72 protein-coding genes and 3 pseudogenes (2 of these 75 only partly in view) are annotated in these 56,976 nt (G+C 31.5%); 7 read left to right on the forward strand and 68 right to left on the reverse strand.

The features are described from left to right. The 14 genes and pseudogenes from RCG18_RS00865 to RCG18_RS00930 all read right to left on the reverse strand — a co-directional run. Positions 1-568, reverse strand: the 5' end (the start) of a protein-coding gene (locus tag RCG18_RS00865; protein WP_308039561.1) for a phage tail sheath family protein. The gene continues 743 nt to the left of window position 1, outside the view; only the first 568 of its 1,311 coding nucleotides appear in the window; the start codon lies at positions 566-568; its stop codon lies off the left edge, out of view. Continuing rightward, positions 568-735, reverse strand: a complete 168-nt coding sequence (locus RCG18_RS00870) for a hypothetical protein (protein ID WP_308039562.1) — start codon at positions 733-735, stop codon at positions 568-570. The genes RCG18_RS00865 and RCG18_RS00870 overlap by 1 nt, the downstream gene beginning before the upstream one ends. After that, a pseudogene (locus RCG18_RS00875) lies at positions 725-1,158 on the reverse strand (DUF6838 family protein). The gene RCG18_RS00870 and the pseudogene RCG18_RS00875 overlap by 11 nt, the downstream one beginning before the upstream one ends. 5 nt (positions 1,159-1,163) lie before the next feature. Then, the gene (locus tag RCG18_RS00880) at positions 1,164-1,577 is read right to left on the reverse strand and encodes an HK97 gp10 family phage protein (protein ID WP_308039563.1); all 414 of its coding nucleotides are present in this window, start codon (positions 1,575-1,577) and stop codon (positions 1,164-1,166) included. Continuing rightward, positions 1,577-1,948: a hypothetical protein gene (locus tag RCG18_RS00885; protein WP_308039564.1), complete on the reverse strand. Its 372-nt coding sequence runs from the start codon at positions 1,946-1,948 to the stop codon at positions 1,577-1,579. The genes RCG18_RS00880 and RCG18_RS00885 overlap by 1 nt, the downstream gene beginning before the upstream one ends. Continuing rightward, on the reverse strand, positions 1,948-2,292 hold the full coding sequence (locus RCG18_RS00890; RefSeq protein WP_308039565.1) for a phage head-tail connector protein: 345 nt from the start codon (positions 2,290-2,292) through the stop codon (positions 1,948-1,950). Before RCG18_RS00890 ends, RCG18_RS00885 begins: the two co-directional genes overlap by 1 nt. Before the next feature lie 12 nt (positions 2,293-2,304). After that, positions 2,305-3,318: a major capsid protein gene (locus RCG18_RS00895; protein WP_308039566.1), complete on the reverse strand. Its 1,014-nt coding sequence runs from the start codon at positions 3,316-3,318 to the stop codon at positions 2,305-2,307. Positions 3,319-3,337: 19 nt separating this feature from the next. Then, the gene (locus tag RCG18_RS00900) at positions 3,338-3,943 is read right to left on the reverse strand and encodes a phage scaffolding protein (RefSeq protein ID WP_308041938.1); all 606 of its coding nucleotides are present in this window, start codon (positions 3,941-3,943) and stop codon (positions 3,338-3,340) included. Positions 3,944-4,017: 74 nt separating this feature from the next. After that, entirely contained in the window at positions 4,018-4,281 is a 264-nt protein-coding gene (locus RCG18_RS00905; RefSeq protein WP_308039567.1) for a hypothetical protein, read from the reverse strand. Further along, complete coding sequence (locus RCG18_RS00910) at positions 4,265-5,851, reverse strand: minor capsid protein (RefSeq protein ID WP_308039568.1); 1,587 nt, start codon at positions 5,849-5,851, stop codon at positions 4,265-4,267. The genes RCG18_RS00905 and RCG18_RS00910 overlap by 17 nt, the downstream gene beginning before the upstream one ends. Next, a complete protein-coding gene (locus tag RCG18_RS00915) occupies positions 5,841-7,301 on the reverse strand; it encodes a phage portal protein (RefSeq protein WP_308039569.1) in 1,461 nt (486 codons plus the stop codon). Before RCG18_RS00915 ends, RCG18_RS00910 begins: the two co-directional genes overlap by 11 nt. A gap of 11 nt (positions 7,302-7,312) precedes the next feature. Next, positions 7,313-8,722, reverse strand: coding sequence for a phage terminase large subunit (gene terL / locus RCG18_RS00920; protein ID WP_308041939.1), 1,410 nt, complete (start codon positions 8,720-8,722; stop codon positions 7,313-7,315). Next, positions 8,715-9,263, reverse strand: a complete 549-nt coding sequence (locus RCG18_RS00925) for a terminase small subunit (protein ID WP_374119012.1) — start codon at positions 9,261-9,263, stop codon at positions 8,715-8,717. Before RCG18_RS00925 ends, terL begins: the two co-directional genes overlap by 8 nt. Before the next feature lie 142 nt (positions 9,264-9,405). After that, positions 9,406-9,693: a hypothetical protein gene (locus RCG18_RS00930; protein ID WP_308039570.1), complete on the reverse strand. Its 288-nt coding sequence runs from the start codon at positions 9,691-9,693 to the stop codon at positions 9,406-9,408. Between the two features lie 174 nt (positions 9,694-9,867). On the opposite strand from RCG18_RS00930, the gene RCG18_RS00935 reads away from it, so the two are divergent. Together RCG18_RS00935 and RCG18_RS00940 are read left to right on the forward strand one after the other, a co-directional pair. Next, positions 9,868-9,990, forward strand: coding sequence for a hypothetical protein (locus RCG18_RS00935; RefSeq protein ID WP_308039571.1), 123 nt, complete (start codon positions 9,868-9,870; stop codon positions 9,988-9,990). A 167-nt stretch (positions 9,991-10,157) separates the two neighbouring features. Beyond that, entirely contained in the window at positions 10,158-10,358 is a 201-nt protein-coding gene (locus RCG18_RS00940; protein WP_308039572.1) for a helix-turn-helix domain-containing protein, read from the forward strand. A 25-nt stretch (positions 10,359-10,383) separates the two neighbouring features. On the opposite strand, the gene RCG18_RS00945 is transcribed toward RCG18_RS00940, so the two are convergent. From RCG18_RS00945 to RCG18_RS01070, 26 genes are all read right to left on the reverse strand, one after another. Next, complete coding sequence (locus RCG18_RS00945) at positions 10,384-10,602, reverse strand: hypothetical protein (RefSeq protein ID WP_308039573.1); 219 nt, start codon at positions 10,600-10,602, stop codon at positions 10,384-10,386. 321 nt (positions 10,603-10,923) lie between these two features. Continuing rightward, the gene (locus RCG18_RS00950; RefSeq protein WP_308039574.1) at positions 10,924-11,982 is read right to left on the reverse strand and encodes an Ig-like domain-containing protein; all 1,059 of its coding nucleotides are present in this window, start codon (positions 11,980-11,982) and stop codon (positions 10,924-10,926) included. Between the two features lie 675 nt (positions 11,983-12,657). Next, positions 12,658-13,122 carry a siderophore-interacting protein gene (locus RCG18_RS00955; protein ID WP_308039576.1) on the reverse strand — a complete coding sequence of 155 codons (465 nt, stop codon included), beginning with the start codon at positions 13,120-13,122 and terminating at the stop codon, positions 12,658-12,660. Beyond that, entirely contained in the window at positions 13,112-13,291 is a 180-nt protein-coding gene (locus tag RCG18_RS00960; protein WP_308039577.1) for a hypothetical protein, read from the reverse strand. Before RCG18_RS00960 ends, RCG18_RS00955 begins: the two co-directional genes overlap by 11 nt. Continuing rightward, positions 13,288-13,476, reverse strand: a complete 189-nt coding sequence (locus tag RCG18_RS00965) for a hypothetical protein (protein WP_308039578.1) — start codon at positions 13,474-13,476, stop codon at positions 13,288-13,290. Before RCG18_RS00965 ends, RCG18_RS00960 begins: the two co-directional genes overlap by 4 nt. A gap of 413 nt (positions 13,477-13,889) precedes the next feature. Beyond that, positions 13,890-14,054 (reverse strand): hypothetical protein, encoded by a 165-nt coding sequence (locus tag RCG18_RS00970; protein WP_308042134.1) that lies wholly within the window; start codon positions 14,052-14,054, stop codon positions 13,890-13,892. After that, entirely contained in the window at positions 14,055-14,387 is a 333-nt protein-coding gene (locus RCG18_RS00975; RefSeq protein ID WP_308039580.1) for a hypothetical protein, read from the reverse strand. It abuts the gene before it with no gap. Positions 14,388-14,399: 12 nt separating this feature from the next. Further along, positions 14,400-16,118, reverse strand: coding sequence for a DNA cytosine methyltransferase (locus tag RCG18_RS00980; RefSeq protein WP_308039581.1), 1,719 nt, complete (start codon positions 16,116-16,118; stop codon positions 14,400-14,402). Positions 16,119-16,166: 48 nt separating this feature from the next. After that, positions 16,167-16,577, reverse strand: a complete 411-nt coding sequence (locus RCG18_RS00985; RefSeq protein ID WP_308039582.1) for a hypothetical protein — start codon at positions 16,575-16,577, stop codon at positions 16,167-16,169. Position 16,578: 1 nt separating this feature from the next. Continuing rightward, complete coding sequence (locus RCG18_RS00990; RefSeq protein ID WP_308039583.1) at positions 16,579-17,085, reverse strand: hypothetical protein; 507 nt, start codon at positions 17,083-17,085, stop codon at positions 16,579-16,581. Then, the gene (locus tag RCG18_RS00995) at positions 17,075-17,449 is read right to left on the reverse strand and encodes a hypothetical protein (protein ID WP_308039584.1); all 375 of its coding nucleotides are present in this window, start codon (positions 17,447-17,449) and stop codon (positions 17,075-17,077) included. Before RCG18_RS00995 ends, RCG18_RS00990 begins: the two co-directional genes overlap by 11 nt. Beyond that, positions 17,436-17,612 (reverse strand): hypothetical protein, encoded by a 177-nt coding sequence (locus RCG18_RS01000; RefSeq protein ID WP_308039585.1) that lies wholly within the window; start codon positions 17,610-17,612, stop codon positions 17,436-17,438. Before RCG18_RS01000 ends, RCG18_RS00995 begins: the two co-directional genes overlap by 14 nt. Positions 17,613-17,691: 79 nt before the next feature. Then, positions 17,692-18,519 carry a DNA adenine methylase gene (locus tag RCG18_RS01005; protein WP_308039586.1) on the reverse strand — a complete coding sequence of 276 codons (828 nt, stop codon included), beginning with the start codon at positions 18,517-18,519 and terminating at the stop codon, positions 17,692-17,694. Between the two features lie 30 nt (positions 18,520-18,549). After that, a complete protein-coding gene (locus RCG18_RS01010) occupies positions 18,550-18,873 on the reverse strand; it encodes a MazG nucleotide pyrophosphohydrolase domain-containing protein (RefSeq protein ID WP_308039587.1) in 324 nt (107 codons plus the stop codon). Then, on the reverse strand, positions 18,848-18,994 hold the full coding sequence (locus tag RCG18_RS01015; protein ID WP_308039588.1) for a hypothetical protein: 147 nt from the start codon (positions 18,992-18,994) through the stop codon (positions 18,848-18,850). The genes RCG18_RS01010 and RCG18_RS01015 overlap by 26 nt, the downstream gene beginning before the upstream one ends. 3 nt (positions 18,995-18,997) lie before the next feature. After that, positions 18,998-19,240 carry a helix-turn-helix domain-containing protein gene (locus RCG18_RS01020; protein ID WP_308039589.1) on the reverse strand — a complete coding sequence of 81 codons (243 nt, stop codon included), beginning with the start codon at positions 19,238-19,240 and terminating at the stop codon, positions 18,998-19,000. A gap of 2 nt (positions 19,241-19,242) precedes the next feature. Next, complete coding sequence (locus tag RCG18_RS01025; RefSeq protein ID WP_308041941.1) at positions 19,243-20,052, reverse strand: ATP-binding protein; 810 nt, start codon at positions 20,050-20,052, stop codon at positions 19,243-19,245. Beyond that, on the reverse strand, positions 20,012-20,872 hold the full coding sequence (locus RCG18_RS01030; RefSeq protein ID WP_308039590.1) for a phage replisome organizer N-terminal domain-containing protein: 861 nt from the start codon (positions 20,870-20,872) through the stop codon (positions 20,012-20,014). Before RCG18_RS01030 ends, RCG18_RS01025 begins: the two co-directional genes overlap by 41 nt. A 303-nt stretch (positions 20,873-21,175) precedes the next feature. Beyond that, on the reverse strand, positions 21,176-21,343 hold the full coding sequence (locus RCG18_RS01035; RefSeq protein WP_308039591.1) for a hypothetical protein: 168 nt from the start codon (positions 21,341-21,343) through the stop codon (positions 21,176-21,178). Positions 21,344-21,363: 20 nt separating this feature from the next. After that, positions 21,364-22,140, reverse strand: coding sequence for a hypothetical protein (locus RCG18_RS01040; RefSeq protein ID WP_308039592.1), 777 nt, complete (start codon positions 22,138-22,140; stop codon positions 21,364-21,366). Positions 22,141-22,154: 14 nt separating this feature from the next. Next, a complete protein-coding gene (locus RCG18_RS01045; RefSeq protein WP_308039593.1) occupies positions 22,155-22,340 on the reverse strand; it encodes a hypothetical protein in 186 nt (61 codons plus the stop codon). A 12-nt stretch (positions 22,341-22,352) separates the two neighbouring features. Beyond that, on the reverse strand, positions 22,353-22,559 hold the full coding sequence (locus tag RCG18_RS01050; RefSeq protein WP_308039594.1) for a hypothetical protein: 207 nt from the start codon (positions 22,557-22,559) through the stop codon (positions 22,353-22,355). A 26-nt stretch (positions 22,560-22,585) separates the two neighbouring features. Continuing rightward, positions 22,586-22,984 carry a hypothetical protein gene (locus tag RCG18_RS01055; RefSeq protein WP_308039595.1) on the reverse strand — a complete coding sequence of 133 codons (399 nt, stop codon included), beginning with the start codon at positions 22,982-22,984 and terminating at the stop codon, positions 22,586-22,588. 1 nt (position 22,985) lies between these two features. Continuing rightward, on the reverse strand, positions 22,986-23,978 hold the full coding sequence (locus tag RCG18_RS01060) for a hypothetical protein (RefSeq protein ID WP_308039596.1): 993 nt from the start codon (positions 23,976-23,978) through the stop codon (positions 22,986-22,988). Between the two features lie 127 nt (positions 23,979-24,105). After that, entirely contained in the window at positions 24,106-24,414 is a 309-nt protein-coding gene (locus RCG18_RS01065) for a histidine kinase (RefSeq protein ID WP_308039597.1), read from the reverse strand. Then, positions 24,395-24,640: a helix-turn-helix domain-containing protein gene (locus tag RCG18_RS01070; protein WP_308039598.1), complete on the reverse strand. Its 246-nt coding sequence runs from the start codon at positions 24,638-24,640 to the stop codon at positions 24,395-24,397. The genes RCG18_RS01065 and RCG18_RS01070 overlap by 20 nt, the downstream gene beginning before the upstream one ends. Before the next feature lie 219 nt (positions 24,641-24,859). Here RCG18_RS01070 and RCG18_RS01075 point away from each other — a divergent pair, with 219 nt between their 5' ends. The 4 genes from RCG18_RS01075 to RCG18_RS01090 all read left to right on the forward strand — a co-directional run bounded on the left by RCG18_RS01075 (position 24,860) and on the right by RCG18_RS01090 (position 26,958). Beyond that, a complete protein-coding gene (locus RCG18_RS01075) occupies positions 24,860-25,396 on the forward strand; it encodes a helix-turn-helix transcriptional regulator (protein WP_308039599.1) in 537 nt (178 codons plus the stop codon). A 108-nt stretch (positions 25,397-25,504) separates the two neighbouring features. After that, entirely contained in the window at positions 25,505-25,852 is a 348-nt protein-coding gene (locus RCG18_RS01080) for an ImmA/IrrE family metallo-endopeptidase (protein ID WP_308041942.1), read from the forward strand. A gap of 36 nt (positions 25,853-25,888) precedes the next feature. Beyond that, entirely contained in the window at positions 25,889-26,035 is a 147-nt protein-coding gene (locus tag RCG18_RS01085; RefSeq protein ID WP_308039600.1) for an Arm DNA-binding domain-containing protein, read from the forward strand. Between the two features lie 74 nt (positions 26,036-26,109). Next, a complete protein-coding gene (locus tag RCG18_RS01090) occupies positions 26,110-26,958 on the forward strand; it encodes a tyrosine-type recombinase/integrase (protein ID WP_308039601.1) in 849 nt (282 codons plus the stop codon). Positions 26,959-27,014: 56 nt separating this feature from the next. Here RCG18_RS01090 and RCG18_RS01095 read toward each other — a convergent pair whose 3' ends face one another. From RCG18_RS01095 to dapF, 3 genes are all read right to left on the reverse strand, one after another. Then, positions 27,015-28,010 (reverse strand): ATPase, T2SS/T4P/T4SS family, encoded by a 996-nt coding sequence (locus RCG18_RS01095; protein ID WP_308039602.1) that lies wholly within the window; start codon positions 28,008-28,010, stop codon positions 27,015-27,017. Positions 28,011-28,209: 199 nt separating this feature from the next. After that, entirely contained in the window at positions 28,210-29,286 is a 1,077-nt protein-coding gene (locus RCG18_RS01100; RefSeq protein ID WP_308039603.1) for a DPP IV N-terminal domain-containing protein, read from the reverse strand. Next, positions 29,287-30,108, reverse strand: a complete 822-nt coding sequence (gene dapF / locus RCG18_RS01105; protein ID WP_308039604.1) for a diaminopimelate epimerase — start codon at positions 30,106-30,108, stop codon at positions 29,287-29,289. It lies immediately after the preceding gene. 333 nt (positions 30,109-30,441) lie between these two features. Between dapF and RCG18_RS01110 the strand changes: the two genes are divergently transcribed. After that, positions 30,442-32,175: an NFACT RNA binding domain-containing protein gene (locus RCG18_RS01110; protein ID WP_308039605.1), complete on the forward strand. Its 1,734-nt coding sequence runs from the start codon at positions 30,442-30,444 to the stop codon at positions 32,173-32,175. 381 nt (positions 32,176-32,556) lie between these two features. Here the strand turns inward: RCG18_RS01110 and RCG18_RS01115 are convergent. The 25 genes and pseudogenes from RCG18_RS01115 to RCG18_RS01235 all read right to left on the reverse strand — a co-directional run. Beyond that, a pseudogene (locus tag RCG18_RS01115) lies at positions 32,557-33,697 on the reverse strand (class I SAM-dependent RNA methyltransferase). 359 nt (positions 33,698-34,056) lie between these two features. Beyond that, positions 34,057-34,902 carry an N-acetylmuramoyl-L-alanine amidase gene (locus tag RCG18_RS01120; protein ID WP_308039606.1) on the reverse strand — a complete coding sequence of 282 codons (846 nt, stop codon included), beginning with the start codon at positions 34,900-34,902 and terminating at the stop codon, positions 34,057-34,059. Positions 34,903-35,038: 136 nt separating this feature from the next. Continuing rightward, positions 35,039-36,373, reverse strand: coding sequence for a uracil permease (gene uraA, locus RCG18_RS01125; protein ID WP_308039607.1), 1,335 nt, complete (start codon positions 36,371-36,373; stop codon positions 35,039-35,041). 125 nt (positions 36,374-36,498) lie between these two features. Continuing rightward, positions 36,499-37,032, reverse strand: coding sequence for a bifunctional pyr operon transcriptional regulator/uracil phosphoribosyltransferase PyrR (gene pyrR, locus RCG18_RS01130; RefSeq protein WP_308039608.1), 534 nt, complete (start codon positions 37,030-37,032; stop codon positions 36,499-36,501). Between the two features lie 275 nt (positions 37,033-37,307). Then, positions 37,308-38,225 carry an RluA family pseudouridine synthase gene (locus tag RCG18_RS01135; protein ID WP_308039609.1) on the reverse strand — a complete coding sequence of 306 codons (918 nt, stop codon included), beginning with the start codon at positions 38,223-38,225 and terminating at the stop codon, positions 37,308-37,310. After that, a complete protein-coding gene (gene lspA, locus RCG18_RS01140; protein ID WP_308039610.1) occupies positions 38,215-38,670 on the reverse strand; it encodes a signal peptidase II in 456 nt (151 codons plus the stop codon). The genes RCG18_RS01135 and lspA overlap by 11 nt, the downstream gene beginning before the upstream one ends. Positions 38,671-39,073: 403 nt before the next feature. After that, complete coding sequence (locus RCG18_RS01145; protein WP_178906593.1) at positions 39,074-39,688, reverse strand: TraR/DksA C4-type zinc finger protein; 615 nt, start codon at positions 39,686-39,688, stop codon at positions 39,074-39,076. A 248-nt stretch (positions 39,689-39,936) separates the two neighbouring features. Beyond that, positions 39,937-41,238, reverse strand: coding sequence for a 3-phosphoshikimate 1-carboxyvinyltransferase (gene aroA, locus RCG18_RS01150; RefSeq protein ID WP_308039611.1), 1,302 nt, complete (start codon positions 41,236-41,238; stop codon positions 39,937-39,939). Between the two features lie 403 nt (positions 41,239-41,641). Beyond that, positions 41,642-42,442 carry a 3-deoxy-7-phosphoheptulonate synthase gene (aroF, locus tag RCG18_RS01155; RefSeq protein WP_308039612.1) on the reverse strand — a complete coding sequence of 267 codons (801 nt, stop codon included), beginning with the start codon at positions 42,440-42,442 and terminating at the stop codon, positions 41,642-41,644. Between the two features lie 24 nt (positions 42,443-42,466). Further along, entirely contained in the window at positions 42,467-43,159 is a 693-nt protein-coding gene (locus tag RCG18_RS01160; protein ID WP_308039613.1) for a 5'-methylthioadenosine/adenosylhomocysteine nucleosidase, read from the reverse strand. A gap of 5 nt (positions 43,160-43,164) precedes the next feature. Beyond that, positions 43,165-44,262 (reverse strand): 3-dehydroquinate synthase, encoded by a 1,098-nt coding sequence (aroB, locus tag RCG18_RS01165; RefSeq protein WP_374119110.1) that lies wholly within the window; start codon positions 44,260-44,262, stop codon positions 43,165-43,167. Between the two features lie 71 nt (positions 44,263-44,333). Further along, positions 44,334-44,963 carry a DivIVA domain-containing protein gene (locus tag RCG18_RS01170; protein WP_308039615.1) on the reverse strand — a complete coding sequence of 210 codons (630 nt, stop codon included), beginning with the start codon at positions 44,961-44,963 and terminating at the stop codon, positions 44,334-44,336. 15 nt (positions 44,964-44,978) lie between these two features. Beyond that, positions 44,979-45,749: a YlmH/Sll1252 family protein gene (locus RCG18_RS01175; RefSeq protein ID WP_308039616.1), complete on the reverse strand. Its 771-nt coding sequence runs from the start codon at positions 45,747-45,749 to the stop codon at positions 44,979-44,981. A 7-nt stretch (positions 45,750-45,756) separates the two neighbouring features. Next, positions 45,757-46,020, reverse strand: coding sequence for a YggT family protein (locus RCG18_RS01180; RefSeq protein ID WP_308039617.1), 264 nt, complete (start codon positions 46,018-46,020; stop codon positions 45,757-45,759). A 15-nt stretch (positions 46,021-46,035) separates the two neighbouring features. Further along, entirely contained in the window at positions 46,036-46,500 is a 465-nt protein-coding gene (locus RCG18_RS01185) for a cell division protein SepF (protein WP_308039618.1), read from the reverse strand. A gap of 15 nt (positions 46,501-46,515) precedes the next feature. Beyond that, entirely contained in the window at positions 46,516-47,181 is a 666-nt protein-coding gene (locus RCG18_RS01190) for a YggS family pyridoxal phosphate-dependent enzyme (RefSeq protein ID WP_308039619.1), read from the reverse strand. A gap of 159 nt (positions 47,182-47,340) precedes the next feature. Continuing rightward, entirely contained in the window at positions 47,341-48,066 is a 726-nt protein-coding gene (locus RCG18_RS01195) for a DUF881 domain-containing protein (protein ID WP_308039620.1), read from the reverse strand. Between the two features lie 10 nt (positions 48,067-48,076). Next, complete coding sequence (locus RCG18_RS01200) at positions 48,077-48,418, reverse strand: small basic family protein (RefSeq protein WP_308039621.1); 342 nt, start codon at positions 48,416-48,418, stop codon at positions 48,077-48,079. An 11-nt stretch (positions 48,419-48,429) separates the two neighbouring features. Further along, positions 48,430-49,143, reverse strand: coding sequence for a DUF881 domain-containing protein (locus RCG18_RS01205; RefSeq protein ID WP_308039622.1), 714 nt, complete (start codon positions 49,141-49,143; stop codon positions 48,430-48,432). Positions 49,144-49,156: 13 nt separating this feature from the next. Beyond that, complete coding sequence (locus RCG18_RS01210) at positions 49,157-49,927, reverse strand: FtsQ-type POTRA domain-containing protein (RefSeq protein WP_308039623.1); 771 nt, start codon at positions 49,925-49,927, stop codon at positions 49,157-49,159. A gap of 337 nt (positions 49,928-50,264) precedes the next feature. Continuing rightward, entirely contained in the window at positions 50,265-51,380 is a 1,116-nt protein-coding gene (spoVE, locus tag RCG18_RS01215; RefSeq protein ID WP_308039624.1) for a stage V sporulation protein E, read from the reverse strand. Positions 51,381-51,447: 67 nt separating this feature from the next. After that, positions 51,448-52,413 (reverse strand): phospho-N-acetylmuramoyl-pentapeptide-transferase, encoded by a 966-nt coding sequence (gene mraY, locus RCG18_RS01220; RefSeq protein ID WP_308039625.1) that lies wholly within the window; start codon positions 52,411-52,413, stop codon positions 51,448-51,450. 42 nt (positions 52,414-52,455) lie between these two features. Next, positions 52,456-53,850 carry a UDP-N-acetylmuramoyl-tripeptide--D-alanyl-D-alanine ligase gene (gene murF / locus RCG18_RS01225; protein ID WP_308039626.1) on the reverse strand — a complete coding sequence of 465 codons (1,395 nt, stop codon included), beginning with the start codon at positions 53,848-53,850 and terminating at the stop codon, positions 52,456-52,458. Between the two features lie 86 nt (positions 53,851-53,936). Further along, positions 53,937-55,381: pseudogene (locus tag RCG18_RS01230) on the reverse strand (UDP-N-acetylmuramoyl-L-alanyl-D-glutamate--2,6-diaminopimelate ligase). 342 nt (positions 55,382-55,723) lie between these two features. Beyond that, positions 55,724-56,976, reverse strand: the 3' portion of a protein-coding gene (locus RCG18_RS01235) for a stage V sporulation protein D (RefSeq protein ID WP_308039627.1). It continues 892 nt past the right edge of the window; the window shows 1,253 of its 2,145 coding nt (coding positions 893-2,145); the start codon falls outside the window, past its right edge — the gene reads right to left on this strand; the stop codon is at positions 55,724-55,726.

Here is a 56,976-nt window from a genome sequence, read left to right on the forward strand (position 1 = left end):
CGGTATAGTTTTGATTAGTAACAGTGCTATCTGTCCCACCACTTAATGTTACGCCAGCAGTAGCTTTTAAATCTCCAGTACCCTTAAATTCAACATAATTATTAGGTTTTAACCCACTAATAGCTTTAACTAATTGTTTATCTACCTTATTCCCTTCAAACATTGTTACAACTTCAAAGCTGCCTGGGATATCTATACTATTTTGAATTGTTACAGTAATGTTATTTCCTTTAGTTCCTGTATATTTAGCACTAACAGTTAAAGTATCTAATGTTGCAGTAGCCTTAGTTCCTTCATTAAGCCTATATAAAAGCAGTGTCTTAGCTTTCTTAAATACTTCCCTAATTAATAAAGCACTTTCATCAGCTATATTAATACCTAATACTTTAGATAGATCATCGTCAGCATATATAGTAAGAATCTGCTTTTCAGGCCCCCAAGGTAATATTAAAGGCATTGTGGCAATACCTCGCTCACCAATGGGTGTTTGAGTACTCTTTTTCGATCTAAAATTTATATATGCACCAGGTCTAATCTTATTTTGCTTTTCCCAAGTTCCGCCAGCCATTAGCTCTCCACCTCTTTCTCATTAAACTCTTCTAATAACTCCTTCACTTCTTCTAAGCTGTACTCCTTATCTTCTAAGATAGCTTTTAATATGTCTTTCTCTATAACTGTGAATTTGTTAGAAGATATTATCTGTTCCTTGCTAAACTTAACTTCTTCATTCTCCATTCTTTAAACCAACCTCCTGTGCTAATTTATTCATTTTAGGAGCTTCTTCAATTTGTTTCAAAACATGGTAATCAAATTGCAGCATAAAGTGTAAAACTCCATCTATAACCTCATGTTTCATCTTATTAGCCCTATATAAGCTATTACCTACAGTTACATACTCAAGCACCTCATATAGCTTATCAGCCATATTATTATAATCACTATTTTTATCTTCTTTATCTGAAAAATAATGAACATCAAAAGATATATTTTTCTTATACCTAATATTAAGTTCCTTATCTTGTAATGAACTTAATATCTTAACAAAAAGCAAGGTTCCTCAAAACCCTGCTCTATTTCTTCACCATATATAGTTATGTTAGGAAACTCTTTATCTAGCGATTGATTAATACCTATTTTTAAATCATCTATATTAGCTATTACTATCACCTACCATTAAGTATCTGATTTAGCAATTCTACTTGCTTGCTTTCCATAAATCTAGGCAACTCTCTTTCTATTTCTGCCATAGATATGGTTGCCATGAATCTACCTTCAACCCACCCTTTATGATTTTTAGTTCTGTGGCCATACTCTAAATAACTCGCATACTCAACATTATTAAATATCTCTATTATATAAGCATTGCCTTGCTTTACTACACTTCCTACTTGCCAGTTTCTTCTTAAGTGTCCACTATCAACAGGAGTTCTCTTTTTAATTTTTCTTTCAGCCCTAAAAGCCATTTCTAAAAGGAATTCTTTAATCCATCTTTCGATTACTCTAGTGTCTAAAGCCGTTTGAAAACTCTCTGCAAGCTTTTTAAATTCAGAGTAATCAAAGTTCCCTAACCTAGCCATTATGCTTTACCATCTTTATTTAAAAGAATTATTTCTTGATGACTTGAATATTTAAAGGGTTCACCAGCTATATATTTTACTTTTAATTCTCTAGTAGTAACTTCTATTTCATCACCTTGGTGTATTTCTAGTTCAGGAGCAATAAATAGTTTTAATTCATAAGCTACTTGGTTAACTATATCAGTTTGATTATTCTTGCTTAAACTTTGCTTAGATACTCTACATTGAACATCTTTATATTTAAGTGCTAATTTACTCTTAGTTTCCTTAGTTATAGAGTCTTTAGCCTTATCATATCTACTTATATTACAAGTACAATCATATAAACTCTCTATAGCTTTCCTTGCTTGTTTAAATGCTTTGTTCAACATTACCACACCAACTTTCTACACTTATTAAGTTTGGCTTTGTAATCTTTTAACAAGCTATCTTTAAATTCAGCAGCATTGCTCCTATAACTTACAGAGGTATCACCTTCGCTTATGGACGAAATAGAACCTAGAGGGCTTTCTTCTTCCCCTAAGTTCTCATTTCTATATAAATCTATAGCCATCTTTATTACTGTGTTATTTAAAGCTTCTGGTACTTCGTCAATGTGGCAATAATCTTTTATTGTCTGCTCTGCATCATCTAATGCAAACTGCAATGAAAAATCCTTAGAATCATCTTCTAAAGGTATACCTAAAAGCTTTTTTAATTTTTCCAGTTGAGTCATAAGCTCACCTTCTTATATTTTATGCTTAAATGCTACTATACGAATTTGTTTTGGTTCATAAACTCTATTCCAGTTTAAAGCATCGGCTAATTCTGCTCTAGAAGGTCCTTCTGTCTTAGCAACACTAGCATTAGTAAATTTAATTCCTCTTGGATGAAGAATCATAGTTTTTCTATTGATTAGATAGTCAACTCCAGATCCCTTTTTCTTATCTCTATCTGTTTCAGTTGGTACAAATCCTACAGGATTACCATTACCTAATGCTATAGCTCCTTGTCCAAATAAATAAGTTATATAAGTTTGAGTAGCGCTATCGTATGGGCATCCATCATCCACAATAACTCTTTTCTCTTGATAAACATCAAACTCTGGACTATCTGACGGTCTTATTGTTTGAATTAGATTTTGTTTTTTCAATGCTGATTTAGTAGCACTATGCATCATTACTCCTGTTAAAAGCTCTTGAGCATCTCCTAAAAGTTGTTGAGCATCTATAAAAGCACCAGCTGACCATTTAGCAGCATTTCCAGTTCCTCCACTTATATCTAGTAAGTTTCCTGCCATAGAAGTTGAAGCAAATATACCTTTCAATATTGAAACAAGTTCTTTTTGCATATCTCTTGTCCAAAATCCAGATACTAATTCTCCTATTGCAGCCATTGGATCTTTACCTGCTAATGCAGCACTCAAATCTGTTGCACTCCACATTTTAGCTCTTCTTATAATTGCTGCTACATCACTTTTTGAAGTAATTTTAGCTGCTGCTAAATCTGCGTCCTCAATTATTTGTTCTGATTCTCCAGTTAAATCCTCAAAGAATGGCATATTAATTAATGGTGAGGCTTGGGATGCTAAAGCATCAAACTCACTATTACTTGTTATAATGCCACTTTGAACTAATGCACTCTTCTCCATAGTTTTATTAATTACATATGGATTAAATAACTCTGGTACAATTACATCGCTTAGTTTTGTGCCTCCAGTTGAGGCAAATAGTTGTAATTTCATCTTTAATTTTGTTCTCATAATATCACCTTTCCTTTTCTTATATACTTACTCCAGCTTGGGTCATTAGTTGTTTAGCCTGTTCTGGATTTTCTTTAAATATTTTTCCTTGGTCTGTTAAATTAAAAGTATCTTTCTTCCAAGGATTATAACCTTGCTGTGGTTTAACTCCATCTACTGGTTTTACACCTGCAAATGTAGTCTGCTGCTCTTCTGCAAATAAATAGCTATCGCTCTTCTTTAAGACTTCTAACTGGTCATTAAGACCTATAAGACTTTCACCATCTAACTTAACATTCTCTAAATTTAAAAGAGCTTTAATTGCCTTTATGTTTCTCACATTAGCACCTTTTAAAGCTCCTTCTAATGCATAATTAAACTGCATATCATCTATTTTCTTTTCGTAATCTTTAACCTTAAGTTCATAACCAGTAACCTTAGTCTGAAGATCCTCATTATCCTTATTGCTCTTCTTTAAATCATTAATAGTAGTATTAGCAGTTTTAAGCTGCTCATTTAGTGTATCAAATTTATCTTTAGTAACATGCTGTGAACTATCAACTAAATCTACATCTTTATATTTAGTTTTTAACTCCTCTGGTATTTGAGAATAAGCATCTCCTAGTATTTCACTTAACTTTGGCATTGTAATCTTTCCTTTCTTTTTCTTATTTTTGTGCATAATAAAAGCACCTACTATTTTTACTTAGTAAGTGCTTATTAATTAGTTTGATTGTATACTTCATCAATTAATATCTGTATTTTTTCCCATTCCTCATTAGGTTTGTAATCTTTATCAAATCCAATTTCTACTTGCTTATCCTGTAAAAAATCATAAAAATCAATCTCTAATTCATCATCCATATCATATTCATAATCATTATTTATTAATGAAGATACTTTAAGAATTCTATCCTTAAGAATATTATTTTTGTCTAATATAGATATAACATAATTATGCTGTTCTTTACTTAGTTTTATCATCTTCTATCCTCCTTTTCAGCCTTTCAGCAAGTTTTGAGCTTGTCGGGTTAGTTTGAATTATGTTTCCTGTTTCAGGATTAATTGAAATCGTAGCTTTTTCGCCAATAAACTTTTGACTTTTTCTACCTAAATTATCTGTTTTCACATCTTTTATGTCTAATGGATTTAGCAACGCTTCACTTGCATTTTCAACTGATACACCTATTCTTTTTTGTCCATCACCAATAAATCTTTCAATTCCATGGTGACTTAATCCTGATATCTTTATACCATTAGGAGTAGTTATTCCTACGATTTTATCATTTACCTCTTTAGATATATTTTTCCACTGTTTCAATGTTGCATCTGGCGATATTCTACTATTAATTTTAGCATCTACAAATGCTTTTATCTCTTGCCATTCATTAACATTATTATACTTTAATTCTTGGAACTTATCAAAGGATTTAGGAATATCTTTTCCTAGAACTTCTCTATAATTTTCATGCTGCTTTTTATCACTAGCTTTATTTTGAAGCTTCTTTTCTGCTATTTCTTCCTTTGAGTTTCCTTTTACATACTTGTTATACCACTGCTCATAATCCATGTTGCCATCAACTTTATAAGTTTTCCCCTCATAATCTCTGGCAATTCTTTCTTCATCTACAGCATCCGGAAAATAAGCAACTGTAGTTGTTCTACATCTTGGATGAAAAGGCGGAGCATTAATTCCTATTTCTTTTTCACTAACTTTAAACACTTTGCCATCCATCCACCTACATATTGTACTGGTTCTTAAATCTAAAGTAGCCAGTATTTCATATTGTTTTACTACACCACTTCCAATATAGCTATCAAAGGTAGATTTAGAAGTTATATATGCGCTCTCAGTACTCACTAATGTTATTGCTCTGTTTCTAGCTACATTCATTCGATCAGCTATTATTTTGCTTGTTTTATCTATAGAATCTCCTCTAATAAGAGCTTGAGTTAAATTAATCTGTAGCTCCATAGCTAACTTTTCTTTATTGTTCCATATTCTGCTACTATAATTGTCACCATGCCAAGGTTCAGCAACAGCCTTCTCTGTTGAATTTTTGTCTAACTTAGCAAAGTTAACTCCAATACCTAATCCTTTGTGTAATTCATATATGTTTCTATAGTAAGTATCTTCATATATCCCTTTTAAAAGGGCTGTAGCACCTTTTTGTTGTTTAATATACAAATCCTCTATGGCACTTTTAATCTGTGTTTGTAAAGCCTGTAATCTTGTTATCCTTACTTTATAAGATACATTATTAAGTTCTTTTTCCCACTGTTGATTTTTATTGTTTTTGGCTTTTTGAGTAAATTCTTCTAAAGACATTTTAAACTCTTTAAGTTGATTAGAATTTAATAACTGTCTTGCATCAGCTAATGATATTTCATTATTCTGTGCGAATCTTGCATAAAAAACTTCTATATCCTTTTGTATGCTGCTTAAAGCCTCTTGATATTCTAATTGCATACTAAACAAGTAATCATCAGTTTTTTTAAACTGTTTAGCAGCCACTTCCTCAGAACGTTTCTTCCAGTAATCCCTACTTTTCATTTACGTTAACCTCTTTAGTATTCTTATTTTCTAAAGGGAATGTACCTGGAGGATAAGTCCCTTGATTTTCTTCTTTCTCCTTTTTTATCTTTTCTAATTCATCCTTTGTGGCCCATGGATGATTAGCCACTATAGTTTCATCACTAATAATTCCAACACTAGACTTACAATTATTAATACTATCTGTTTCATTTGTAAGCATATCCCTATTAAATACAAACTCTACATTCTCATTAATAAAATCACCTTGTCCAGTATTAATTAAATGCTGATCTACAAACCATAATAGATATTCCAATGAAGCTTGAAATTCTGTCTCAATAATATTACAATCCATGTCTAAATCATTGTATAGAAACTTAAGAGCTATACCACTAGGACTGTTACCAAACTTATCTGATTGAGTGTCTACACCTCTTCCAAACTCGTATATATCCTTCCTAGTCTGTTCTATATGAGTTTTATAAGCTTCAACATTAATATCTAATGTTTTAGTATCTACTCCTCCATCATCACCAACTTTAACAGCTCTATAAAGACTCATGTTTCTTCTAAACTCTCCTAGATTAGTTCCATCATAGTTTTTAATTACATATATGGAGTTAGGAAGATCCTCTAAGTTATTACTATTATCTGATTTTTGCTTATCATAATCATCTACTAAAGACTTTACAAACTTAATTAATGGCTGCTCTTCATCATTATATTTAAAATATACAAAAGGCACTTTAGCCCAGGTAAATGATTGTTTATTCCCTTTATCATCTACCATACTAAAATGCCCTGTATCTTCTGGAGCTTCAACATCAGGTATCAAAGTTCCATTTTCATTTACATACCTTAATACTTGTTCAGTATCCCAGTATTCAACCTTCTGTACAATTTTCTTTTCTTTGCCATAATAGGTTACAACATTATAAGCTCTAATAATTGCATCAAGCTTAGTATGTTCTGAGTCCTTCCAAAGTGGAATTATCTCTTCACTAGGTAATCTTTTAAATCTTAGCTCACCATCTTCATTGTAATAAATTTGTGCCCAAGCTATCCCTTTATTAATAGCGTCTTTTCCTAGATTCTTAAGTAATTTCATGAAAGACTTATCAAAAATATTATCTAATGCTTTTTTATATGTTTCATTGTCAGATTGAATAGAGAAAGACTTTGATAATAAATATCCTACTTTCTGATCCACAAGCTTTCTAACAAAATTATGAACTAATTTGTTATTTGCTAGATTCTTTACTTCTTCTAATACTCCACCTTCTCCTATAGCCATCCTCTTGCGATTTAATATATCTGTTTCACCCTCATAATATCTTTGTCCGTCCAACATTAATTGCCTTGCTACTGAGCTATTCCATTCTTTAATCTCTTCTTGAATTATTTCCTCTAAGCTCATTACACTATTAACTCCAGAAATTATTGATTTTAAGCTATCTACTAAAAACATCTTATCACCTCCTAGTCAAATGATATTGAAGCATCCTTACCTATCTTTTCAGCAACTCCAGTAGTTGCATCTTGAGCATCATCATTTTTGTTCTTACCTTCTCTTTGATATTTAACCATAGCATTATAATACTCTGGCCATCTATCTCTCCAATTAGCAGGATAGTATATATGGTCCATAACCCAGGTTGCATTAGAAAGTATCCTGGCTTTCTTATTCTTACTTTGATGAAACCATTTAATTTTTGTTTTATTGCTCCCATATGTTTCTCTTAGAATTCTCTCTACACTTCTTGCAAAGCCTCTGCCACCATTATTGCTTTCTATATCAGCTATATTTACCCCATTTTCACAAAGCATTTTAGCAGTGCTTGGTTCTGTTACTTCCATTGGATCCTTTGTATAGTAAACATCTAATACATAGGCTTCTTTATTGTATTCTCCATACGCAATTGCACATAAATAGTCAGTTCCTTCATCTGCAGTATCAACATAAGCTTTAATAGATGTAAATAGAGGGTTACCCTTATCATCTCTTGGTATATCTGTATACGTCTTGAAGCTGCTGTATAACCTTCCCTTAAGGTCTATTGGCTCCTGTTGATAATTAGCACTTGCTATATCCTCACCCATGGCTTTAACTTTATTTTTATAACTTCTATAGCTTAATACTTCTGGGCATAACATTTCTTCTTTCTCTATATCAATCAGTGCTTTCATAGATATATGTTTAACTTTTATTCCTTGCTCTTTGTAATATTCTAAAGCTCTACCAGCTAAATCACCACTTGCCCATCTTGTCATTATAATAATTATTTTTCCGCCTTCTTCTAAACGTGATAGCATGGTATTAGTAAACCAATCCCAATGTTTCTCAAGTACTGCTTCATTATAAGCTTCTTCTGCATTTTTAATAAGGTCGTCTATAATCATTAAAGAGCATCCAAAACCAGTTGCAGTTCCTGTAGGTGAAGTTGCTAGATAGTTATTATATCCACCTTCTAAGGACCATAGGTTCATAGCTCCATCACCACGTTTAATTGCTACTCCAGGAAATACATCACTATAAACTGGCTTATATTTATCGGCCTTTTCTTCTTGTATAGAATTTCTAACATTCTTAGAAAACATAGTTGATAGAGTTTCATTGTATGAACCTGTCATAATCTTTTTAGATTGATTCTTTCCTAATACCCACTCAACAAATAAACCTGCTGTTCTAGATTTTCCATGTCTAGGTGGCTCATTAACAATTAATACTTCATCATCACCTTCATAGAATTCCTGTAGATCATTGCATAAATCAACTAAGTATTTTCTATTAGTTTTATAAAAATCAGGCGCTTTTAAATTACAATAAAAAAAGAACTCACGTCTTGCAAGCTCTATCTTTGCTCCTAACTGTATTAGCTTTTTATCCATCATCTTCACTAGCTAGTTTTAATAGCTCTTCCTTTGTAAGTCCTTCAAATGGATTATTAACGTTAACACTGCCAGTATACTCTACTTTATCAGTAAATATTCCTAAGTGCCTACCTAACAGTTCTAAGGCCTTAACCTTATCACATGATTCCACTGCTATTCCAAACTTAGTTTGTTTAATAACTGCTATAGCTTTCTTTTTATCTTCTGGTAAATCATCTGTAAGAACTAAATCAACATCTCTATAAAAAACTTCTTCCTCATCTATCTTATTACCATCTTTATCGAATATAGGCTTCATATAAGATTTTTGAACTACTTTAGCAAAGTCTGAACCCTTTGCAGATGCTATAGCATAAAGCTCCTTAAGTACAAAGTCCTGAGTGATTTCAGTTCGTTCTTGTCTGTCTTTCATTCGTTTATCAATATATTCTCTAACCTTAACATTTCTTAACATCCTACTAGCTGCAGCATTAATTGTTTCTTCTTTTTTACAACTAGGATATGCTACCTTATAAGCTCTAGTGGCATTAAGATCCACTAGATATTCATCTACAAATATTTTTGTTTTGGTGTTAGCTTCACAATGCCACCTCCTTCACTTTATCTTTTCTCTAAATGCTATTTGCATTGTTTACTTTTGTAATAAAAAAAGAGCCCTATTACAAGCTCTTAATGTTTTGTTATCCTCTTATCATCCTAATATTGGGATCATTTAAAAACCTTATACCTTTTGTTGATACTGTTATCTCACTTCCACCATTTAGTATAATATATGCATCCCCATTCATCGTTTCAACAACATTAAATTTTTCAAGATATCCAAAATCTTTTAACTCTACCATGAACAATGCCCAGTCTTTTTCGTTTAATAAATCCTCAAAATCTTTTGGGTTCTTCTTTCCTGATAGTAATCTTGATAAGACTTGTCTGGCAAGTCCTTCTAAATCATCTGTTAAGACTCTTCTCATTATTATCCCCCCTCACACATAATAACTTCTATGCTAAAAGGAGGTTTCCTGCTAAAAGTCGAATGATTTGTATTACTTTGTTGAATATCATAACATTTTTTCTATTTATTTCTTAAATTCACTTGACGTACGTCAATAGTTTTGATATAATATAATTGTAGGGAGGTGATAAACATGAAAAAGAAGAAGTCGAAAGGGTCGGATAAAAAAGATATAATCCAGTTGGTAACTGCAATAACGAACTTGATTATAGCTTTGATAAACCTAATAATCTTCATGCTGAGGGCTAACAAATAGCCCTCCCCCTTAAAACTTCTTCTTCCTTAATAATATCATAATTAAAATATTATTAAAAGGAGTGTTACTATGAAAAATATTCAAAAGGTAACTCTAGCAATAATTAGTATAACCATAGTTATTATTTTAATAACATTAGTTCTAACGCTTAGAAAGTAGGTGCTTATATGTTTAGTTTTAATTCTAAAGAAGAGTTAGCTCAGTTTATTGCTTCGGAGATTGTAGATACTTCAGAAGCAGCCGAACTCCTTCAATGCAGCAGACAAAACCTTGACGATCTTGTCAAAAGAGGTAAGTTAACCCCTATACGTAGTTTATCTAAAACTAAAATCTTCTTTAAAGAAGACATACTTGCACGTTTAAAATAGGGTGGATTGTTTCTACCCTATTTTTTTATCTCTGTTCAATAGCTCCACGCCTATTTCTTCTATAGCTTCTTTGCTTCATGCATTCCCTAAGACTGTCAGCAATCTTTTCTTTACCTACTCTCTTGCTGTTGCAATAAGGACATGTTAGATATCTATCCTTAGCCATTTTATCTACATCTTCTGATAGCAATACAAATTCTAATTTACATGTTCTACATTTATAGCTTGTATAGATACTTAACATATTCTTCACCTACTTTTAACAATATATAGTATATGTTATTCACACTATCCACAATATGTTGTGTATAACTTTTTGAAACGAAAATAAGCACCAGTATTTCTACCAGTGCTTATTTTATATATAATAAAGGGGACTATTATGCATTAAAAGCATTATTTCTTCCTCTAAGCTTTATTAGCTTAGGACAATTATTATTATAAATGTCAATTGTTACATCCTTGTGTCATTATTGTAAAATAATCATATACTTCTTTAACAACTTGTAAAAGAATAAGCACCTGGAGTTAACCAAGTGCCTTACCTCTTCTATATTGCTTATTTCTATTTACTATACTCATCTACTTCAAATGATGATATTTTATCAAATACTACATATTCAGTTTTCTTTGTGAATGGTTGTAAACTGTCTGTTTTATCAAATGAATAATAAGGACTTCCTGAGCTACCACTTGATCTATTGTTATACCAGCTTATAAAATCATTTACCTTAGTCATACTTACTGTATATGATTTTACATTTCCATTTGTCATTGTTATATTTAATATTGCATTACCATTATTATCTGTTGGATTTGTCGGTGTTGTATCTTTTGGTTTTACAGTTACAAGACATGAAGCACTTAAGTTACTTCCATCTGTTGTAATTGCTGATACTGTTGTTATTCCTTCTTTTACTGCTGTAACTTTTCCATTTTCATCTACTGTTGCTATACTTGGATCACTTGATATCCATTTTACATTTTTATTTGTTGCATTATCTGGTGTTATTATGGCTACTAACGTACCTGTTTCTCCTACTTGCAAGGTGTCTGTAGATTTATTAAGGGTTATATTAGAAACAATTATTGATGGATTTTCATTATAAGATTTTAACTGTCCATTTGAATCTATATCAATTGCATCAAATACCCCTTGTCCTGAACCAACAAATTTATATTCAAAATGATGCTCACTATTACTTAAATTTTCATTTTGATACATAATTACTTGAGTAACACCCTGTGAACTATATATTGAATGGTTATTAACTTTAACTCCATCTATATAAACTTCTGCCAAATTGTTATGTCCAGAATTACAGTGATTTATTATTCTTATCTTATTACCAGTAAAGTTAAATCTCACAGAAGCTCCTATTGGATTTGTTGTATAGTTTACATTTCCCCCTGATTCTGAAGCCTCAAAATATGATGTCCATCCTGATCCTATATAACTAATATTTTTATCAATATTTTCAAATCTCCTCCAGCCACTTTCTGGTGCAGTTAACCTTTGTCCTACCGTAGCAGCATGCACATTAGTATGTCCCATAATTCCAAACATCAAAGCCATAGCAAATATTAATATAATCTTACTTATAGAGTTCTTAATCTTTATCATTCTATATTCCTCCATTTAAAATAATTTTTAACATTTTTTGAACATGTCCAACAATTATTTTAAATGGATTTTTAATCTCTTTCAATGAAAACCGTAATACAAATTATTATAAATGTCTACATATGTTGAAATTTGAGTAAAAATTTTATTTTAAAGTATAATTTGCCTAAAGTTAACATTTAACATTCCACATTTTGGTACTATTTTATTTGTTCTTAATATTAAATAAGCACCAGTTTTTACACCAGTGCTTGGTCAAATGTATTGTTTGATAAGATTGGGTAATCTATCACCTAAGATTTTAATAACTTAGGACAATCATATTATAACCTCTAATTATTACACAATCATAACCAAATTGTTACATTTTTGTATATTTTAAAAAACAAGCACTTAGATTTCTCCAAATGCTTAAAATATAAATAACGGACATTTATAAAAATTAACTTTTAAGGCACTTATTATTATATAGGTTTATTGTTACGATTTTATTGCATATATATTAAATTATTATGAAAATAAAATAAGCACTCAGATTTCTCCAAGTGCTTTACTGTTGCCACACAGTTGTAATCCCTGCCGTGTGGCTCAGTCGTTATATTAAATTTTCTATGATACTATATTAACATATGCTATGCGTAAATGTGTCAGAAAAAATCCGACTATTTTTCGTAATTAATCCGTATATTTTTTTCTTGTCCATATCAATTCTGATAATTTATTTATAGCTTTTCTTTTTATACGTCCACAGTAATCTCCATCTATTTTAATTATCATACCTACTATTGCCCAAGATTTCTTTTCAAAACATCTTAATTTTATAATCTCTTTTTCATCTTCTTCTAAAGCATTGATTGCATTATCTATTTTATTTATTAATCTTTCTTTACTTCTTTTTTCTTTTAAGAGCCTGTTTATTTCTTTTTCTTTTTTTAGAATTTCATTTTCGACGGTAGAATTAAATTTATTAGTTGAACCCGTCCTTTCCTCATAAGTTATTCCTGATACACCATCTATTTGTTCTTTAAGTTCCTCTATGTCTAATTCTATGTTACTTATCTCTGCTTTTATAGTCTTATAGTTGAATAATACTCCATCTGTTTTTTTATAAAGATCCTGTTCGTTTTCTTTATCTATCATGTTTGTCCTCCTGTCCTTTATATCTAAATATGCACCAGTCTTTCTCAGTACAATCCTTACACTCTACATTACACATCCCGTTTTCATTCCTTTTTCCTGCAGCTCTTAGTAGTGCTAATGTTGTACCTATACTTAATACTGCAAGTGTTCCTAATATCACCTCTTTCAAATTAGGCACCTCCTAACAACTTGTCCATTAACTTTTATTCTCCCAGTTTGAAAGCTTATCCTTGCCTTTCTCCAACGTCCATCTATTTTGTATCTGCAACTATGATATACAGGCCTGTGTATACTCTCAAATCTTATTTCTGTCCCACCTAAGAAGTCTTTTATGCTTACCTTAGTTGGATACATTGCATTTTCCTCTCTTTCATTTGATTTATTTATAAATTCTTGGTAAAATCATTACATAACATTCCATTTTCACAGCAAAGGTCGTGATATACTTGTTTAAACATTCATGGATATATCCTCTTATATCTCTACTAATAATTTCTACTCTACTCTTTTTACTTTATGGATTACATATTGGTAATGATGGTAGCTTGTTCGGCGCATTTATTTTTACTTTTTTTATAGTACCAATCCTTACTTGTATAAGCATATGGATATCATTGTCTTCTATAGAATCTAAAGAAAAGCATAGCGCTGAAATACCTATAATAGTAGCTAATTTAATTATTTGTAGTAGTTATATTCTATGGTTCCTTAGTAAAACTAGAGCTTTTTAAAATCTCTTGAGGATTAATTTATACTACTTTAATTTACTACTTTTCTATTACCTCAGCATCCGACTTAAGTACAGATACTAACACACCCTTTTGATTTACATAGAATCTATTCTTATCTTCTCTTTTAACTTCGAATGTCTTTCCTATACTGTTTTTATACCAGAAGTCTTTCTTAGAACAATTCATAATCATTATTTTCACCTATATATCCTCCTGTCGCTTATATAATGTTTGTAGTGCACTTATTTCGGCTTGCAATGCTTGTGCCTTGTCTCTGCCTGCCTTATATTTATATTCGGCCATATCTCTATTGAGTTTTAAGTCAGATATATTTGCCCTTGCTACATCTCCTATAAGAGTGACAGGAACCTTCTGTTCTCTTAGCTTAAGGAGTTCTATTCCTAAGGCTTGTCTATATTTTTGTTCAGCTTCTGCATATTCTCTAGCTAATGTAAAAAGCTTATCTCCACTTTTTTGAAGCCTTTTAGCTGCAGTGTATATCTCTTGGGCTATGTCTATCATATCTAGTGCCATACAGTCACCTCATTAAATTAACGCCTTTATCGGATTTACCCATATAGGTGTCCACCCTAAAACTATTTCATCCTTTAATGCTGGCAACATAGCCCTTAACATTGTTTCTGCTATTGCTTTTCCTGCTCCAACTGGTACCATATTGCCTATTCTTTCTCTCCATCTACTATCACTATTTCCAGCTAATTTTAATGGTTGTCCATCGATTTGTGTTGGTAGCCCTTGCAACGCTGCTAATTCTAATGTTGTTAGAGGTCTATGCCAAGCACCATCCACTGATATAATTATCCATACTCCATTTTCTGTTTCCTTTGGTATTCTTGGATCTGCTATAGCTGTAGCTCCTGAGTATATATTTGCACTAGTAATGGTTTTAGCCGATTCATCCCATTTCATAACTTCCATTGTGCCAGCTCTTTGAGTGCAATTGTATCTGACATCTTGTACTGAAATTAATCCATTTGCGACATGAGTAGCACCCGTTACAGTTCCTGAGGGTTCGTTCCAAGGAACAATCCTATAATGTGATGTATGTCTATTTTCTTTTATTCTTGGGTCATTTACAGACAAAGCACCACACTGTATATCTGTCTGACCTATAATTGTTGAAGCAGGTTCTTTCCAATCGTTAACCTTATATAATCCAGGATATCTTTTCTTTCTCTCTGAAAGTCTTACATCAGCTACCATTGGTGCTCCCGAACCTATTCTGCTGCCTGTTATGGTTGTACATGCTTCATTCCAGTCAACCACTTGATATTTATTACCGTAACCTTGTACATTCTCTATTCGTGGATCTGCTACTGCACTAGCTCCATTACTCTGACCTACTCCCTTAGTAGCTGCAGTAATAGTTGTTGAAGGTTGTTCCCATGGAATTATCCTAAATGCTCCTGCTCTTGGTTCATATCCTAAGCTATTTAAATCTCTCCAGTCTCCTCCTGCTGGTATAAGCGCAAGCCTCACCCAAGTTTTCCATGCTAATCTTGGTATTCTGTGCATTACACCCATGCTTTCATCTCCTGGTAACGACAGTTCTTCTAATACCTCTCCTATGGCCTTTACCCTCTGTACTGGTGGTTCATATACAAACCCTTGAAGCTTCTTAACATTTCTGCATATAAGTAAGTATCTCTTTCTATGTTGTGCAAGTCCTCCTATCTCTCCACAGTCATGATAACCATCTGAAAACGCATATCCATATTGTTTAAGGATCTTCTTTATTTCATCCAATAGCCCCTTACCTCTAGTTGTTATTCTTGGCACATTTTCAAGTAGTATAAGACTTGGTAAGCTATCTTTAAATGCTTCACATATAAGCTTTATCCCTCTGATTGTTAGCTTATTTAACGCTTGATATTTTTCACTCTTTGCTGACTTCTCTGGTAGTAATCCCGAAAACCCTTTGCATGGTGGAGAAGTAAATACTACATCTGGATATTCTCCATCACATGCCTTTTTTATATCTGCTGCAGTGACTTCTCTCCAATCTGCACCCGGTTCTTTACCATGAAAAGATATATACTGTTCTCTACTAAATAAGTCCATACACTCTGCTCTGCTGCCGGTTATATACTGAAAATCTTGACATGCTTCTGGATCACAATCTATTCCACATATAGTTTCAAAACTTCCTTCTATACCTTTATATTCTTCCTCTGATTCTTGGAATCCTAAAGCTCCACCACCAATTCCACAGAACAAATATAACGCTTTAAATTTATGTTTCACTTTCTCACCCTCTTATATTAACCAGGAGCCGAAGCCCCTAGAATTTATTTAAATACCTTCAATACTCATTTGTTCATCCTTAATTTTTACTGGAGCCGCAACAAACTTGCCATCTTCAAATTGAACTTCTCTTTCTTCAAAATATGTGCCTTCTTGCTTGAATTGCTTTTTAAGAGTTGTAGTTACGCTATGTTTAAATTTCGGTGTTCTATAAGTGTAAGTTTCAGTTACTAATTCGCCTAAATGATTTTCCTTTGAAAAATTTTTATATGCGTTTGGTATCTCTATATTTAGCTTTAATGATATTTCACCACTTGCAAAATCCTTATCGTAAACCTTCTTGATGCATCTTAGTATTTCTTTATTCAAATCATTTCGCATATCATCAAATATTTGACTATCTATATTTATATCTAGTACTTTTTTTGATAAATCTACCTTTTCATTTACTTTAAACATTTTAACCCTCCTTATCTTTATTTAAATGCAGATCATAATAAGTAGCACCAACTGCATAAGCTGCCCAAATATCAGCTTTAAACCCATAGAACCAGTCTGGATTTTTCTTCGTCCCTTTACCGTTCTTAAAATCATGTTTTGCAAATCTATCTATTAGAGCCTGTCTTATATTTGAGTCCTTAGCTTTCATACTGTTACATAGGTTTATCTTTTCATCTTTACGGTAGATAAATTTTACATCAACTGAAAATCTAATTGATACTTCGTGGAATCGCCCTATCCAAACGCAAGTTTCAAAGACTTCTTTACCTACTGCCATCCCATAACAAGCAACCATTTCAATTATTGTGTAATCAATCTCATAATTGATGTATATCTTTTCTAATCTATCCTTTAATATTTCATTGTTAACTTTTCCAAACTCAACTGGCTTTAAATCTTTATCTAACACAACATATGCTGAATCTATATTCCCTGGATCTATTGCTAATATCATATTATTTTGCATAAATACGTCCTCCCATAAGTCTTGCAACTAAATCTACTCTCTCATAACCTTCTTTATAGAGCTTCAGCTTTTTAACTATTTTTCTAACTTCGCTCGATGTGGTTTCTAGCAAATCCTTTATTTCTTTTTCTGTATAATATGGTTTATTGAACATTCCAAATAGCTTTGTCTGCAGCTCATACTTGTATTTAAAATCTATCTCCTTATTCATGTGAGGACTGTCATTTCCTCTATGATGATCTGGACACAAATACATGAAATTTATTTTTATATTAGCCATGTAAGATGCTTGGCCCCTAAATACGATATGGTGTAATTCTGTTATATTCTTGTTGCACTCCTCACAACATTTATACTCTTCCAAAACATTGCCCCCTTCTCTGTCCTATTTTATACGTTCCTCTGCTGCATCTCTCTACGCCCTTTGCTTGAACGTCTGCTAGGTCTATAAGAAACTTTCTCCTTTTATATTCTTTTTCTCTTAGTCTTTGTTTGGCATATTCCATAAACTTTTCTTTATTAGTCATAGCAACCTCCATTGTATTATTGTTTTATTTTACTAATACACTTATGTTGTGAATGTGCGTGAACTCATGTTTATATTTGTTAAATTATACTTAATTGTTCAACCCCTATAGGTTTATAATTCATTAAAATTAATTCAGTCCGGACTGGACACTTATCTCCGGTTTCTCTTACTTCTATTTGTGAAGCAGTTTTATACTCAGCTCGGTACCAGTCGGAATATATCTCATCGATCAATGGATCAGGATAGTAACATAACATTGCTTTCCCTTTTATAGTTTCAAGTCTCTTCCTAAGTCTTAAATGGTCCTCTGGTTGGAAACCACCTGCATAAATATTTTCAAAACCTACGTATGGTGGGTCTAGGAAGAATAAAGTTTCATCTGTATCGTAAAAATTGATTACATCTTCAAAGTCCCTGCAGAGTATATTCCATGTTTTAATTAATTCTGCCATCTTAGGAATTAAGTTAACTGCTGATTGGTATGTCTGGGCCTTATCCTGTGTCTTTGAAAGCCCTATACCGTTTCTGTACTTATGACCGCCACCTGAGAATGTTAATCTCATTTTGTAGAAAAACCTCACTGCTCTTTCTAAGTTATCATCGGGTACCGGCTCCCACTTATATTTTTCATATAGACTTTCACTATAAGGAAGTGCATTACATGCTTTATATAATTCCTCCGACCAGTCTCTAAGAACTAACATGTAATTAATAAGTTCATCATTCTTATCATTTACAACTGTTATCTTGGCCGGATCCTTAATACTTTTATAAAAGGTTACTGCACCACTTCCAAAATTGCAGTCAGCATATATTTTATGTTTAGGCATTAACTCCAGGTACCGTTCTTCTTTGCCATGCTTGCCACCTATCCATTTTATATTGCTTAAATTTTTAAGTTTCAAACTATCACTCCTTAACAATGTATCTGAAATCTATCTTCTATTTATCTGTATCTTTATAACTGCTTTTGGTTCCCATCCTCTATGAATTAATTTTTTATTGTTCCTGTGCACTGCTTCTTGAATATCTAAGCCTTCTATATGCAGCTTATTTAATGCACCTACACAAATCTGCATTACATCTAAAACCTCTTCTGCAACGTGCTCTTTGCTCCCTTTTGAATTCCTATATTGATGTATTGCATTTATCACTTCTACAGTTTCTTCTAAGAGCTTGTCTGCAAATTCTATTAAATCTACCTTGTCATTATCTATGTTTAACTTTTTATTTTTACCTAAGACCATTAATTCTAGCATGTATATCACTCCTTTTATTCTTTTCAAATTCTACATTAGCCCACTCTGCTAGTTTTATAGATTGTCTTACTTTACCCTTCTGTGCAAATCTTATCTCTGCATCTATATAGTATATAACCATAGGTTAAGCTCCTTTTCTTCTATACTTTATTCTTTTATATACTGCATGATCGGATATACCATATATGTCTCCAATTTCTTTATAAGTCATCCCTCGTTGTTTTAATCCAGCCATCTCTAACTCATCCTCTTTTGTTAAGCTTCTATTTATTCTATTAACTTTGCCTGTCCAAAAGGTTTCAAATGCCTGCTCTGGAGTTATGTTATAATATATAGCTATAAACAATGCACACCAACTTTCATTCAATTCTATTCCTCCCTCAATAATTCGCTTAAAATCTTAGTCTTTTCCTTAGCTTTTTCAACTCTTATACTCTTACCATCATTCCTAACTGGTGTACACATTTCTATAAGTCTGTCATAAGTTCTAGCATGGTATTTCTCCTTTAAGTCTTCTAGAGTAACATTAGTTGTTATGATAAGTGGGAGCTTGTTTCTATATCTACTATCCAAAATGTTATAAATTCTCGTTTGTGACCACTCTGTATCCTGCTCTGTCCCCAAGTCATCTATGATTAATAAGTCTGCATTTTGAAGGGATCTTATTACTGTTTCCTCACCATCTTTTCCCCATTTCCCATAAGTTTCTTTAATTCGGTCTAAAAGGGCATTTATACTTACACATATAACAGGTATCATTTTATCTATTAACTCATTAGCTATACATGATGCTGTGTGTGTTTTCCCATTACCTGGATTACCGTATATCAAAAGACCTACTGATTCTTTTTTTAGTTCTTTAAACTTGTCACTATACTTTTTGCCTATGCTATACATTTTTTTATTACCTTTACTGAAATCCCAAGTTTCAAATCTACTATTTTTAAAGTTTTCATCCATCAAACTATTTTTAATAATCTGCTGTAACCTTATCTGCTTTTCCTTGTTTTGCTCCCTTGTTTCTTTGTCTTCTATTTCTGCTTTTTTACATCTGCACATTACTGGTCCTTTAATGTATCTATGAAAGCCTGGGAGATATGTTACTTTTTCTATTGGTTCTCCACACTTAGGGCAAGTTTTACAATCCGATTCCTTGATCTCTGAGGTTACTTCCTTCATCACTTCGCTTAGTTGATTCATCCTTCTTAACCTCCTTTTTTTTCTTAGCATTTATATTGTTCCAAAGCTTTAGCACTACTGGTTTGCAATAATTAAACGAGCTTATCTTTTCACCTTGAAAACTTGGCTTGTAATTTTTAAATGCTTCATCTATACCTTTTTTAATTACATCTACAGGTATTTTTTTATTTAACAACTCTTTTGCAACGTCAACTTCTTTTGGCTTAAAGTTAACTGACAAAATTCCAGCTTTTGAGCAGTAATATTCAATTATATTTTCTATATAAAGAAGATAATTATCTTCTTCTATTTCTATTTCTTCTTCTTTATCTTCTTCTAGATGCGTTAATTTCGTGTTACACTCCGTTTCATGTAACGTTACATCAACGTTACAACTTTCTGAGTTATTATTTTCCTCTGCTGCTTTAAGAAGTTCTTTTTTCTTAGCCCTATGTCTCTTAACTCTTTCATTTGTAAGCACTTTAGCCCTTTCCATGCCTTCTACGTTTTGATGTTCAGACCATCCCATTATTGCAATAGTCTCTTCCTTAATTGTTATCATGCCGAATTTGCTAAATATCTCTAAAGCCATTTTTACTGTATTTAGTTCTATATCACATTCGGTCGATAGCATCTCAGGTGTATATGGAATATTCTCAGTAAATAGAATGTACCCTTGACAGTTGCTTCTACCAGCTAGAGTTAAAAGCATAACCCAGAATAAAACCATATCATTACCACCTGGTAACTTTCTAATCTGCTTTATTTTTCTATTATCAAACATATCTAAATTTAACTTAATCCATTTAAGTTCTGCCATATATATTGCTTCATCTCCCTTTGTCTAAAAGTTCTTTCCACAAGCTACTAATAACTTATTTGCTTGTGTATTCTTCTTTGGTGTGCTTGCTACTTTAATAACTAACTTTTTCATAACTTGCACTCCTTTATATGAATAAAATTGTTATTTTCTGCTTATACTACGCTTATGATGATTTTACCTACTCTACTTATAAGTATTGATAATACCCTCCAATCTGTGGTATTATCGGGATATAGGTGTTCTCGCACCTATATCCAAACAAATTTATCGAAGCGTGCACCTATTTATATGGGTGCATTTTTAATACGGAAAACTTCTATGAAGTTGCCTTTCCTCTTCACAATCTTTCTCCCACTCTTCTATAAACTTTTCATATTCTGACCTTGGCATTATATAACCCGGAAACTCTAACATCATTTCTATTTCATCTTTAGTAAGTTCCTCAACACTACTAAACTTATCTACCATGCTTTTATAGCCCTCCATAGTTACTTGCTTATTTTCTTTTGACAATCTATACATAACTTTTTACCTTTAAAATTTGATGTACTAAACATAGCAATCTTTTCGGTTATTTCCTTCCCACAACTCTCACATTTCAATTCTGATGAAAGTTTATTTTGAGTAGACTTACTGCCTTGTGAAGATGTTTTATTGTTCTCTGCGTGGCTCTGTGATGTTTCTAGTGCTTTGTTTAAAAATTCTTCAGCATTTTGAGTATGCCATTCAGTTGATAGAGGTTTAGCTTCACCTAGTTTGTATCTAACCTTGCTTTTGCTATCTTTTATTTCTAAATTTACAATTTCTTTTTCATCATTATAAAAGATTTTAGATACTGTAAATTTACACGAACTATTTAGTCCAATCTTTCCATTGTTTTCATAGTACTCACTCTCTTTTAAGTCAATCCATATAAAAGGTGCTGTATAAAGTTCTCGGCCTATTCCTAAATTAAAACATGCTCTTTTAAAACTATCACTAGCTTGTCCCTTTTCTTTTTCTGTGTTACTCTCTGTACCTACATCTTGTTTACTGATCCACATTTTCTTTTCGTTGTCCCAAACTCTCACAGTACAGAATAAATTGCCATTTACTAATTGATGTTCCCTCTCCCATCCAAGAGGTCCAAATACTTCGTCTAATATCTTCATATCGCATCTGGCATCTTTGTAAAGTAACATTATTCCCCCTACACTTTTATTTGTCTTCTTAACTGATTGAACTCTGCATTCAATTTCACTAGATTTCAATACTCTTATATTCATAAGGTAACGCCTCCTTAAAATGGTGTTATTTCTTTACCTTTACGACATTTAATACTTAACTTTAAAAGCCTATTTTGCGACTTTAAGGCATTTATATATCCATAATTGTATAAGTCGGGGCTTTCCTTCTTAATTTTTGCTATAACCCTTTCGTTGCTCTTCTTAATAATTTCTAATTCCCGTATAACTTCATCGGACATCTGTAACACCACCTATAATTCATATAGCTCCTGATGTCTAATAACTGGATTACCAAAGGCATCATCATACCCTGTGAATTTAGTTATAGACTTAAATTTCTTACCAGTTTTAGTATCTTGATGTATAACTGTTGTTGTATCTCCAACAGTGTTATAATCAATCATTTTCCATTTTGGATCTCTTAAGTCTTCATTAGTGCTTGTACTAATAAGATTCATTATTTTTCCCTCCTATACTTGTACTATTAATTCACATTTCTAAGTGTTTCATCCATATCTATTTGTCCGTTTAAAATTTGCTCTCTAGTATCGATTTTTCTAAGAGACTTATTCAATCCTCTGTACTTTTTAGAAAGCTGATACCTAACCTTTTGCAAGTCTCCTTTATCTGTAGTACGGCTTACATTTACATACTCACTAGTGCCTTCTGCCTTTACAGAAAAGTAATCTCTTACACCAGATTCGTCCTTATATGAAGCCATAAGCCTTTGAGCTATTCTTCTATATTCTTGATCTTCTAACTTCTTTACGTCTGGCTTTGGTGTGTATTCTCTAACTATTCCTATAAGCTCGTCCATACTTATACTAGGGTTATCAGCTATTATTGAATTAATTTTTTCCTTTATCCTCTTATCAAGTGCCATGCTATTTCACCACCTTGATTTTTCCCATGTTCTCAAATATACTTTTAACTTGTTGTAACTTCTCTATTGCTTCATCACATCGACTAATATGTTTATCCAATGATTCTTGAGGGGAATATTCTAAGTAATATCCCATCCTTTCTTCATCGATAGTTGTAGTTAGAATCCCAAAAATAACATCTGCTATTTTATCAGCTATTTTCTTTTGCTTGTCTATCTCTTTGGCTTTAGTATCATACTGCTGATTTAGTAACTCTGCTGCCTTAGATTCTTTTTTCCCTTCTTCCAGGTCCTTAACTTCTTTAGTGAAGTTATATGCCTTATTTATACTTATGTCATTATCTCTTGCAGCTTCTTTGATTACTTCTGGAGCTTCTTTTACTATGACTTCTACTTTGTGTATAGTGTCATGACTTACTCCTGCAACTTTTGCAACTTCCTTTAATGTATTTACACTGTTCTTTTCTTCAATTGGTTCATGTATAGCTTTAGTTTCATCTTCTAACCATTTATCAGACTTCTGATTAACGATATCTTCATTAATAACTTCATCACTTAAAGGTTGTATTTTAATATCTTCTATCACTTTGTCAGATTTCTGATAAAGCGATTTTGCTTCTTCACTTTTCTTGTCGCCCCCTGCTAGTGATTGATTTTCTTTAGCTTTCTTTGCTATGCTTTCCTTAAGCTGTAATGCTAACTCGGACCTTTGAAAACTGGATATATTCCTTCTAGCAAACTGATTTTTAATAATCCATTGTTTAACTTCTTCTTCATCCTCAAACTCATAATCCATACTTAAAGTTTCAAATTGAATTCCGTTTTTATTACAAAGTTCATAACGATTATGTCCATCTATAATGATGTTATTCCAAGTTATTATCTGGTCTCTGCATCCAAACATTAGTAGACTTTTTTCAAGGAACTCTCTTTCTTCTTCTGTTGGTGGTGGAATTAGGTTTTTAAATTCCTCTTTTACTATTAGTTCAATCAACTTATCATCTCCTTTGTAGCTTATTTACCTTTAGTCACTGCTAGGATTTTAAACAGTGCTCCCAACACATCTCCTTAGTCTCCAGTGGAGTGTGATTTTACCTGGAGCTTGTACAACATTTATATTTTTAAATATTACTTTGTTTTGATAAATCAAATACTTTACTGCTTTCTGAAATAATATTATTTAATATTTGTCTTAAGTAATCTCTTTCTTTTCTTATTTCTTCAAGTTCTCTTTCTAATCTACGCTTTTCAATCGGCGAAAACTTCTCAAGTTTTACCCCCTCAAGTTCTGCTATATATTGTGATGAAAATCTTATTGCTGGTATTCCTTTGCATGGTGTTAATATTCCCTCTGTTCTATATTTATCTATTGTTCTTTCATCCAGTTGCCACTTTATTGCTAAGTCCTTTTTAGTTAAAAGCTTGTCCATTATGATTCACCTTCTTCCAGTTAATATTTACTTCTGGGAAAACTTCTTTAATATCTGCTTTTAAAGCTTTACAAATTGCTATTGCAGTTGAAAGTTTTGGAATACTTTCACCATTTAACACTGCATAAAATTGTGTTCTGCCTACTCCACTATTGCTTATGATTTCAGTAGTTGTTATCCCTTGACTATTTAAACTCTCTAATATTTCTTTTATTTTGTTATCCATTCTTTCTCCCCCTTTCTTCGGTTTACCGACCATGTTTAAATTATACATTCGGAAACCCGAATTATCAAATAATAATTATTCGGTAAAACGACTTCTCGATAAAATACTCCATTATTGCTTTAATTTTCTAATAATTTCTTTATTTTTCTATTTACTTTCCCGAATAAGTATTATATAATAGTTCTGTAAACCGAATAAATCAAAGGAGATACTTTAAAAATGGCTAAATTAGGAGAGAAAATTAAAGAGTTAAGGACTAGTTTAAATATGACAATTAAAGAATTATCTAAAAAGTCAGGAGTTGGTCAAAGTACAATATCAGAAATTGAAACTGGTAAGGCAATTAACCCTAAAACTGACACATTACAAAAAATATCAAAAGTACTTGGTGTAACTGTTAACGATTTGCTTTCTACAGAAGAGAAATTAGATATTGCATTAGACTCTATGAGTAAAATTAGAGAATTAGCGAAAGAAGGTTTAAATTATAAAAGTGATCTTAATTTAAATGATGATACTGCTTTAATAAAAGAATCTAACGAATCGTACTTAAATAGAAAAGATGAAAAAGATATAGGGAAAGCATTAAGTAAAGCATTAGAGCAATTACAAAGTTCTCAGGATGGTTTAATGTATGATGGTGATCCTATAGATGATGAAACAAGAGAATTATTGAGAATAAGTCTTGAAAATTCAATGCGATTAGCTAAACAGATAGCTAAGAGTAAGTTTACTCCTGAAAAATACAAAAAATAATTTTTCTTTGGTGGTGAGTTTAATGAAAGACTTTATTCAAAAAAGGTAGACAGACTAATTAAAAAACATAAAACAAATAATCCTTTTGAAATTGCAAGTGGGGAAAATATTTTAGTTTTAGTAGAACCTCTAGGATCCATTAATGGATATTATAATAAATTTGTTAGACAAAAAATGATACATATAAATTCTAATCTAAGCTACACTAGACAACTTTATACATGTGGTCATGAATTAGGTCATAGTATACTGCATCCAAATTCAAATACTCCTTTCTTAAGGGATAATACATTTTATTCAATTAATAAATTTGAGCGTGAGGCAAATATTTTTTCATCTAAACTATTAATACCTAAAGACCTTATAAATGCTTATGAAGGGTATACATTGGAGCAAATAGCTTTATTTGAATGTATACCAATAGAATTACTAAAATTACGATTTAATATACTCTAAAAGCCATAGAATATAAATTTACAAGAGGTGAAATTTATGGATTACAATATAACTTGGAGAAAAAAAGATAAGGGTTGGCAGTGTATTATTTCTTATAAAGATTCAACTGGTAAATGGAAACAGAAGTCAAAACAAGGATTTAAAACTCAAAAGAGGGGAAGTTTTATATTGATAAAACCGTAAAAGAATTAGAATCTACTGTTAAAAACTGCATAAATATAGATGATGGTAAAAAAACATTTAAGGAAGTTACTGATATGTTTTTGGATCATATTAATTTGTATAAAGAATATTACACTGTAAAATCATATAGAAATTGTTTTTCTAAATTTAAATTGCTTAATGATAAGAAAATTAAAGATATACAAAAATATGATATACAAAATATTATGGACAGTTTCATAAGAGAAGGTCTTAAATGTATTTCAATTGAAACATACTTAAGACGAATAAATGTATTTTTTAAATATGTAAGAGATGATTTAAATTTAATTATAGAATTACCTACTGCAAATATAAAAATTCCTAAAGACAAAGAAAATATAAATAAAAAAGCTCTTAATAAAAAAGACTTGAAAACACTCTTGAAAAACTTAAAAAACAATAAATTTTATATAGTTGCTTTTATAGCTGCTAACACTGGCATGAGAGTAGGAGAAATTCTAGGGCTAACTTGGAATGATTTAGATGAAATTAATTTAAGTTTAAATGTAAATAAACAATGGAAAGTGTTAAAAGATAAAAAATCTAACTTTGGAACTTTAAAATCTAAAAATTCCTATAGAGATATTCCGATATCAGCTAATACACTAAAAGAACTTAAAAATTATAAAAAAAATAATCCTACTGATATAAATAATAGAATTGCTCCTTTTAATCGTGCTAGTATTGATAAGTATTTAAATCCAAAATTAAGGGAGCTTGCTGGAATCTCTATACATGAATTAAGACACACTTATGCAACAACATTAATATCTAATGGAATAGATTTTAAAACTACGGCTCAGATTCTTGGTCATACTGTGGGAATGACTATGAGAACATATTCACACGTTAACAATGACATGATGAAAAAAGCTAGTGATACTATTAGTAAAATTTTTTAAAAATTATTTTTGACGAAATTTTTGACGAAATTATTTAAACCTATCAAAATCAATACTTATAGAGGTTTATCTGGATCTTGTCTCAATATACTTCTAAGACCTTCTGCAAACGTAAAACCTATTTTGGTATTCACATTTACTTGATTAACATTTTCAAGACTATATTCTACGGGATCTTCTATGCTTGTTATATTTTTTTCTATCTTATTTAAAGAATTTAACATAGAGTATAGAGTTGTAGTTTTTCCACTACCTGTAGGACCTGTTACGAGTATAATTCCATATCTGTTCTTAACCATTGATTTTATTGTACTTACATCTCTATCTTTAAACCCTAATCTATCTAAAAACTTCATTTTATCAGATCTATATAGAATTCTTATAACAATTTTCTCTCCATATACGGTGGGAAGAGTTGAAACTCTTAAATCATAATCTTTATCCTCATATAAGTATCTTATTTTTCCATCCTGTGGTATTCTCTTCTCTGATATATCCATTGTGCCCATTATTTTAAGTCTGGTACATATAAGGAAATATATATTTTTAGGTATCGATGTAAAGTGGCTTATAATTCCATCTACTCTAAACCTTACTATAGCTTCTTCTTGAAAGGGCTCAATATGAATATCACTAGCATTTTGATATATAGCTCCATTCAATATAGAATTAACTATTTTAACTACAGGAGCATCTTGCAATTTTTCTTCATCATAGTTTTTTATACTCTGTTCTTTAATACTTAATTTGCTTTCCAGCTCAATAATTTTTATAGCATTCTCTAAACTGTACTTACAATAATATTTATTAATGGCGCTTACTATTTTTAATTCGTTAGCATAAAAAAATTTTATATCTTTTCCGCTTATAAATCTTAATTCTTCTTCTAATAAAATAGTTGGTGTTTTACTTGTCGCTATATAAATATAATCATCGACTTCTTTGAAAGCTAATAAACAGTTATCGTTTGCTATTTTTTCTGGTATCTTTTGTACAACCTTACTATTTATAGCTTCATTTTCTAAATCTACAGTCTCCATAATCTTATTCATATAAGTACCTTTCTCACCTCAACTTTCTTACTCTCATATTAAAATTATGTCCACTGTTTTAATTCGTAAACAAATTTTCTATAATTTATTAGGCCAAAATAAAAATCACATAAAATCTACTAAACACTTAAGTAGATTTCATGTGATTAAGGCATCTAAAAAAAATAACAGGGCAAAGATGCTACGGATATTTTGAATGCTATCCTGAACTATATACGTTATACTTTCCTTTATGAGTTGATATAAGATTTATAGAGCCTTCTTTTCTGTCATACATATATACGTCTAAAGAATTTTCTTGGTTTGTTTCATCCATTCCACAAAAATATATGTTTCCTTGGACATCCATAGCTATTTCAGAATCCTCATCCAACTCCTTTGGAAAATCATAAGTAAGCCTCTGTATTTCTAAATCTTTAGTTGAAAATTTATATACTGCCATTTGTTTTTCATCACCTTCACTGCCAATAAAAAAAGCCTCTCCATTTTGGTAATTTGCCGCTGACCTAATTATGCTAGTTACATTAGTAGCTATACTCTTTGTTGTGTTTTTTTCACTATCAAAATAATATACAGATTGTGAATTTCCCTGACTTGAAATAAATAATATATTATTTCCAATTGGAGTAAAATTTAGACAATATCCATTTGTATTATCTAAATAAACTTCTTCTTTATTGCTATCAAGATCATAGGAATAAATTTTATCTGAATTAGATTTTCCTTCCACGCTTCCATAGTAAATTATTTTATTGTCACTTATCCATTCATACAAATTACCTGAAACTAACACTTTCGATTTTAAACTTATATACTTACTTTTTTTAATATCGTATATCTTCATTCCCTCAGCACTTTCCCTTGAGTCCTCTTTAAAGCTTCTGAAGGCAAGCTTATCTCCTGTTGGACTAAGCTTTGTGTCTAAAGCAGAATAAAAATCCTTTAGTTCCTTTTTTCTATTATCTTTTATTATTGTAATTTTATTGTGATTAAAATTCTGGCCTTTAGATATATTTTCAGTATAGACATAAATTTGATTTTTAGAGTTGTATGTTAATCCAAGCAGACTTTCTATTGTCCCAATCTTATATAAATCCTCATTTTCTATTTTATATACCTCTGAATTCTCTCCCTTATTTTCTAATGCAGTCACCTGAGAATAATGTGGTAGATTGCTCACCTCTTCAGAAGCTTCTTTACTAAAACTACAAGCTGTAAAATTTAAGGCAAAGGACAAAATTATAATAATAGATAAAGCCTTGTAAAATACTTTCATTTAAACTTCATATTCCCCTTTAAAAGAAACTACTGCAGGTCCTGTCATAAATACTTCATTTTCTTTTATTTCTATAAATAGTTTTCCACCTGGTACTTGAACTTCTACATTTTTACCTGTAAAACCCAACCTATTGGAAGCTATTACACAAGCACAACTTCCAGTTCCACAAGCCAAAGTAGGTCCTGCACCTCTTTCCCAGGTCTTAACTCTAATTTTATTATCGTTTATAACTTCACAAAAATTAACATTAGTTCCTTCTGGAAACATATCATATTTTTCTATAACTTTTCCTTCCTGAATATCATACTCATCAAGCTTTCCAAATAAAACTGTGTGGGGTACACCCATAAACATAGTTGTTATATTATATTCTTTGCCATTAATTTTTATTTGTTCATTTATAATTTCTTTATCAAACTTAGAAGGTATTTGTTCTGGAGCAAAGGCCGGGGTCCCCATGTTAATTGTAACCTCTTTCGCTTCATCATCTCTTACATGGATAAAAGCCTCTTTTATTCCATCTCCAGTTTCTATTTTTATGCAATCTCCTTTTGCGATTCCTTCATCCCAAACATATTTTGCAAAGCACCTTATACCATTGCCACACATGGAAGCATAAGAACCATCTGAGTTTATAATAATCATTTGCGTTTGTGCAATATCGCTATTTCTAACTATTAATATTCCATCTCCGCCAATTCCAAAATTTCTGTTACAAAGTTTCCTTGCAAGTTCTCCTTCTTTTCCTAAAAACATACCATTTCTATCATCAACTACTATAAAGTCATTTCCATTACCATTCATTTTCGTAAATTTCATTTATAATTCGCCGCCTTTCTTAAAAATGTTCTCATTAAACAAAACTTCAAATTTAGTTTACTACTACACTAAAATTTTATCAATAGATTATGCTGCATAATTATTAAATTTCAGTTTATGGCACTCTAAATTATGATCTTGGCTTATCCAAAGGTATAATTCGTTAGAATTTTAAATTAATCATTTGTCACAGCAAAGATATAATTTGATAGGCTGCTTTAACTAACATGACTAGTTAAATTACCAAAAATATTACTTAATATAGATATTTTTATGTTATAATATGCCCATAATATTCTTTGATACGACATTGATATAGAAAGGATGATACCTGTGGCATTAGACGGAATTTTTATACATAGTATAGTAGAAGAGTTTAAGCATACCATATTAAATGGTAGAATTGATAAGGTAAGTCAACCAGAAAAAGATGAAATAATTTTATCTATAAAAAATGAACGAAAGACTTATAAGCTTTTGATTAGCTCAAGCTCTGTTTATCCTAAAATACATTTTACAAAAATAAGTAAAGTAAATCCAATGCAACCACCTATGTTTTGCATGGTTTTAAGAAAACACCTAAATACCGCTAAATTAATAAAAATACATCAGCTTGATACTGACAGAGTTGTTTTGTTAGATTTTGAAACTACTGATGAATTAGGATTTAACAGCATTTACACCCTTGTAATAGAAATCATGGGAAGACATAGTAATATTACTTTGATTAGACAAAGAGACAACATGATTATGGATAGTATAAAACATATTACTCCAGAAATAAATTCCGTAAGGTCTGTTTACCCTGGAATTAAATATATTTTCCCTCCAACTTCAACTAAGTTAAATCCTTTTGATTATAGTATAGAAGACTTCAAGTTATATATTGCTGAAAACAATATTAAATATGATAGGAATTTTTTCTCCAAAGTATTCACAGGAGTAAGCTCTCAATTTTCAAAAGAACTTACTTATCAAATTAATAATTTAGGAAAAGAACTTGCTGAAAGCAACTTAGAATATATATATGATTATTCTGTAAGAAGATTTAAAAATATAAAAAATGGTGAGTTTTGCTTCTCTGAATACTCACTAAATGGAGCAGTTAAAGACTTTTACTTCCAAAAACTTACTCACTTATGTGAGTATGATGAAAGGATTTTTAATTCACCATCAGATTTAATTGAAGAGTTTTATTTTGAAAAGGATAAAGCTGATAGATTAAATAATAAAAGTTCTGATCTTCAAAAACTTGTAAATATAAACCTGGATAGATGTAATAAAAAAATACAGATACTGAAAAATAACTTAGAAGAATGTGATCGTAAGGATACTTATAAGATTTACGGTGAACTTTTAACAGCAAATATATACAGTTTGAAAAAAGGAGATACATCTGCTGAATTACAAAATTACTATAGTGAAGACTTAGAATCCATTGAAATTAAGCTTGATCCTAATAAAACTCCATCCGAAAACATTCAGTACTACTTTAAAAAATATGGAAAACTAAAAAAGACGGAGGAGGCAGCTAAAACTCAACTAGAGGTAACAGAACAAGAAATGGAATATCTGAACTCCGTACTGACAAATATAAAGAACGCAGAAGATTATGAAAGTATTGAAGAAATTAAACGAGAACTAATGGAAACTGGTTATATAAAATTCAAAAAAGTGAGCAACAAAAAAATTAAAACTACTAAACCTATGAAATTTATATCTAGCGATGGCATTGAAATATATGTTGGTAAAAATAATTTTCAAAATGATTATTTAACCTTAAAATTTGCAGATAAAAGAGACATATGGATGCACACTAAAAATATACCTGGCTCTCATATTATAATAAAAAACTTTGGAACTGTTCCTGATAAAACCTTAGAAGAGGCAGCTATGCTGGCTGCTTTTTATAGCAAAGCAAAAGAGTCTACAAAAGTAGCTGTAGATTATACTGAAGTGAAAAATGTTCATAAACCTAATGGTTCGAAACCTGGAATGGTTATATATTACACCAATAAAACAATATATATAGACCCTAAAAAACCTGACATAGAACAGGTAAATTAGGCCTTATAGGGTTATTAACTAGAAAATTGACTTACACAAAGGGCTATGTTTCCAAAGCTGAAGGCAGATTTAAAAACTTTGTGTCAGTCTTAGTGAAGGGTTTTAAGACAACCTTAGAATCTTAGATACTGGTGAAAAGTCTAAATGGCTTTTCACGAGCGGCTTATCAATGCTAATTGATAAGTTGTCCGACTGAGCATAGCGAGTTTCTCGAAGGTTCTTAGGTCGTCTAAAACACGCACTCTGTGTAAGCGACTATCACCAAATCAAAGATTTGGGATATCTGCTTAAGCTTTAGACTGACTAAAAGTTTTTAACGTACTGAAGCTTGGAAACATAGCCCGGGGTGTAAGTCAATTTTCGGCCTTGTAGCCCTATATTCTATTCATAATACTTCTTTTCAGGCTTTGGTCCAAAATATTGATAATAGTAGCATTTAAGTCTACCGTTATAAAGCTTTCTATTTTTATCAGCATCTTTTCCAAAATGTCTTTGAAATTCTGAATGTGCTGTTATCACAAAGTAGGACCAATCTCTAAGGTTTTGAAATACTTCTCCCATATCTTTATATAATTTTTCAACCTCTTTAATTTCTCCCAAATCTTTCTCCATATGGAGGATTAGTGATTATAAATCCATATCTTTTTTTAGAGCTAAAGTTTTGCATAGGCATTTTTTGAAAGTTTATGTAATTCTCTACCCCTGCTTTTTTTGCATTTTCCATAGCAGTTCTAATCACTCTGCCATCCATATCAGAGGCTAGTATTTTGAATTCTTTATTATTTATTGCATTTGTTGCATATTTCCTGCTTTCATCCCATATGCTTTTAGGTATTATATCCCATTGTTCTGATATAAAAGTTCTATTTAATCCTGGAGCAATATTTTTTCCTATAAGTGCAGCCTCAATAGCTATAGTTCCTGAACCACACATTGGATCTGCCAATATTCTTGATGGCTCCCATTTACTTAAAAGTACTAGTGCTGCTCCTAAAGTTTCCTTTATAGGCGCTCCTCCTGCATTTTCTCTATATCCTCTTTTATGAAGTCCTGAACCTGAAGTATCTAAAGTTACAGTTGCTATATCTTTTAATATCCCTATTTCTATTTTGTATTCTGGGCCATCTTCACTAAACCATTCTGTTTTGTACTTTCTTTTCATAGCCTCAATTACTGCCTTTTTTACAATAGACTGGCAATCAGGCACACTAAATAAAGTAGATTTAACAGACTTACCTGAAACATGCATAAATGCGTTTACTGGCATTATGCTTCCCCAATCAACAGCGAGGGTACCTTGGAATAAGTCTTCAAAAGTTTCTGCTTTAAATTCTGCCATTTTTATTAAAATTCTATCTGAAGTTCTAAGCCACATATTGCATGTTACTATGTCTCTTTCATCACCTTCAAAAGTTACCTTACCGTTTTCTACTTTTAAATCATCATATCCTAATTCTTTTAATTCGCTTGCCACTACTGATTCCAACCCAAAAGTTGATGTTGCAATTAATGTATAGTTCATTTACTTCTCTCCCTTTTCTCTAATCATAAGCCTATTATATACTATCATTACCACATTCTTAAGACAATATCAAAATGATTCAGTTTATAGAAAAACTAACTAGAAAATTGACTTACACAAAGGGTTATGTTTTCAAAGCTGAAGGTAGATTTAAAAACTTTGTGTCAGTCTTAGTGAAGGGTTTTAAGACAACCTTAGAACCTTAGATAGTGTCTGAGCACAGCGAGTTTATCTAAGTTCTTAGGTCGTCTAAAACACAAGCTTTAGACTGACTAAAAGTTTTTAACGGACTGAAGCTTGGAAACATAGCCCGGGGTGTAAGTCAATTTTCGGCCTTTGAGCTCCATGCTGAGTCACTCTTATTTTAGTGCTAAATCTATTCCATCCGCTAAAGCTTTAGCTATTTTGTTTTGATATTTAGGGCTGCTAAGTAATTTGTCTTCCTCAGTATTTGAAAGAAAACCCATTTCCACTAACACTACGGGAATCTTTGACCAGTTAAATCCTGTCAAATCATTCCGCTCACTTACCCCCCTATTCTGCATACCTACATCTTTAACTAATGTATCTAGTATTATCTTTCCATACTTAGAGCTTTTATCATATATTAATTTTGTATTTTCATTAACTGATGCTGGAATAAGCATTGATGCTCCTTTTACATTTGAATCATCATTAGAGTCTGCGTGTATTCTAATTGCTAAATCGGCATTTTCTTTATTTGCAATCTCTGCTCTTTCAACATTTCCCAAGCTTTTAGAATTCTCTAATTTTGTCATTTTAACAATATATCCTCTTTGTTCAAGAATCGCTCTGAGCTTTAATGCAACTTGCATATTTACAAGATACTCTGGAGTTTTACTAAAAACCCCCTCTGCTCCTCCTCCATCCTTTATTTTCATCTCTGTTGAATTAGGTTTAATAGGTTCTTTATCTAAATTAGACTTATTGGCATGTCCAGGATCTATAACAATGATCTTCTTCTTTATTTCTCCTGAAGAACTTTTTTTATCTATCTTCACTTTGCCATCTTTTCTTTCAGATTTTTCTACGTTTTTACTATGAACGGAAATGTTATTCACTTTCCAGAGTATAGCTTGTTCACTTGTTATTTTTAAATAAGATTCCTGCAACGCTTTTGATACAAATACGACAATTAAAAGAACTAGAATTAAACTTACGACAATGTTTTTAGATTTTCTCATGAACGTTGATACCTCTTTTTATTAAAATTGTCATTCTATAAGGCATTATAAAATCCCTAAAACTATTATACCAAGTTTTAGGGATTTTTTTAACATCAATTTGTATTCATTGTTTTCTCTTGTCTTTTAATATGCGCTATACCGCTTCTATTATCTTCTTTTTTGTTTCTGAAGTTTCTTCTACAACAGAATCTTCCTCTGTTGCACTCTTATCTGGAAGTATTAGATTTAAAACTATTCCTACTATAGTTGCAAGAGCAACACCTGCAATCTCTACCTCTGCACCATTAAAGTTGAACTTAACTGCTGCTCCTCCAATTCCTATAACTATTATAACTGAGGATAGTATTAAATTTTTCTTTTTGCTAAAATCTATTTTATCTTCTACGAATATTCTAAATCCTGATGAAGCTATTATACCAAATAGAAGTATACTTACTCCACCCATTACCGGCATTGGCATGTTTTCGATTATAGCTGCTACTGGACCAATAAAGGAAAGAATTATTGCAATTACTCCTGCTCCTCCTATTACCCATACGCTATATACTTTTGTTATTGCCATAACACCTATGTTTTCTCCATAAGTTGTATTTGGCGGTCCTCCAACTAAACCAGCAAACATTGTGGCTACTCCATCACCAAGTATAGATCTATGAAGACCTGGCTCTTTTGTAAAATCTCTTCCTACTACATTGTTTGTAACATACACATGTCCTATATGCTCAGCAAGTGTTACGAAAGACACTGGAGCCATTAACATCATTGCATTCAAGTTAAATTTTGGTGTAACAAATGGTGGAAGTCTAAATAGTTTTGCGTTTGCTATTGCTTCAATTGCTTGGTGAGGAATTACTCCAAGAACTAATGCTGCTATATATCCTGATATCATTGCAATAAGTATTGGTATAACTGCTAAGAAGCCCCTAAAGTACATACTTCCAAGTACTCCTATGCCTAATGTTATCATAGAAACTGTAATCCATGCCCATCTTGGTACATTTTGCATTGCTGGGGTCGTAAAGCTTGAATTTAATCCTGCCCAATTTATAGCTACAGCTGCAAGTCCAAGTCCTATAACTATAACTATAGACCCTACTACTACTGGTGGCAGTGCCTTATTCAACCACCTTACTCCACAGAATCTTATTATTACAGCTACTGTAATATATACAAGCCCTGCTGCCATAACTCCTGAAAGCATAGCTTCTGGACCATAATTTTTGGAAGCCACCATCATAGGTCCTATAAATGCAAAGGATGAACCAATATATGCTGGTAACTTTGCCTTAGTACAAACTATATAAAGCAATGTTCCTATACCACTACAAAACATTGCAATAGATGGACTCATTCCTGTTAATATAGGTACTAATATTGTGGCACCCACCATTGCAAAAAGATGTTGAAAGCTCAATGGTATAGTAGTAAAAATCGGTAGTTTTTCTTCTACGTCTACATAATTTTTCATTTTTATTTCCTCCCTTTTTTAGCCTCACAGGACTACTTTAAAAGTAGTAGTTATATTTCATAATTCAGTAACTAATATTTGTTTGCTATACTTAAACTATTTCACATTGATACATAATTACAAGCCTATATATCATATATTTTTACTGAATCATTTCCATCGATTTCAGCAACTTCAACAGATACCATTTCATTCTTGGATGTAGGTATATTTTTTCCTACATAATCTGCTCTTATAGGAAGTTCTCTATGACCTCTGTCAACAAGTACTGCTAATTGAACCATCTTAGGTCTTCCTGCATGCATAACTGCATCGATAGCGGCCCTCACTGTTCTTCCTGTATAAATTACATCATCTACTAATACTACTTTTTTATCTTTTACATCTATTAGTTCTACTTCATTTACTATCGGCTGGTCATTTAATTTGCTTAAATCGTCTCTATAAAGAGTAATGTCTACACTTTCTACTTCAATTTTTATACCTTCAATTTGCTCAATAATTTGTGCTATTCTTTGTGCTATTGGATATCCCCTTCTTTTTATCCCTACAAGAATTACATCTTCTACACCTTTATTTTTTTCAATTATTTCATGAGATACCCTAGTTAAAGTTCTTTTTACTCCTTTTTCATCTAGGATTACCGCTTTTGGCTCCATTTTCTGTACCTCCCCAGGTTTTATAATTTAAAAAAGCCCATGCTTAGTGAGCATGGGCGCAAAATGCCTATAATAATCATTGTTCGTCGCCTTATGACCTCACTGGATCATCTTAAAGGATACTCATAATTTAATTGTTCAAAGGCTGTAAATCAGTACTTCCCAACCTATTGAAAATATATTAACACATATTTAGCCACATTTCAACTACTATTTTGTCGATTATTTTCAAATATACTTTGCTAAATTTTAAGTTTTCAGTATTTGTTTAACTATTATTTAAATTCATTCCTAAGAATATTTAATACTCTTACAAAGTAATCGGGTAATTGGGATTGAAATTCTATGTACTCTCCACTTTTGGGATGTACAAATCCTAGCTTTTTAGCATGAAGCATTTGACCATCTAGATTAAATCTCTGCTTTTTATATCCATAAACGGGATCTCCAACTAATGGATGTCCTATATGAGCCATATGTACTCTTATTTGATGGGTTCTGCCTGTTTCTAAGCTACATTCAACTAACGTAGTATTCTTTAACCTTTCTAGGACCTTATAGTGTGTAACTGCTCTTCTTCCATCCTTAACCACCGCAATTTTTACTCTCTCTACAGGATGTCTTCCAAGTGGTGCATCTATAGTACCTTCATCATTTTTTAAGATACCTTCCACTAACGCCATATAAGATCTTGTCATTGAATGATCTTTAAATTGTTCCGCCAATTTATTATGAGCATTGTCATTTTTAGCTACAACAAGAATTCCTGAAGTATCTTTATCAATTCTATGAACTATTCCAGGTCTCGCAACTCCATTTATACCTGATAAATCTTTGCAGTGATTTAGAAGAGCATTAACTAAAGTGCCATTATATATACCAGCAGCTGGATGAACTACCATTCCTTGAGGCTTATTTACTACAATTACATCAGCATCTTCATATACTATATCTAACGGTATATTTTCAGGTTTTACATCAAGTCCTATAGGTTCAGGAATAGTAATCTCTACTTTATCATTAATCCTTAATTTATAGTTGCTCTTTTTTAATGCTCCATTTATTTTTACATTTCCTTCTTCTATCAAATTTTGAATATACGATCTTGACTTATCTTCAAATTGATTGGATAAAAATACATCTAATCTTAAATTTGTTGAATCCTGCTCTATTATAAATTGTTTATTTTCCATTATTATCTTCCTTCATCATGTAAATTACTAGTAACATAGTTCCAATTACCACAAGCATATCTGCCACATTAAAAGTAGGGAAATAATATATATTCTTATAATGCAGCATAATAAAATCTACTACATACTTATACCATACTCTATCAATTAAGTTCCCCATAGCTCCACTTACTATAAGCGCCAAGCTTATTCTAAGAATTTTAGAGGTAGGTTTGTACTTAAATAAATAAAAAACAATTGCTCCCATTATAATCAATGTAATTAATGTCAAAAAAATCAACTTATTTTGCAGAATGCCAAAGGCCGCCCCCCTGTTTTCGAGATATGAAAAACTAAAGAAATCTTTTATTATAGGAATTTCAGTAGTTTTAGTCAAAACATTAAGGGCCCATATCTTAGTAATCCTGTCTAAAATCAGTCCTAGAACTATTATTATAAATTCCACTTTTATCCCCCCAACTGTTAAATTGACAAATATCAATTCTCAATTTAAAAATCATTAATTCGTAATTTTAAAATATTACGACACAAAATTTTTATAGGAAAAGTAACTAGAAAGTTAGCTTATACAGAGGGATATGTTTCCAAAGCTCAAGTAGATTTAAAAACTTTGTGCCAGTCTTAGTGAAGGGTTTTAAGAGAACCTTAGAACTTTAGAGTTGTTTGAGCATAGCGAGTTCTCGAAAGTTCTTAGGTTATCTTGAAACACAAGCTTTAGACTGGCTAAAAGTTTTTAACGTGCTGAAGCTTGGAAACATATTCCGGCGTATAAGCTGACTTTCAGCCTAATCCCCTATATAGGGTCTTGTGTCGCATAATTTTTAAGTTTTGATTTTACCTATCTGCTCTTAGTCTGGTAATTGTTCTCTATATTGTTGATTGCTTATTCTCTCCATTGGGTCTACATAGCTATTATCACTATCTGTATACCATTCTGTTCGATCTTCCAATCTTTCAAATTTCATAACCGATTGAAGACTGTCCTCAGCATCAAATTCTGCTTCTGCATCTTCATCATAATCATTAAAGCCATATCCAAAAGGATAATCAATTACATATTCCTCAAGAGGTCTATTATGTTTTTCAAGAGGCCTTGAATCATTTACCTCCCTCTGGCAATCAACACAAAACTGTGCATAAGGGATAAATTCCAGTCTTTCCTCCACTATGTCCTTGCCACACATTTTACATTTACCATAAGTACCTTCATCGATACTAGCTAATGCATCATCTATCTTTTTTATTATGGTTATTTCGTTTTCTTTGAAAGCTAGACCTCTCTCTTTATCAAATAGTTCGGTAGCAGTATCTGCTGGATGGTTATCATAAGCTGATAACTCCCTTGACATTGCTGAATTGGAGTCAATTGTTTCATTTTGTTCCATCTGATTCAAAAAATCATATACCTTGCTTCTTTCCTCTTTTAAAGTTCTTTTAAAATACTCCAATCTTTCCTTATCCATAGCTACAGAAACTCCTTTCTTAAGGCATCTGAAAGAAAATAACAAATCAAAATATATTAGAATACTGACCAGTTATCTTATGAAGACGCCTAACATTAAAATAAGAATATTAACAATATAAGTATTTTAACTACACTTTTACATATGTTTCACTTTATATTTTACTTAATTATTTATTGTTATTCTTATTTTAACTAGAATTTTTTTATTTATTCTGCAAGTATGGAATTTATTAGATAACAATACAACTACTGTTCTGTACATAAATCGTAAAAACACTTAAAATAATCTATTGCCTTGGGAAAGGATATTTCTGTACATTCAAAATTCTCAATGTAAGTTTTACCTTTATTTTTTGCAGCCATAGCTAAAAAACTTAGAGCTATCCTGTGGTCCTTTTTAGGATTTACAGTTACTTCAGCATCTATATAGTCATTATCGCCATATATAATCAGGTTGCTATTTATGTGTTGAGATTTTACTCCAAAAGCTTTAAGGTTATAAATTATAGCTTCAATTCTATTGCTTTCTTTGTATTTTAATTCATCTATCTCTTCAAAAACTGTAGTTCCTTTAGCAAAGGCACTAATAACTGAAAGAATAGGTATTTCATCTATGATATTAGGTATTTTTTCGCTGCTTATTGTAATTCCATGAATATTACTGCTTTTAACCTTTATTGTTCCTATCTCTTCTTCATTTACTTTTTCTTTTATATATACCTCAATGCTCGCTCCCATGTCCTTTAATATATCTATATAGTTTTTTCTTCCTGGGTTTAATAAAACATTTTCTAATACAAGTTCGCAATTATTAGAAATTATAGCTGTTCCAATTAAAAATGCAGCAGTAGAAATATCTCCTGGGACGTAAATATCTTTACATTTTAGCTCGGAATTTTTTATCTTTATAATATTATCTTCTTTGTTTATAGAAGCATTTATATACTTAAGCATTCTTTCACTATGATCTCTTGTAGGCGATTGCTCTTTTATAACCGTTTCTCCTTCGCCTAAAAAGCCAGCAATGAGTAAACAGGATTTTACTTGAGCTGAAGCTATAGGCATTTGATAATTTATAGCCTTTAACTTACTATCTTCCTCAAACTTTAATGGTAATAATCCCTCACAACTTTCTATTTTTGCTCCCATTTTTTCTAATGGATTAATTATTCTTTTCATTGGTCTTCTACTTAAAGATTCATCTCCAATGAAAGAAGCATTAATACCACAGCCAGCTAAAACTCCTGACATAAGTCTTACCGTAGTTCCTGAATTTTTGGCATCAAGAACTCCAGGATATTTATTAAAGCTTTCATATCCTGGTGAATCTACGAAAATTGTATTTTCTTTCATCTCTGCATTTACACCCAATTTTCTTACACAATCAAGTGTAGCCAAACAATCTAATCCCCTTGGAAAGTTTTCAATTTTATACTTTCCCTTTGCAAGTGAACCTATTATCAATGATCGGTGAGCAATAGACTTATCCCCTGGAAGATTAAAGCTTTGTTTCACATTGTCCCTTACTTCATTTACAATTAATCTCAAACTCAAGTTCACCTCTCTATTTATAGGGAAACAAACTAGAAAATTGACTTACACAAAGGGATATGTTTCCAAAGCTGAAGGTAGATTTAAAAACTTTGTGTCAGTCTTAATGAAGGGTTTTAAGAGAACCTTAGAACTTTAAGTTGGTGAAAAGCCTAAATGGCTTTTCACGAGCGACTTATCAAATGCTAATTGATAAGTTGGTCCGACTGAGCGCAGCGCCTCAAAGTTATATGAAGCTCCTCTTCCTTACGTCAGAGGAGTAAGCGATTCACACAAAATCATGGATTTTGGTTCTCTGCTTAAAACACAAGCTTTAGACTGACTAAAAGTTTTTAACGGACTGAAGCTTGGGAACATAGTCCGGGGTGTAAGTCAATTTTCGGACTTGAACCCCTATATATTAAAGTACTTCTTCTAACTTCTTTACACCGGATACAATGTTTTTAAGGCTTTCCATTGATATTGTCTGCCTTGCATCAGATACAGAGTTATCTGGACTTATGTGACTTTCTATAATAAGTCCATCTGCTCCTGCTGCAATTGAAGCTAAGCTCATAGCAGGAACAAGTTCTCTTAATCCTGTTCCATGACTTGGATCTACAATAACTGGAATTCTGTACTTTTGCTTTACAACTGCTACACTATTTAAATCCAAAGTATTTCTTGTATAGTTTTCAAAGGTTCTTATACCTCTTTCACATAATACTACATTATTATTTCCTTCAGACATTATATATTCAGCTGCGTACAACCATTCACTTATTGTGGCACTTAGTCCTCTTTTAAGAAGAATTGGTGCTTTAGTTCTTCCAACTTCCTTAAGAAGAGTATAATTGTACATATTTCTAGAGCCTATCTGAATCATATCTGTATAATTAAGAGCATTATCAATATCTCTTGCATCCATAACTTCTGTAACTATTGGAAGCTTTACTTCTTCTCCTACTGCTTTTATTATTTCTAATCCTTCTTCCTTCAATCCTTGGAAGTCATAAGGAGAAGTCCTAGGCTTAAAGGCTCCACCTCTAAGCATATGAACTCCCATATCTTTTAGCTCTTTTCCTATTCTAATCATTATATCGTAGCTTTCAACAGAACAGGGTCCTGATATTATTATTTTTTCTTTTTCTCCAAAAACTACATTTTTAACTTTTACTTTAATAGAGTCTCCACTATTTTGGTCTATTAATAAATTTTTCATTTAGTAATCACCTACATAAAATGCCTATATATTCATAAGCATATTTTTTAAAATTTCAGTAGAATTTTGTATAGCTATAGGCGCAAATTTTTCATAATCCATATGAGCACCATTATTTCCATTGTCAGATATAGATCTTATTACAACAAAAGGTATATTATTCAAATAACATACTTGTGCTATACTTCCACCTTCCATCTCACAGGCAATAGCTGCAAATTCTTCATTTAGCCATATTATTTTGTCTGTACTGCTGATAAACTGATCTCCTGTTACTATTCTGCCTACAAAACTCTTTATACTTCCAATATTCTTACATGCTGAAATAGCTTTGTCCACAAGTTCTTTATTGCACTTGAAATCGTAAGTGTCTAATCTTGGTACTTGACCTATTTTATCTCCAAATGCTGAAGTATCTACATCATGTTGCACCAGACTATCTGCTACTACAACATCGCCTGGATATACATCTTTTCCAATTCCACCTGCTATTCCTACATTAATTACTCTATCAACATTAAAATCATCTATTAATATTTGAGTACATATAGCTGCATTTACCTTACCAATGCCGCTTCTTACAACAACTACATCTTTATTATGTAACTTTCCAGATTTAAAATTCATATTTGCCTTAACTTCCACTCTATCTAACTGCATTTCTCTTAATAAAATTTCTAGTTCTTCATCCATAGCTCCAATAATTCCTATTTTCATTATTATTACCCCCTACTAATACTTTCTTCTACTGCTGAATAAATTTCTTCAGCAGCAACTTCAACTTTTATTTTGCACTTTGATATATCTTCTAATAGTACAAATCTTATTTTATCAGTATTTTTTTTATCATGATTAATAGCATACAAAAAGGTAGAATAATTGTCAACTTTATATCTTATGGGCAACTCTAATTTTTCTAGTAAAGCTTCAAGTTTTACATATATCTCATTATTAAGTGACAATTTTTTTTCTGATAACTTAACTGCTACAAGCATACCTAAAGCTACAGCTTCTCCATGTGAAATTGTAAAGTTTGAAGATACTTCTATCCCATGTCCTACCGTATGTCCAAAATTTAATATGTTTCTTAGGTTCGAATCATTAAAGTCCTTTTCAACTATTTCTGCCTTAATATTTAAACATTTCTTTACTATATAAAATAGTTTGTCATTTTTCTTTTCTAATATGTATTTATAATTTTCATTTATAAAATCAAATAGTTGTATGTCTTTTATCATACCATACTTAACTACTTCACCTAATCCATCCTTAAACTGCCTTTCTTCAAGAGTCTTTAAAAATCTAGTACATATGTATACAAAAACTGGATTATAAAAATTACCTATAACATTTTTTATTCCATTGTAGTCATAGCCTACTTTTCCACCTATGCAGCTGTCAACCTGGGATAAAAGTGTTGTGGGTATATTTACAAATTTAATTCCTCTCATATATGTAGAAGCCACAAATCCTACTAAATCTCCCACTACTCCGCCGCCTAAAGCTATGAGAGTACTGCTTCTATTAGCATTATTTTCTATAAGAAAGTCATATATGGACTGCACTGTATTTATATTTTTATTATTTTCACCATGGGCAAAATAATAAACTTTACATTCTGTCTTAGACTGCAGTTCATCTATTAAATTCTTATATATATTATAAATAACATCGTCAGTAATTAAAAATATTTTGTTTTTTATTTCAATTTTATGTTTGTTAAGTAAGGTATAAAATCCATCAATATTTTCATCTATATATATTTCATATCCTTCCTTTGAATATGACGTATTTAATGTTTCCATAGACACACTCCTCAGTCTATATTATACCATAAATGGATCGACTTTATTAAAAATAAAAAAATCTCACTCAATATGAGTGGGATTTTTTAATCTTTTACAAAGAAATTTTTAATTTCTTCTAATTCGTTACTGTTTGTAAATACTTCATCCTTTGGCATAGCTTTCTCTTCTTGTTTTTCTTCACTATGTGTCAGTTCTATTTCTTTTACATTTAAATCTAAATTTAGATTTTCGTTTGCTTCGTAACCTATATTATAGTTCTTTACAAGATCTTTTTCCATATCATCAAACATTTCTAACTGTGATTCCATAAAACTTCTAAACTTTGTTCTAAACTTACAGAACTCCTGTTTCATTCTCTCAAAGTCATCAGTAATTTGAAGCACGTCATGATGAGCTTTATCTATTATTCTCTGAGCAGTATCATTAGCGTTTTTTACAATAAGCTCACTTTCCTTTTTAGCATTTTCTCTAGCTTGTTCAGCAGCATTTTGTGCTAAAAGAAGAGTATTTTGTATTGTACTTTCCATCTTATTATAGTGCTCTATCTTGTCTTCTATATTTGAGAGCTTTTCTTTTAAAGTTGAATTTTCTTTATAAAGATTCTCGTAGTCTTCCGCTATCTTATCTAAAAATTCATCTACTTCATCTGGACTATATCCTCTTATAGTTCTCTTAAATTCTTTATTAGTTATCTCCATAGCTGTTATTTTCATTGTGAACACCTCAAATCAAATAAATTTTTTTACTTGAATTTTAACTCTTCCGCTTCCTGTCCATCCAGCTTCTTCTAAAATCTTAAATTTTCCGTATCCCCTTATAGTTATTATACAATCCTCTTTTAAAATCTTATCTTTTCTTAAAGCTTCAGAATAATCTATAAGTACCTTACCCTGTCTTATTAACTCTTCGGCTTTACCTCTTGATATATTGCATAATGCACTAACTACACAGTCAATTCTGAGAGAGGAAACATTCACAATAATATTCTGAAAGTCATACACAGGAATTTCGCTACTGTTTACATCTAAAATATTAATAGTACAAGTAGACTTACCTACACTTGTTAAATTCATTTTTATATAATCTGTTATCTCATTATGAACTGCTAAATAGCACTCATCATTTTTTAATATTAAGTCCCCTAGCTTCTCTCTCTTAATCCCAAGAGCCATTATTGCTCCAAGATAATCCTTATGCTCAAGCTTAGTAAACTTAGCATTAGTAGATATTTTAAGTAAATCTATTGGATAATACCACACATCTTCCTCTGAAAAAGCTATTATCTTTCTTTGTGCATCTTCAAAAACTCCATAACAATTAACTTTAACATCAAGCTCACTGCTTATATGTTCTAAAGTTTTGTATATATCAGGTGTATAGAACTCTGACGTATATGTCGTTCTAGTAGTTCTTTGTGTTAAAATAATTTTATCATAAATTTTAGAAGCTATACTATTGTCTATAAAAGACATTTTATTTAAAAAAGTTTTCTTATCCATAAAAGCTCTATAATATACTAAATACTATTCTCTGTAAAATATCTAATATTAATAAAGCAATTATAGGCGAAAAATCAATCATTAATCCTGGTATAAGCTTCTCTTGAATTTTTCTTCCCGGAATCATAAAAGGATCTGTAAAAACATGAAGCAAGTCTATAAAACCGCCTCTTCTCCCTGGCATAACCCAAGAAAGAATTACATCAATTAATATAGCTCCCTCAAGAAGTCTAAATAGTAAAGAAAGGGCAACTCTTAAAGTATCTAACATTTTAGCCTCCAATTATTACTTATTCCAATTAAAAAGTCCTTTACTGGATAATTCATTTTTTAAATCATTGCTCACTTCTACTGTAGCTGGTGACAATATAAATACGTTTCTTTCAATTTCCTCTAAATCTCCACCTAGAGCATAACTAGCTCCTCCCATGAAATCTAAAAGCCTTTGAGCTATTCTTGCTTCTAAACCAGTTGTATTTATAACTACAATTTTTCTATTTTTTAACTCATCACATATATCAGCAGCTTCTTCATATGTAGTTGGTTTAACTATTTTAACTTTAGCGGCGATATTGTTATGTATGCTTACAATCTTATTCTGTCTTTTTGAGTTTGATATAACAGGTTCAATTTCTGATATACCATTAACTGCTTTTTTCTCTTCTCTTTCCTCTGATAGTTCTATTTCTTCCTCTAAATCATCTTCTAATCCCAAAAATCCCATCATTTTAGTTATAACTTTTCCAGCCATTTTATTACCTCCTACTTACTTATTATTATAGTTTCTTTTCCCAAATATGCCTTCACCTACTCTTACCATATTTGAGCCTTCTTCAATTGCAATTTTATAATCTCCAGTCATACCCATAGATAAAAATTCCATATTAATGTTTTTAAAGTTTCTGCTTTTTAATTCATCAAATATCTTTTTGACTTGATAAAAATAACCTCTGCAGCTATCTTCATCACCTTGAGGAATTATGGACATAATTCCTCTTACTTTTACGTGATTACAGTTTTCACAAGCATTAATCAATTCTTCCAAGTCCTCTACACCGGCTCCTGTCTTATTTTCCTCCCTGCCAATATTTACTTGAATCAATACTTCTGCAGTCATTTTACTGGCTGCATAATGTTTTTCAATCTCATCAAGAAGTCTAATACTGTCTAGAGAATGAATAAGATATACCTTTCCTACAATATACTTAACCTTGTTTCTCTGTAGATGACCTATTAAATGCCATCTTATATCCTGCGGCAACTTTTCAAATTTATCAGTAAGCTCTTGAACTTTATTTTCACCAAAGTCCCTTACCCCCATGTCATATACCATTTGAAGGTCTTCCACGGGTTTTGTTTTAGAAACCGCTATTAAAGTGACACCTTCTGGAATAGTTTCTCTTATTTTAATTATATTTTCTTCAATTGACAACTCTACCGTCTCCTTTTAATGCCAAATTGAATTGTGTACTTTACCTTATAAGGATATTTATTCTTCATAAATCTTAAAATTCCTGCAAAAATTAATAAAAATTTTAATTAAATTTAAACAAATTAAAGTAAAATATTAGAGTAAAATGTAAATTCATCGTTATTGCTTTACTTTCATAAACTCATTTTTATCTTCTACATTATAGGCAGGTACCTTAACATCATCAGTTTGTTCAACATCAACCCTAATTTTTCTAATCATCAGCGTTTTTAAGTAGTTTTCGTTAGATAACATATAATTATACAAAACTTCCTTATTTCCAATAGCATTAATAGTAAATGGTACTGCTATTTTTACTCCATTAGCTCTTATAAAAGGTCCGCTGCAATAAATCTCCGTCCTATCCATTATTCTCTGACCATTTATAGAAATAGCTTCTGCTCCTGCATTCTTTAAATCATTTATTACCTGTATTATATCTGTATTATGAACAAGTCTGAGTTCACGCTCATACCCATAGGAGTTGTTTATGTTTTCTGTACTTGCATCATTCAAGTTTATTACTATTCCCTGTCCGTATAATGGGACCTTTCCTAATACAATGTTATTCTGATTTAGCTCTTCATTTATGCTTTCACTAATATGAGTTTGATTTTCCTCATTACTATTATACTTTAGTAGTTTTGCATAATAATTATCATATTGTTCCATAAGTCCAGCTATATCACTATAAAGCTTATTTCTATAATTGTATGCATCTTGATATTGCTTTGCACTTAAAAATACTCTATCCGACCCTCTTGAAAAGCTAATATTCATGGATATTAGTATGCCTATAATTATAGAAGCTATGAACACAAATATATCAGCTTCATGATTTTTCATCTAATTCACCTCATTGACGGGCTCTAGCCTTTTCAATTAACAATCTTCTTATGGTAGCAAAGTTGTCGAATATTCTTCCACCGAAAACTATTACTGCTGCTAAATATATAGGAACTCCAAGTTTATCACCTAAATAAGCAAGTCCTGCTGCCAGAACTGCATTTCCAAAGAAACCTGATATAAATATATCTGGTTGAAACTTTTGTGAAAGACTTCCTTTAATAGCTCCAAAAACTGAATCTAGACAAGCCAATATTGCCACTGACATATATGGTGAAAATTTATCTGGAATATTAACATTACATGCAATACCTACAATAATACCTATTACAAGTCCAATAAATCCTATCATATTTCTCCCCCCTATTGTTCTTTAACTGGTTTAGCATACTCAAATTTATAAGTCTTATTATATTTCTTAATAGAAATATCGTCAGTTTTTTCAAACTTTACATCACATATTGTCTTAAAATCTGCAAAAGTCTCTGGAAAGCCCATAGAACTATACAATAAGTTTTTATCTCCTATAGCCTTTATTACTATTCTGCTTGAAGGAGAAATTTTCTCATCATTAATTAATATATAATTGCCTGCATTTCTTATACCAGTTTTGGAAACTACTCTAACATCATTGATAGATATAGCTTCTGCACCTGCAAATCTTAATTCATTTACAATATAGACCAAATGTTTATCTGTTATATGATCCTCTGTATTACCAAAAAGCTTAGTGTCCGGTGTAAGGTAAATAGTTATTCCTGGTCCACTAACATCTGTTAAACCCATAAGAGTTCTTGTATTATCTAATTCATTTAAGAGATTTTTAGTAGTATCACTTTTGCCTGCTGCTGCACTTTCATAGTTTTTAATTTGATTTTGAAGCTCGTTTACCTTTTGATCAAGCTCCTGCTTTTGTTTTTTATACTGTTCTATCTCCACAGTAACATCAGTGCTGTTTTTATTTGTAAAATTGAAAGTTTTATCTTGTTTCATAAGAATTTTAAATTGATATGCAAGCATAAAACCCAATATGCTGCAAACAACTGCCACACTAATCTGTGATCTAACCTTTCGCATCTATTACATCCTCCTACTTTTGAATAAAAAACACAGGATTTCCATTAAAACTTACATCAATGTATCCCTTAGCCCCTTTTAATTCTTTTCTATCTAAGATATTTAAAGCCTTATTGAACTTTTTATCTATATCTTCAGCATTTCCAAACTTTATGCAAATATCACCATAGTAAACTTTAATGTCTATTGAACTACTTACATCAATAAGCGCTATGCCCTGAGAAACTTTGCTATTGGAAACAATATCGCCTAAATTAACAACTGCATCGACTTTTCTCTTATCACTATCTTGTATAGGCTTTCCAACTTCACATTTTGAAAAATCAATTCCATCAAGTTTAATAAGTTTCATTCCTTTAATATTATCTCTCTTTTGTAAAACAACTCCAGCTTTATCTATAATGAAATACTGGTTGTCCTTAGTATTATAAAATACAGCTTCTCTTTCTTTTACACTTATAATAAGAGTAGATGGGAACTTTCTAGTTATAGTTGCATTGGATATATATGGATTACTTAAAATATTATTTTCCCCCTCTTTTAAATTAATATAGAAAATGTTATTTCCTGCTTTTATATTTGAAAGTGTAATGACATCGTTAATAGAAATATTTTTATTGCCATTAACTTGAATGTTCATTATATTAAAATAAGGAAGCTTTAAACAAAGAGTAACACACACTGACAATAACATAATAAATAACATGAATAATTTCTTTATTTTTTTCTTCTTTCGTCTTTTAAGTATTAATTCGTTATCTGCTTTACTTAAAGCCTGACTCATTTATATCAACCTTTCTTGCTTCATAGATAGATTCGTAAATATTTTAATAAAAATTAAACAAGCTATATATATAATAACATTTTATAATGTGAATTTCATTAAATTATGTGTTAATTTTATATACTTTTTCTATAAAATTTTACATAAATTATAGCATTGCGAAACGCAATGCTATAATTGTAATATTTGGCATCTTCAAAAAAATAATTAGTCAGTACACTAGCCTATTTTGCGTCAACAGAATCCTTAGATAGGGTCTGCTATCTAAGGATTCTGTCTCCTTGTCTGACACAAAATATTCGTCGCATCTTTGACTTGTTATTTTCTTTCAGATGCCTTAATTATATTCTTTTTGCCGTGAAATATTTAAGAGTACACCTACTGCTACCATATTGAATATCAGGGCAGACCCTCCATAACTTATAAAGGGAAGTGGAACGCCTGTAACTGGCATTGATCCTGTAACAACAGCAATATTTATAATTGCCTGCACTGCTATAACAGCTGTAATTCCTGTGGCTAGTAAAGTTCCATAAGTGTCCTTAGCCTTTACAGCGGTAACTATCCCTCTCCATATGAGGACAACAAATAATATTACAATTAAAGTACATCCTATAAGACCTAATTCTTCTCCTATTATAGAGAATATAAAGTCATTATGCGGTTCCGGTATGTAGTAACATTTTTGTCTTGATCTTCCTAAGCCCATGCCCCAAATTCCACCTGACCCTAAAGCAAGCAGTGATTGTATAAGCTGATATCCATCTCCTTTAGGATCTCGCCAGGGATCTAAAAAGCTTGTAAATCTAGCCATTCTGTACGGTTCAAAAACTATGCCTGCTACCCCAGCCAGTGCTACTATGCCTACAAGTCCAATCATATGAGAAGTTTTAGCTCCTGAAACATATAGAACTATAAGTGTAACTATCATTATTACTGCAGCTATACTTAAGTTTTTTTCTGCAAGTACCATGCCAGCATAAAATCCTGAAACCATAAGGTATGGTATAACTCCATGAGTTAAGCTTTTAATTCTTTCACCTTTACGTTCTATACTTTTAGCCATATATAAAACTACTATATATTTTGCTATTTCTGAAGGTTGCAGTGAGAATGGTCCTCCAAGTCTTATCCATCTTCTAGCACCATTTGTTGCAGGGAAGGCAAATACAGCTGCCAAGAGTATTATTGTAACTATCATAATTATTTTTGTATGTTTCTTTATCTTATGATAATCAGTTTTAATTGTAAAAAACATCGCTACAATTCCTATTATAGCGCTTATTCCTTGTTTTTTTAAGAAATACATACTATCATGATTTGTTGCAGAGCTGAAAAATGCACTATATGAACTAGCACTATAAACCATAATTACTCCAATAGCTACTAAAAGCATTATAGTTGAAAATAATACAAAGTCTATAGGCCCCATTTTGATATTGGGTTTGTTCATTTTAAATCCTCCTACCTGATTACTTATATCAATCAATAGCAAGATTGACAACTGTCAATCTTTCTGTTTATAAATTTACAGTTAGTGATAAAAATGCTACTAGGCAAAGTATAACAGTAACTATGCAAAATACTGAAACTACCTTAGTTTCATGCCATCCAGATAACTCAAAATGATGATGTATCGGACTCATTTTAAATATTCTCTTTCCTGTAAGCTTAAAGGAAATAACCTGAAGTATTACAGATAAAGTCTCCATTACATATATTCCACCTACTATTATAACCAATAATGGAAGTTTTAATATCATAGCAACTGCAGCAATTGCTCCACCTAATGCTAGTGACCCCGTATCTCCCATAAATACTTGAGCTGGAAAAGCATTATACCTTAAGAATCCTAATAAGGCTCCTGCAACTACTGCACAAAATATTGCTAATGTATAGTGCCCCATAGCCAAGCTAACTAGCGCAAAGAAGGTCATAACTAGTAAAGTAACTGAGGTTGCTAGTCCATCAAGTCCATCTGTTAAATTTACAGCATTTGTTGTACCTGCAAAGTAGATTACTATAAATGGTATATAAAATGCACCTAAGTTCCAGGTTTTATGAGCAAATGGAACAATTATTGATGTTCCTATATAGGGATTGTGTGCCGCATAGTATGCAAAGCTTCCTGAAACAACTAGAAGCAAAATCATCTTTTGATAAGCTCTTAATCCTAGGTTCTTCTTGCGTATAATTTTTAATCCATCATCTAACGCGCCTATTACTCCAAAAGCAACAAAAGCATAAAGTGCAATCATAGCTTCATCATCAAATTTTCTTATTATAAGTGACATAGCTATAAATGAAGAAAGTATAAATATTATTCCTCCCATTGTAGGGGTTCCTGATTTTTTTTGATGACTTTTAGGTCCTTCATCTCTAATACTTTGACCAAATTTAAATTTACGTAATAATGGTATTAAAATAGGTCCTTCTAGTATTGATATAAAAAATGCAACTAGTACAGAATAAATTAGCTTATTCATATTAAAATTCCGCTCTAAATTCTAGAGCGTCTTCACCTCCTATTAGCTGATGCTCCTCTTTAGTTTTTCTACTATTAATTCAAATTTTGCTGCTCTTGAGGCTTTTACTAATACTGTATCTCCTTCTTGTAAATAATCTTTTGTAAGAAAATCTACTGCATCATCATAGTTTTCAAAAGCCCTATATTGCTGCCTACTATCTTGTGCTTCACTAAAGCCTTCTTTATAAGCCTTGTTGTACTCGCCAATTGTTATAAGTAGGTCTACATTATTTTTTCCTGCGTACTCTCCTACATCTTTATGTGACTTAAAAGCCTCTTCTCCTAACTCTCCCATTTCTCCGAGTATTGCTACCTTTCTTTTTGCATTAGAATTTTTAAGCACATCAATAGCAACTTTCATAGAATCCGGGTTAGCATTATAACAATCATTGATTATAGAGAATTTTTCACCTTTAATAATGTCCATTCTCATAGATGTAGTCTGTAAGTTTTTTAATCCTTGTCTTATATTTTCATAATCCATATTCATAATTTTACTACAGCCTATAGCAAGTAGTGCATTTGAAATGGTATGCTTACCTGGCATATCTATGCGAAACTTTTCTCTAGTGCCGCCTTTACCTTCTATAATTTCAAATTCTACGTAGTCCTCTCCGAGCTCTATATTATTAGCTTTAAAATCAGCATCACTGTCTATTCCAGTTTTAATTACTTGGTAATTACTATTTTCAACTGAGGAAAGCATATCATTATCCCCATTTATTATTAAAATATTTTTTGAGTTAAAAAAGTCTGTAATTTCAAGTTTTGCCTTCAAAATATTTTCTCTGCTTCCTAGTTTCCCTATATGAGCAGTTCCTACATTAGTTATTAAAGCCACATCTGGTCTTGCAGCCTTTGCCATTGTATGTATTTCCTTTAAATTATTCATTCCCATTTCTAAAACTGCAATATCGTAACTGTTGTCTAATTTAAATATCATAAGTGGAAGTCCTACTTGATTATTGAAGTTTCCTGCTGTTTTAAAAACTTTATACTTACCACTTAAAGCTGCTGCCACCAAGTCTTTAGTTGAGGTCTTACCAGCTGAGCCAGTTATACCAACTACCTTCAAATTCAGTTTTGCTCTATAAGCTTCTGCTAGATCCAATAGAGCTTTTCCTGTACTTAGTACCTTTATAACCGTAGTATAATTTTTAATTTCTTCATCTTTATATCTAATTTCATCTACTATGCAAATAGATGCACCTTTTTCACTAGCAGTTTTAATATATTCATTACCATTAAAATTTTCACCCTTTAATGCAACAAATATATTTCCTTTTTCTATCTTTCTAGTATCTGTGTTAACAGCATTAAAACCAGAATACTCTCCTTTTAACACTACATCTCCTTGTACTGCACTTACTATTTCATCAAAGCTCATATATTCCAACTATGAACAACTCCTTTCTTCTTGGGCTTTCAAGATTTGAACCTTATACAGGGGTGTAAGGCAATTTTCTGCCTTGTCCCCCTGTGTTAATGGAGTTCTTTTATTATTTCTGCAATAACTTCTCTTTCATCAAAATGTATAGTTTTATCCTTTAGTACTTGATAGTCTTCATGTCCTTTTCCAGCTACTACAATTACATCATCTTTTTTTGCTAATTCCATAGCTTTTTTAATAGCATCTCTTCTATTTTCTACTACAATATAGTTATCTTTTTGAATACCGGCTTCTATCTCCTTTATTATAGACATAGGATCTTCTGTTCTAGGGTTGTCAGAAGTAATAACTGCTAAATCACTTAGCTCTGTACCTATTTTACCCATAATTGGTCTCTTAGTGTTGTCCCTATCTCCTCCACAACCAAATACACTTATAAGTTTTCCTTTTGTGAATTCTTTTGCAGTTTTTAGTATATTTTCTAATGCATCAGGGGTATGAGCATAGTCTACTATAACTTCATAGCCTAAATTATAATTTTGAGTAACTATTTCACATCTCCCTGGTACAAGCGTATTCTCCAAGCCTTTTTTGCAATGTCTATTGATATTCCTTCGCCTAAACATGCTCCTATACATCCAAGGGCATTCATTACATTATATTTACCTGGTATATTTAAATTTATATGCGCTATTTCATTTTTGTATGTTACATCAAAGTCCACACCTCTAGAATGCATATGTATGTTTTTAGCTGAAATATCTGAAGGCATATCTATGGAATAAGTAACTTTATTTCCACTAGAATCTCTATATACTCTTTCTCCATATTGGTCATCTATATTTATAATTGAATTTTTAGTATTCTTAAATAAAATAAGCTTAGCATCATAATAGTTTTCAAAGGTTTTATGAAAATCTAGGTGATCCTGAGTTAAATTAGTGAATATTGCCTGGGCAAACTTAATTCCATAAACTCTATCAAGGTATAGTGAGTGTGATGATACTTCCATAACACAGTAATTTACTCCATCATCTACCATATCCTTAAATAACTTTTGAAGCTCTAGAGACTCAGGTGTGGTTCTATGAGAAGGTATTTTTTTATTTCCTATGTAATTTGCTATTGTACCTATAAGGCCTACTTTGTGTCCTGCAACTTCCAATATAGACTTTATCATAAATGTGGATGTAGTTTTTCCGTTAGTTCCAGTTATTCCTATAACCTTCAACTTATCTGCAGGATTATCATAATAATTAGCTGCTGCCAAAGCTAGTACTTTTCTGCTGTCCTCAACCATTATTACAGTACAATCTGGTATACTTTCTACATTCTTGCTGCATATAATTGCTTGTGCTCCTTTGCTGTAAGCACTATTTATGTACTTATGGCCATCAGTGCTATACCCTTCAATACATACAAACAAATCTCCAACCTTAACTTCCCTTGAATCATATTGTATTTCTCTTATTTCTAAATCATCACTGCCTTTTATTATCTTATAGTCTATTCCACTTAGAATCTGTTTTAAATTCATAGTATACACCCCTTATTTTAAGTTGACAATTGATAATTATTTATTTGCTCTCTTCTTCTATAAAAATTACTAACTTAAATTATAGCATAAACAGAATTCTTGGCTTCAGGTGGCGTTTTGACTCCATCTGAAGCTTAGAAGTCGTTATCCAGGGACATAGCCGCTCTTTACTCCCACTTTGAGAAGATGGGAGTATTAGAGCGGGTAAGTCATCGGATAAATTAACTTTAAAGCTGTTTTCCATATAATTCTTCACATATGTACTGTAGTTTATACAGAATATTGGCATGCAACACATATTTATTCCGTATTGCATGCCTAAAGTTACTTTGTAATTTACTTTTAGTCTCCTAATATATCAGTATGGAGAATTATAACCGTTCCTTTTTCAACTTCTTTTCCTGGTTCTATACTTTGTTCCGATATCATTCCATCTCCCTCAAAGTCTGCTTTAAGTCCTACGCTATTAAATACAGCAACAGCTCTATCCCTACTTAAACCTTGAACATCTGGAACTGTTACTACTTTATTATAGTTTGGTGTGCTGCCTGTGTAAAGAATAATTTTGCTACCTTCCTTTACTGTATATCCTGGTTTAGGATTCATATCTACAATATATTCTCCATTAGAATCAGATTCACTATTTAAATGCTGTTCTTTAAGGGCCTTTTCAGCATCAGCCTTCTTCATGCCCCTTACATCTGGTATAACTACATCCTTTAGCATGCTTCTAGCAATATCCTGGCTATCTGCATCACTCTTCATAGCTAGATAATTAAATATATCATTAAATACCTGCTGTGCTACTGGTGCTGTTATTTGACCAGCATAGTAATTAGATGGATCCGGTTCATCTATTGACACTAAGACTGTTATTTTAGGGTCGTTTGCAGGTGCCATGCCTATAAATGAAGATATATATTTTCCTGGTTGGTACCCTCCTTGACCTGCTTTTTGAGCTGTTCCAGTTTTTCCACCTATATGATACCCTTCTATAAAGGCTTTTTTACCGCCACCTTCTGAAACAACTTTTTCTAAATACCCTCTAAGCTGTGAAGCTTTGTTAGCATCTATTATTTGTTTACTATTATCTCCTGAAATATCAAACTGCTTATCGATAACTTTATTATCTTTTTCATCGTCGTAACGAGATATTTCTTTCATAATGTGAGGTTTTATCAAAGTTCCACCATTAGCTATGGCGTTAAAGGCAGTAATAAACTGAATAGGTGAAACCGTATTAGTCTGTCCAAAAGATATAGTAGCTAAATCAATCTCACTTATGTTCTCAGGCTTTTTGATAATTCCTTTTGCTTCTCCTGGTAAATCTATACCTGTCTTTTCTCCAAAACCAAACTTTTTAATATATTTATATAGATTTTCTTTACCTACTTTTTTACCAACTGCGGCAAAACCAACGTTACAGGAGTTTTTAAGTATTTCAACAAAACTTTGTTCTCCATGTCCAGAAGTTTTCCAACAGTGTATTATTTTTTTCCCCACAGTAAAACTTCCGCCGCAGGTATACTTATCACTTTCACTAACAGCATTTTCTTCTAAAGCTGCCGTTGCTGTTATTACCTTAAAAATTGATC

It is taken from the genome of Clostridium sp. OS1-26, assembly GCF_030915445.1.
In the GTDB taxonomy this organism is placed as follows: domain Bacteria; phylum Bacillota; class Clostridia; order Clostridiales; family Clostridiaceae; genus Clostridium_AM.

What these genes read in the sequence shown, in the direction of transcription:
- RCG18_RS00870 (WP_308039562.1), bottom strand. Translation starts at nt 735, where the DNA reads ATGGAGAATGAAGAAGTTAAGTTTAGCAAGGAACAGATAATATCTTCT.
- RCG18_RS00880 (WP_308039563.1), bottom strand. Translation starts at nt 1,577, where the DNA reads ATGGCTAGGTTAGGGAACTTTGATTACTCTGAATTTAAAAAGCTTGCA.
- RCG18_RS00885 (WP_308039564.1), bottom strand. Translation starts at nt 1,948, where the DNA reads ATGTTGAACAAAGCATTTAAACAAGCAAGGAAAGCTATAGAGAGTTTA.
- RCG18_RS00890 (WP_308039565.1), bottom strand. Translation starts at nt 2,292, where the DNA reads ATGACTCAACTGGAAAAATTAAAAAAGCTTTTAGGTATACCTTTAGAA.
- RCG18_RS00895 (WP_308039566.1), bottom strand. Translation starts at nt 3,318, where the DNA reads ATGAGAACAAAATTAAAGATGAAATTACAACTATTTGCCTCAACTGGA.
- RCG18_RS00900 (WP_308041938.1), bottom strand. Translation starts at nt 3,943, where the DNA reads ATGCCAAAGTTAAGTGAAATACTAGGAGATGCTTATTCTCAAATACCA.
- RCG18_RS00905 (WP_308039567.1), bottom strand. Translation starts at nt 4,281, where the DNA reads ATGATAAAACTAAGTAAAGAACAGCATAATTATGTTATATCTATATTA.
- RCG18_RS00910 (WP_308039568.1), bottom strand. Translation starts at nt 5,851, where the DNA reads ATGAAAAGTAGGGATTACTGGAAGAAACGTTCTGAGGAAGTGGCTGCT.
- RCG18_RS00915 (WP_308039569.1), bottom strand. Translation starts at nt 7,301, where the DNA reads ATGTTTTTAGTAGATAGCTTAAAATCAATAATTTCTGGAGTTAATAGT.
- terL (WP_308041939.1), bottom strand. Translation starts at nt 8,722, where the DNA reads ATGGATAAAAAGCTAATACAGTTAGGAGCAAAGATAGAGCTTGCAAGA.
- RCG18_RS00930 (WP_308039570.1), bottom strand. Translation starts at nt 9,693, where the DNA reads ATGAGAAGAGTCTTAACAGATGATTTAGAAGGACTTGCCAGACAAGTC.
- RCG18_RS00935 (WP_308039571.1), top strand. Translation starts at nt 9,868, where the DNA reads ATGAAAAAGAAGAAGTCGAAAGGGTCGGATAAAAAAGATATAATCCAG.
- RCG18_RS00940 (WP_308039572.1), top strand. Translation starts at nt 10,158, where the DNA reads ATGTTTAGTTTTAATTCTAAAGAAGAGTTAGCTCAGTTTATTGCTTCG.
- RCG18_RS00945 (WP_308039573.1), bottom strand. Translation starts at nt 10,602, where the DNA reads ATGTTAAGTATCTATACAAGCTATAAATGTAGAACATGTAAATTAGAA.
- RCG18_RS00950 (WP_308039574.1), bottom strand. Translation starts at nt 11,982, where the DNA reads ATGATAAAGATTAAGAACTCTATAAGTAAGATTATATTAATATTTGCT.
- RCG18_RS00955 (WP_308039576.1), bottom strand. Translation starts at nt 13,122, where the DNA reads ATGATAGATAAAGAAAACGAACAGGATCTTTATAAAAAAACAGATGGA.
- RCG18_RS00965 (WP_308039578.1), bottom strand. Translation starts at nt 13,476, where the DNA reads ATGTATCCAACTAAGGTAAGCATAAAAGACTTCTTAGGTGGGACAGAA.
- RCG18_RS00975 (WP_308039580.1), bottom strand. Translation starts at nt 14,387, where the DNA reads ATGGCACTAGATATGATAGACATAGCCCAAGAGATATACACTGCAGCT.
- RCG18_RS00985 (WP_308039582.1), bottom strand. Translation starts at nt 16,577, where the DNA reads ATGTTTAAAGTAAATGAAAAGGTAGATTTATCAAAAAAAGTACTAGAT.
- RCG18_RS00990 (WP_308039583.1), bottom strand. Translation starts at nt 17,085, where the DNA reads ATGCAAAATAATATGATATTAGCAATAGATCCAGGGAATATAGATTCA.
- RCG18_RS01000 (WP_308039585.1), bottom strand. Translation starts at nt 17,612, where the DNA reads ATGACTAATAAAGAAAAGTTTATGGAATATGCCAAACAAAGACTAAGA.
- RCG18_RS01010 (WP_308039587.1), bottom strand. Translation starts at nt 18,873, where the DNA reads ATGCTAGAATTAATGGTCTTAGGTAAAAATAAAAAGTTAAACATAGAT.
- RCG18_RS01015 (WP_308039588.1), bottom strand. Translation starts at nt 18,994, where the DNA reads ATGGTTATATACTATATAGATGCAGAGATAAGATTTGCACAGAAGGGT.
- RCG18_RS01025 (WP_308041941.1), bottom strand. Translation starts at nt 20,052, where the DNA reads ATGAAGGAAGTAACCTCAGAGATCAAGGAATCGGATTGTAAAACTTGC.
- RCG18_RS01030 (WP_308039590.1), bottom strand. Translation starts at nt 20,872, where the DNA reads ATGGCAGAACTTAAATGGATTAAGTTAAATTTAGATATGTTTGATAAT.
- RCG18_RS01035 (WP_308039591.1), bottom strand. Translation starts at nt 21,343, where the DNA reads ATGGTAGATAAGTTTAGTAGTGTTGAGGAACTTACTAAAGATGAAATA.
- RCG18_RS01040 (WP_308039592.1), bottom strand. Translation starts at nt 22,140, where the DNA reads ATGAATATAAGAGTATTGAAATCTAGTGAAATTGAATGCAGAGTTCAA.
- RCG18_RS01045 (WP_308039593.1), bottom strand. Translation starts at nt 22,340, where the DNA reads ATGTCCGATGAAGTTATACGGGAATTAGAAATTATTAAGAAGAGCAAC.
- RCG18_RS01050 (WP_308039594.1), bottom strand. Translation starts at nt 22,559, where the DNA reads ATGAATCTTATTAGTACAAGCACTAATGAAGACTTAAGAGATCCAAAA.
- RCG18_RS01055 (WP_308039595.1), bottom strand. Translation starts at nt 22,984, where the DNA reads ATGGCACTTGATAAGAGGATAAAGGAAAAAATTAATTCAATAATAGCT.
- RCG18_RS01065 (WP_308039597.1), bottom strand. Translation starts at nt 24,414, where the DNA reads ATGGACAAGCTTTTAACTAAAAAGGACTTAGCAATAAAGTGGCAACTG.
- RCG18_RS01070 (WP_308039598.1), bottom strand. Translation starts at nt 24,640, where the DNA reads ATGGATAACAAAATAAAAGAAATATTAGAGAGTTTAAATAGTCAAGGG.
- RCG18_RS01075 (WP_308039599.1), top strand. Translation starts at nt 24,860, where the DNA reads ATGGCTAAATTAGGAGAGAAAATTAAAGAGTTAAGGACTAGTTTAAAT.
- RCG18_RS01085 (WP_308039600.1), top strand. Translation starts at nt 25,889, where the DNA reads ATGGATTACAATATAACTTGGAGAAAAAAAGATAAGGGTTGGCAGTGT.
- RCG18_RS01090 (WP_308039601.1), top strand. Translation starts at nt 26,110, where the DNA reads ATGTTTTTGGATCATATTAATTTGTATAAAGAATATTACACTGTAAAA.
- RCG18_RS01095 (WP_308039602.1), bottom strand. Translation starts at nt 28,010, where the DNA reads ATGAATAAGATTATGGAGACTGTAGATTTAGAAAATGAAGCTATAAAT.
- RCG18_RS01100 (WP_308039603.1), bottom strand. Translation starts at nt 29,286, where the DNA reads ATGAAAGTATTTTACAAGGCTTTATCTATTATTATAATTTTGTCCTTT.
- dapF (WP_308039604.1), bottom strand. Translation starts at nt 30,108, where the DNA reads ATGAAATTTACGAAAATGAATGGTAATGGAAATGACTTTATAGTAGTT.
- RCG18_RS01120 (WP_308039606.1), bottom strand. Translation starts at nt 34,902, where the DNA reads ATGAGAAAATCTAAAAACATTGTCGTAAGTTTAATTCTAGTTCTTTTA.
- uraA (WP_308039607.1), bottom strand. Translation starts at nt 36,373, where the DNA reads ATGAAAAATTATGTAGACGTAGAAGAAAAACTACCGATTTTTACTACT.
- pyrR (WP_308039608.1), bottom strand. Translation starts at nt 37,032, where the DNA reads ATGGAGCCAAAAGCGGTAATCCTAGATGAAAAAGGAGTAAAAAGAACT.
- RCG18_RS01135 (WP_308039609.1), bottom strand. Translation starts at nt 38,225, where the DNA reads ATGGAAAATAAACAATTTATAATAGAGCAGGATTCAACAAATTTAAGA.
- RCG18_RS01145 (WP_178906593.1), bottom strand. Translation starts at nt 39,688, where the DNA reads ATGGATAAGGAAAGATTGGAGTATTTTAAAAGAACTTTAAAAGAGGAA.
- aroF (WP_308039612.1), bottom strand. Translation starts at nt 42,442, where the DNA reads ATGAAAAATTTATTAATAGACCAAAATAGTGGAGACTCTATTAAAGTA.
- RCG18_RS01160 (WP_308039613.1), bottom strand. Translation starts at nt 43,159, where the DNA reads ATGAAAATAGGAATTATTGGAGCTATGGATGAAGAACTAGAAATTTTA.
- RCG18_RS01170 (WP_308039615.1), bottom strand. Translation starts at nt 44,963, where the DNA reads ATGAAAATAACAGCTATGGAGATAACTAATAAAGAATTTAAGAGAACT.
- RCG18_RS01175 (WP_308039616.1), bottom strand. Translation starts at nt 45,749, where the DNA reads ATGGATAAGAAAACTTTTTTAAATAAAATGTCTTTTATAGACAATAGT.
- RCG18_RS01180 (WP_308039617.1), bottom strand. Translation starts at nt 46,020, where the DNA reads ATGTTAGATACTTTAAGAGTTGCCCTTTCTTTACTATTTAGACTTCTT.
- RCG18_RS01185 (WP_308039618.1), bottom strand. Translation starts at nt 46,500, where the DNA reads ATGGCTGGAAAAGTTATAACTAAAATGATGGGATTTTTGGGATTAGAA.
- RCG18_RS01195 (WP_308039620.1), bottom strand. Translation starts at nt 48,066, where the DNA reads ATGAAAAATCATGAAGCTGATATATTTGTGTTCATAGCTTCTATAATT.
- RCG18_RS01200 (WP_308039621.1), bottom strand. Translation starts at nt 48,418, where the DNA reads ATGATAGGATTTATTGGACTTGTAATAGGTATTATTGTAGGTATTGCA.
- RCG18_RS01205 (WP_308039622.1), bottom strand. Translation starts at nt 49,143, where the DNA reads ATGCGAAAGGTTAGATCACAGATTAGTGTGGCAGTTGTTTGCAGCATA.
- RCG18_RS01210 (WP_308039623.1), bottom strand. Translation starts at nt 49,927, where the DNA reads ATGAGTCAGGCTTTAAGTAAAGCAGATAACGAATTAATACTTAAAAGA.
- spoVE (WP_308039624.1), bottom strand. Translation starts at nt 51,380, where the DNA reads ATGAACAAACCCAATATCAAAATGGGGCCTATAGACTTTGTATTATTT.
- mraY (WP_308039625.1), bottom strand. Translation starts at nt 52,413, where the DNA reads ATGAATAAGCTAATTTATTCTGTACTAGTTGCATTTTTTATATCAATA.